At 40.2% G+C, this 57671-nt stretch carries 58 protein-coding genes, 2 pseudogenes, 2 CRISPR repeat arrays and 1 riboswitch (1 of these 63 only partly in view); of the genes and pseudogenes, 15 read left to right on the forward strand and 45 right to left on the reverse strand.

The genetic code is table 11. The annotated features are described in order from the left end of the window. The first annotated feature begins 286 nt into the window (after positions 1–286). Together cysK and O2S85_RS13440 are read left to right on the forward strand one after the other, a co-directional pair. Positions 287–1201, forward strand: a complete 915-nt coding sequence (cysK, locus tag O2S85_RS13435; protein WP_269409818.1) for a cysteine synthase A — start codon at positions 287–289, stop codon at positions 1199–1201. A gap of 242 nt (positions 1202–1443) precedes the next feature. Further along, positions 1444–1541, forward strand: a riboswitch (SAM riboswitch). 101 nt (positions 1542–1642) lie between these two features. Beyond that, positions 1643–2695, forward strand: coding sequence for a homocysteine S-methyltransferase family protein (locus tag O2S85_RS13440; protein ID WP_269409819.1), 1053 nt, complete (start codon positions 1643–1645; stop codon positions 2693–2695). Between the two features lie 97 nt (positions 2696–2792). On the opposite strand, the gene O2S85_RS13445 is transcribed toward O2S85_RS13440, so the two are convergent. The 3 genes from O2S85_RS13445 to O2S85_RS13455 all read right to left on the reverse strand — a co-directional run bounded on the left by O2S85_RS13445 (position 2793) and on the right by O2S85_RS13455 (position 6429). Next, complete coding sequence (locus O2S85_RS13445) at positions 2793–4040, reverse strand: glutamate-5-semialdehyde dehydrogenase (RefSeq protein ID WP_269409820.1); 1248 nt, start codon at positions 4038–4040, stop codon at positions 2793–2795. Next, the gene (proB, locus tag O2S85_RS13450; protein WP_269409821.1) at positions 4037–5143 is read right to left on the reverse strand and encodes a glutamate 5-kinase; all 1107 of its coding nucleotides are present in this window, start codon (positions 5141–5143) and stop codon (positions 4037–4039) included. Before proB ends, O2S85_RS13445 begins: the two co-directional genes overlap by 4 nt. A 350-nt stretch (positions 5144–5493) precedes the next feature. Further along, on the reverse strand, positions 5494–6429 hold the full coding sequence (locus tag O2S85_RS13455; protein ID WP_269409822.1) for a fumarylacetoacetate hydrolase family protein: 936 nt from the start codon (positions 6427–6429) through the stop codon (positions 5494–5496). 118 nt (positions 6430–6547) lie between these two features. On the opposite strand from O2S85_RS13455, the gene O2S85_RS13460 reads away from it, so the two are divergent. Continuing rightward, positions 6548–6934 carry a calcium-binding protein gene (locus O2S85_RS13460; protein WP_269409823.1) on the forward strand — a complete coding sequence of 129 codons (387 nt, stop codon included), beginning with the start codon at positions 6548–6550 and terminating at the stop codon, positions 6932–6934. A gap of 4 nt (positions 6935–6938) precedes the next feature. On the opposite strand, the gene O2S85_RS13465 is transcribed toward O2S85_RS13460, so the two are convergent. The 3 genes from O2S85_RS13465 to O2S85_RS13475 form a co-directional block, all read right to left on the reverse strand. After that, positions 6939–7898, reverse strand: coding sequence for an MBL fold metallo-hydrolase (locus O2S85_RS13465; protein WP_269409824.1), 960 nt, complete (start codon positions 7896–7898; stop codon positions 6939–6941). Between the two features lie 268 nt (positions 7899–8166). Beyond that, positions 8167–8712 (reverse strand): hypothetical protein, encoded by a 546-nt coding sequence (locus tag O2S85_RS13470; protein WP_269409825.1) that lies wholly within the window; start codon positions 8710–8712, stop codon positions 8167–8169. Between the two features lie 20 nt (positions 8713–8732). Further along, the gene (locus O2S85_RS13475; RefSeq protein ID WP_269409826.1) at positions 8733–8957 is read right to left on the reverse strand and encodes a YdbC family protein; all 225 of its coding nucleotides are present in this window, start codon (positions 8955–8957) and stop codon (positions 8733–8735) included. Positions 8958–9288: 331 nt separating this feature from the next. On the opposite strand from O2S85_RS13475, the gene O2S85_RS13480 reads away from it, so the two are divergent. Beyond that, positions 9289–9465, forward strand: a complete 177-nt coding sequence (locus O2S85_RS13480; RefSeq protein WP_269409827.1) for a YjzC family protein — start codon at positions 9289–9291, stop codon at positions 9463–9465. A gap of 204 nt (positions 9466–9669) precedes the next feature. Here O2S85_RS13480 and O2S85_RS13485 read toward each other — a convergent pair whose 3' ends face one another. After that, positions 9670–10836, reverse strand: coding sequence for a TraB/GumN family protein (locus tag O2S85_RS13485; RefSeq protein ID WP_269412587.1), 1167 nt, complete (start codon positions 10834–10836; stop codon positions 9670–9672). A gap of 287 nt (positions 10837–11123) precedes the next feature. On the opposite strand from O2S85_RS13485, the gene O2S85_RS13490 reads away from it, so the two are divergent. After that, positions 11124–12842 carry an IS1634 family transposase gene (locus O2S85_RS13490; protein WP_269409828.1) on the forward strand — a complete coding sequence of 573 codons (1719 nt, stop codon included), beginning with the start codon at positions 11124–11126 and terminating at the stop codon, positions 12840–12842. Between the two features lie 292 nt (positions 12843–13134). Here O2S85_RS13490 and O2S85_RS13495 read toward each other — a convergent pair whose 3' ends face one another. Next, positions 13135–13287: a hypothetical protein gene (locus O2S85_RS13495; RefSeq protein WP_269409829.1), complete on the reverse strand. Its 153-nt coding sequence runs from the start codon at positions 13285–13287 to the stop codon at positions 13135–13137. 159 nt (positions 13288–13446) lie between these two features. Beyond that, positions 13447–13557, reverse strand: a complete 111-nt coding sequence (yxzF, locus tag O2S85_RS18975) for a small protein YxzF (protein ID WP_500796416.1) — start codon at positions 13555–13557, stop codon at positions 13447–13449. A 113-nt stretch (positions 13558–13670) separates the two neighbouring features. Between yxzF and O2S85_RS13500 the strand changes: the two genes are divergently transcribed. Further along, a complete protein-coding gene (locus O2S85_RS13500; RefSeq protein WP_269409830.1) occupies positions 13671–13841 on the forward strand; it encodes a hypothetical protein in 171 nt (56 codons plus the stop codon). A gap of 87 nt (positions 13842–13928) precedes the next feature. Here the strand turns inward: O2S85_RS13500 and O2S85_RS13505 are convergent. The 9 genes and pseudogenes from O2S85_RS13505 to cas3 all read right to left on the reverse strand — a co-directional run bounded on the left by O2S85_RS13505 (position 13929) and on the right by cas3 (position 26605). Then, positions 13929–14799 (reverse strand): annotated as a pseudogene (locus O2S85_RS13505) (RNA-guided endonuclease TnpB family protein). A 5-nt stretch (positions 14800–14804) separates the two neighbouring features. Further along, positions 14805–14990, reverse strand: a pseudogene (tnpA, locus tag O2S85_RS13510) (IS200/IS605 family transposase); the annotation flags it as partial. 27 nt (positions 14991–15017) lie between these two features. Further along, a CRISPR array of direct repeats spans positions 15018–18381; the repeat unit is 32 nt; unit sequence ATTTCAATCCACGCACCCATAAAGGATGCGAC. Positions 18382–18538: 157 nt separating this feature from the next. After that, positions 18539–18829 carry a CRISPR-associated endonuclease Cas2 gene (gene cas2 / locus O2S85_RS13515; RefSeq protein WP_269409831.1) on the reverse strand — a complete coding sequence of 97 codons (291 nt, stop codon included), beginning with the start codon at positions 18827–18829 and terminating at the stop codon, positions 18539–18541. A 9-nt stretch (positions 18830–18838) separates the two neighbouring features. Next, positions 18839–19870 (reverse strand): type I-C CRISPR-associated endonuclease Cas1c, encoded by a 1032-nt coding sequence (gene cas1c, locus O2S85_RS13520; RefSeq protein WP_269409832.1) that lies wholly within the window; start codon positions 19868–19870, stop codon positions 18839–18841. Continuing rightward, positions 19867–20523, reverse strand: coding sequence for a CRISPR-associated protein Cas4 (gene cas4 / locus O2S85_RS13525; RefSeq protein ID WP_439649407.1), 657 nt, complete (start codon positions 20521–20523; stop codon positions 19867–19869). Before cas4 ends, cas1c begins: the two co-directional genes overlap by 4 nt. After that, complete coding sequence (gene cas7c / locus O2S85_RS13530; RefSeq protein ID WP_269409834.1) at positions 20513–21358, reverse strand: type I-C CRISPR-associated protein Cas7/Csd2; 846 nt, start codon at positions 21356–21358, stop codon at positions 20513–20515. The genes cas4 and cas7c overlap by 11 nt, the downstream gene beginning before the upstream one ends. After that, entirely contained in the window at positions 21355–23253 is a 1899-nt protein-coding gene (cas8c, locus tag O2S85_RS13535; RefSeq protein WP_269409835.1) for a type I-C CRISPR-associated protein Cas8c/Csd1, read from the reverse strand. The genes cas7c and cas8c overlap by 4 nt, the downstream gene beginning before the upstream one ends. Then, positions 23250–23969, reverse strand: a complete 720-nt coding sequence (gene cas5c, locus O2S85_RS13540; RefSeq protein WP_269409836.1) for a type I-C CRISPR-associated protein Cas5c — start codon at positions 23967–23969, stop codon at positions 23250–23252. The genes cas8c and cas5c overlap by 4 nt, the downstream gene beginning before the upstream one ends. Before the next feature lie 203 nt (positions 23970–24172). Then, positions 24173–26605 carry a CRISPR-associated helicase Cas3' gene (cas3, locus tag O2S85_RS13545; protein ID WP_269409837.1) on the reverse strand — a complete coding sequence of 811 codons (2433 nt, stop codon included), beginning with the start codon at positions 26603–26605 and terminating at the stop codon, positions 24173–24175. Positions 26606–26994: 389 nt separating this feature from the next. After that, a CRISPR array of direct repeats spans positions 26995–28152; the repeat unit is 32 nt; unit sequence GTCGCATCCTTTATGGGTGCGTGGATTGAAAT. A gap of 318 nt (positions 28153–28470) precedes the next feature. Here cas3 and O2S85_RS13550 point away from each other — a divergent pair. Further along, entirely contained in the window at positions 28471–29001 is a 531-nt protein-coding gene (locus O2S85_RS13550; protein WP_269409838.1) for a shikimate kinase, read from the forward strand. A gap of 163 nt (positions 29002–29164) precedes the next feature. Beyond that, positions 29165–30394, forward strand: a complete 1230-nt coding sequence (locus O2S85_RS13555; RefSeq protein WP_269409839.1) for an IS4 family transposase — start codon at positions 29165–29167, stop codon at positions 30392–30394. A gap of 209 nt (positions 30395–30603) precedes the next feature. Here O2S85_RS13555 and aroD read toward each other — a convergent pair whose 3' ends face one another. From aroD to O2S85_RS13605, 10 genes are all read right to left on the reverse strand, one after another. Then, positions 30604–31356: a type I 3-dehydroquinate dehydratase gene (gene aroD / locus O2S85_RS13560; RefSeq protein ID WP_269409840.1), complete on the reverse strand. Its 753-nt coding sequence runs from the start codon at positions 31354–31356 to the stop codon at positions 30604–30606. A 160-nt stretch (positions 31357–31516) separates the two neighbouring features. Then, on the reverse strand, positions 31517–31714 hold the full coding sequence (locus O2S85_RS13565) for a hypothetical protein (protein WP_269409841.1): 198 nt from the start codon (positions 31712–31714) through the stop codon (positions 31517–31519). Between the two features lie 35 nt (positions 31715–31749). Beyond that, positions 31750–32460 (reverse strand): ABC-2 transporter permease, encoded by a 711-nt coding sequence (locus O2S85_RS13570; protein WP_269409842.1) that lies wholly within the window; start codon positions 32458–32460, stop codon positions 31750–31752. Continuing rightward, positions 32457–33221, reverse strand: coding sequence for an ABC-2 transporter permease (locus O2S85_RS13575; protein WP_269409843.1), 765 nt, complete (start codon positions 33219–33221; stop codon positions 32457–32459). Before O2S85_RS13575 ends, O2S85_RS13570 begins: the two co-directional genes overlap by 4 nt. Before the next feature lie 71 nt (positions 33222–33292). Then, positions 33293–34030 (reverse strand): ABC-2 transporter permease, encoded by a 738-nt coding sequence (locus O2S85_RS13580; RefSeq protein WP_269409844.1) that lies wholly within the window; start codon positions 34028–34030, stop codon positions 33293–33295. Between the two features lie 3 nt (positions 34031–34033). Continuing rightward, positions 34034–34162, reverse strand: coding sequence for a hypothetical protein (locus O2S85_RS13585; protein WP_269409845.1), 129 nt, complete (start codon positions 34160–34162; stop codon positions 34034–34036). Between the two features lie 424 nt (positions 34163–34586). Next, a complete protein-coding gene (locus O2S85_RS13590) occupies positions 34587–35552 on the reverse strand; it encodes a nuclease-related domain-containing protein (protein WP_269409846.1) in 966 nt (321 codons plus the stop codon). Between the two features lie 256 nt (positions 35553–35808). Continuing rightward, entirely contained in the window at positions 35809–35961 is a 153-nt protein-coding gene (locus O2S85_RS13595) for a small acid-soluble spore protein P (protein ID WP_269409847.1), read from the reverse strand. A 327-nt stretch (positions 35962–36288) separates the two neighbouring features. Then, positions 36289–37287 (reverse strand): inorganic phosphate transporter, encoded by a 999-nt coding sequence (locus O2S85_RS13600; protein WP_269409848.1) that lies wholly within the window; start codon positions 37285–37287, stop codon positions 36289–36291. A gap of 13 nt (positions 37288–37300) precedes the next feature. Then, the gene (locus O2S85_RS13605) at positions 37301–37918 is read right to left on the reverse strand and encodes a DUF47 domain-containing protein (protein WP_269409849.1); all 618 of its coding nucleotides are present in this window, start codon (positions 37916–37918) and stop codon (positions 37301–37303) included. 837 nt (positions 37919–38755) lie between these two features. Here O2S85_RS13605 and O2S85_RS13610 point away from each other — a divergent pair. Continuing rightward, complete coding sequence (locus O2S85_RS13610) at positions 38756–38911, forward strand: hypothetical protein (protein WP_269409850.1); 156 nt, start codon at positions 38756–38758, stop codon at positions 38909–38911. Between the two features lie 127 nt (positions 38912–39038). On the opposite strand, the gene O2S85_RS13615 is transcribed toward O2S85_RS13610, so the two are convergent. Both O2S85_RS13615 and O2S85_RS13620 read right to left on the reverse strand, forming a co-directional pair. Beyond that, the gene (locus tag O2S85_RS13615) at positions 39039–39590 is read right to left on the reverse strand and encodes an SLOG family protein (protein ID WP_269412588.1); all 552 of its coding nucleotides are present in this window, start codon (positions 39588–39590) and stop codon (positions 39039–39041) included. A 224-nt stretch (positions 39591–39814) separates the two neighbouring features. Further along, positions 39815–40174 (reverse strand): CotD family spore coat protein, encoded by a 360-nt coding sequence (locus O2S85_RS13620; protein WP_269409851.1) that lies wholly within the window; start codon positions 40172–40174, stop codon positions 39815–39817. Between the two features lie 128 nt (positions 40175–40302). On the opposite strand from O2S85_RS13620, the gene O2S85_RS13625 reads away from it, so the two are divergent. Beyond that, positions 40303–40782: a PaaI family thioesterase gene (locus tag O2S85_RS13625; RefSeq protein ID WP_269409852.1), complete on the forward strand. Its 480-nt coding sequence runs from the start codon at positions 40303–40305 to the stop codon at positions 40780–40782. Positions 40783–40984: 202 nt separating this feature from the next. Here the strand turns inward: O2S85_RS13625 and O2S85_RS13630 are convergent, their stop codons facing one another. The 3 genes from O2S85_RS13630 to O2S85_RS13640 form a co-directional block, all read right to left on the reverse strand. After that, on the reverse strand, positions 40985–41581 hold the full coding sequence (locus O2S85_RS13630) for a Dph6-related ATP pyrophosphatase (protein WP_269409853.1): 597 nt from the start codon (positions 41579–41581) through the stop codon (positions 40985–40987). A gap of 134 nt (positions 41582–41715) precedes the next feature. Further along, on the reverse strand, positions 41716–43149 hold the full coding sequence (locus tag O2S85_RS13635; protein ID WP_269409854.1) for a sodium/proline symporter: 1434 nt from the start codon (positions 43147–43149) through the stop codon (positions 41716–41718). A 185-nt stretch (positions 43150–43334) separates the two neighbouring features. After that, complete coding sequence (locus O2S85_RS13640) at positions 43335–43517, reverse strand: hypothetical protein (protein ID WP_269409855.1); 183 nt, start codon at positions 43515–43517, stop codon at positions 43335–43337. Between the two features lie 209 nt (positions 43518–43726). Here O2S85_RS13640 and O2S85_RS13645 point away from each other — a divergent pair, with 209 nt between their 5' ends. Both O2S85_RS13645 and yidC read left to right on the forward strand, forming a co-directional pair. Beyond that, complete coding sequence (locus tag O2S85_RS13645; protein ID WP_269409856.1) at positions 43727–44092, forward strand: hypothetical protein; 366 nt, start codon at positions 43727–43729, stop codon at positions 44090–44092. Next, entirely contained in the window at positions 44047–44838 is a 792-nt protein-coding gene (gene yidC, locus O2S85_RS13650) for a membrane protein insertase YidC (RefSeq protein ID WP_269409857.1), read from the forward strand. Before O2S85_RS13645 ends, yidC begins: the two co-directional genes overlap by 46 nt. Positions 44839–45155: 317 nt before the next feature. On the opposite strand, the gene O2S85_RS13655 is transcribed toward yidC, so the two are convergent. From O2S85_RS13655 to mscL (O2S85_RS13670), 4 genes are all read right to left on the reverse strand, one after another. After that, positions 45156–45815: a YczE/YyaS/YitT family protein gene (locus O2S85_RS13655; protein WP_269409858.1), complete on the reverse strand. Its 660-nt coding sequence runs from the start codon at positions 45813–45815 to the stop codon at positions 45156–45158. 115 nt (positions 45816–45930) lie between these two features. Further along, positions 45931–46587, reverse strand: coding sequence for an SIMPL domain-containing protein (locus O2S85_RS13660; RefSeq protein ID WP_269409859.1), 657 nt, complete (start codon positions 46585–46587; stop codon positions 45931–45933). Positions 46588–46667: 80 nt separating this feature from the next. Then, positions 46668–47123 carry a large conductance mechanosensitive channel protein MscL gene (mscL, locus tag O2S85_RS13665; protein ID WP_269409860.1) on the reverse strand — a complete coding sequence of 152 codons (456 nt, stop codon included), beginning with the start codon at positions 47121–47123 and terminating at the stop codon, positions 46668–46670. Between the two features lie 160 nt (positions 47124–47283). Continuing rightward, entirely contained in the window at positions 47284–47658 is a 375-nt protein-coding gene (gene mscL / locus O2S85_RS13670) for a large conductance mechanosensitive channel protein MscL (RefSeq protein ID WP_269409861.1), read from the reverse strand. A 263-nt stretch (positions 47659–47921) separates the two neighbouring features. On the opposite strand from mscL (O2S85_RS13670), the gene O2S85_RS13675 reads away from it, so the two are divergent. After that, positions 47922–48122 carry a cold-shock protein gene (locus O2S85_RS13675; RefSeq protein WP_269409862.1) on the forward strand — a complete coding sequence of 67 codons (201 nt, stop codon included), beginning with the start codon at positions 47922–47924 and terminating at the stop codon, positions 48120–48122. A gap of 252 nt (positions 48123–48374) precedes the next feature. After that, on the forward strand, positions 48375–48827 hold the full coding sequence (locus O2S85_RS13680) for a DinB family protein (RefSeq protein WP_269409863.1): 453 nt from the start codon (positions 48375–48377) through the stop codon (positions 48825–48827). Positions 48828–48876: 49 nt separating this feature from the next. Here O2S85_RS13680 and O2S85_RS13685 read toward each other — a convergent pair whose 3' ends face one another. After that, a complete protein-coding gene (locus tag O2S85_RS13685; RefSeq protein WP_269409864.1) occupies positions 48877–49800 on the reverse strand; it encodes a manganese-dependent inorganic pyrophosphatase in 924 nt (307 codons plus the stop codon). 310 nt (positions 49801–50110) lie between these two features. Continuing rightward, a complete protein-coding gene (locus tag O2S85_RS13690; protein ID WP_269409865.1) occupies positions 50111–50743 on the reverse strand; it encodes an MATE family efflux transporter in 633 nt (210 codons plus the stop codon). 370 nt (positions 50744–51113) lie between these two features. Here O2S85_RS13690 and O2S85_RS13695 point away from each other — a divergent pair, with 370 nt between their 5' ends. Next, entirely contained in the window at positions 51114–51983 is an 870-nt protein-coding gene (locus tag O2S85_RS13695; protein ID WP_269409866.1) for an SDR family oxidoreductase, read from the forward strand. A 179-nt stretch (positions 51984–52162) separates the two neighbouring features. On the opposite strand, the gene O2S85_RS13700 is transcribed toward O2S85_RS13695, so the two are convergent. From O2S85_RS13700 to O2S85_RS13725, 6 genes are all read right to left on the reverse strand, one after another. Further along, positions 52163–52537, reverse strand: coding sequence for a hypothetical protein (locus O2S85_RS13700; RefSeq protein WP_269409867.1), 375 nt, complete (start codon positions 52535–52537; stop codon positions 52163–52165). 12 nt (positions 52538–52549) lie between these two features. Beyond that, positions 52550–53080: an EndoU domain-containing protein gene (locus O2S85_RS13705; protein WP_269409868.1), complete on the reverse strand. Its 531-nt coding sequence runs from the start codon at positions 53078–53080 to the stop codon at positions 52550–52552. A 122-nt stretch (positions 53081–53202) separates the two neighbouring features. After that, entirely contained in the window at positions 53203–53715 is a 513-nt protein-coding gene (locus tag O2S85_RS13710; protein ID WP_269409869.1) for a hypothetical protein, read from the reverse strand. 688 nt (positions 53716–54403) lie between these two features. Continuing rightward, entirely contained in the window at positions 54404–54643 is a 240-nt protein-coding gene (locus O2S85_RS13715) for a hypothetical protein (RefSeq protein ID WP_269409870.1), read from the reverse strand. 19 nt (positions 54644–54662) lie between these two features. Then, complete coding sequence (locus tag O2S85_RS13720; RefSeq protein WP_269409871.1) at positions 54663–55883, reverse strand: MFS transporter; 1221 nt, start codon at positions 55881–55883, stop codon at positions 54663–54665. A 364-nt stretch (positions 55884–56247) separates the two neighbouring features. Then, a protein-coding gene (locus tag O2S85_RS13725; RefSeq protein ID WP_269409872.1) for an efflux RND transporter permease subunit crosses the window boundary here: on the reverse strand, positions 56248–57671 show its end. It continues 1831 nt past the right edge of the window; only the last 1424 of its 3255 coding nucleotides appear in the window; the start codon falls outside the window, past its right edge; it ends in the stop codon at positions 56248–56250.

Below are 57671 nucleotides of genomic sequence, written 5' to 3' on the forward strand. Positions count from 1 at the left end.
CGATCAACTTCACACCCAGGTCGATCAACTTTCATGCGCTATCGATCAACTTCGCACCCAGGTCGATCAACTTTCATGTGTTCTCGATCAACTTTGCATTTGGTTCGATCAATGTAAAGCGTATTTTTTCAGTGATCCCGAAAAGTTCTTCTTCTTAGCACATTGTGTAACTAGCTTGAATTTCAACCATACTAATTCTAGCTTTGATGACTCGGTACTACTGGTGGATGAACCACTCAGCAGTTACATGCCAACAAAAATTTATGGATAAGGGAGTGACTTATGAATGAAAATCGCACAGGATATGACACAATTAATTGGGGATACACCCGTTGTGAAATTAAATAAAATTGTTCCTGAGGATGCAGCAGATGTCTACGTGAAATTGGAACAGTTTAACCCAAGTAAAAGCGTTAAGGACCGGGCAGCGTATAATATGATTAAAGTTGCGGAGGATAAAGGTACCCTGAAGCCTGGAGCAACCATTATTGAACCAACCAGTGGCAACACGGGAATCGGCCTGGCCATGAATGCCGCGGCAAAAGGATATAAGGCCATTATGGTTATGCCGGATAACAGTACCGCAGAGCGAAAAAATATCTTGAAAGCGTACGGAGCCGAGGTAGTCCTCACCCCTAGCGAAGAAAAGATGCCCGGTTGCATTAAAAAGGCTCTGGAACTACAAAAGGAAATTCCGGGAAGCTTTATTCCACAGCAATTTGAAAATGAAGCAAACGCCGATATTCACCGGACAACTACAGCGCTGGAAATTTACGAACAAATGAATGGCAAACTCGATGCATTTGTTTGTACAGCAGGAACCGGTGGAACAATTACCGGTACCGGGGAAGTTTTGAAAGAAAAAATTCCCGGGCTGACAATCACTGTTGCAGAACCTAAGGGATCCCCTGTCCTGTCGGGTGGCAAACCAGGCAAACATAAACTGGTTGGCACAAGCCCCGGATTTGTGCCGAATATCTTAAACACCGACATCTATGACGAAATTATGCAAATCGAGGACGAAGATGCCGTTAACATGTACCGTCAATTACCGCAACAGGAAGGGATTTTTATCGGTCTGTCCGGATCTGCTGCGGTGTATGCAGCCATTGAAGTTGCCAAACGATTAGGCAATGGAAAAAAAGTACTATCCATGGCGCCTGACAGCGGTGAACGTTACCTGAGCATGGACTTGATTTAATTAGGAATAGGGGCGTTCTTCTGTCCAAGCCAAAGGGAGAGCAAATGTTTATCGGCGATTTTTTTATCGTTTATCAACAATTCAACTACATTTATCAGCGGTTTTTGCGATTTTATCGACGAATAGGCGGTTTTCCAATTTATGGTGGGCGTCGAACCTGTCCTCGTGTCCCATTTTCGCTTGACATTTGATTAAGTTGCCCGTATAGTATGTATTAATAATTGAATAAATATTTGAATTTATTCTTATCCAGAGAGGTGGAGGGACTGGCCCTGGGAAACCTCAGCAACAGGCGTATGTACTGTGCTAATTCCAGAAGCGTAATGCTTGAAGATAAGAAATGCTTAAACACACGGTGCCAAGCCTCTTCTTATCGACAGTAAGAAGAGGCTTTTTGCTACCATATAATTTAAAATCCAAGTATACAGGGAGGAAAACAAAATGACGAAGCGTAGTTTGGAACAACGGTTAAAAGAAGGTACGGTTATTGCCGGGGAAGGATATTTATTTGAACTGGAGCGCAGGGGATATCTGCAGGCGGGCTCGTTCGTTCCAGAAGTCGCACTGGATAATCCAGAGGCATTAAAACAAGCTTACCGCGATTTTATGAATGCGGGATCAGATGTGGTACTGGCTTTTACATATAATGCCCACCGTGAGAAAATGCGCATTATAGGTAAAGAAGATTTGTTGGAGCCATTAAACCGGAGTGCTATCCGTCTGGCAAAAGAGGTCGCCAAGGAACATCCGGTTGAAGAGGCGCTTGTCGCCGGAAATATTTCCAACACGAATATCTTTGACCCGAAAAATCCCGAGTCAAAGGAACTAGTCCGCAGCATGTTTGCGGAAATGGTAACTTGGTGCAAACAAGAAGGAGTTGACTTCATTAATGGTGAAACATTTTATTATTACGAGGAAGCACTGATTGCATTGGAAGAAATCACTAAACAGGGCTTACCGGCTGTTATCACCTTTGGATTAATGGGCGAAAATATCTTGCGGGATGGCTACACGGTGGAAGAGGCCTGCAAACTTCTTTCCGAAAAAGGTGCACTCGTCGTTGGGATGAATTGTTTCCGTGGACCAAATACGATGCAGCCATACCTTGCCAACATCCGTCATAACGTTGATGGATATGTTGGAGGACTACCAATCCCATACCGGACGACTGATGAACATCCGACCTTCTTTAACTTGCCAGATGGTGGGTGCAGTTGCCACTTACCATTAGAAACAACTTTCCCAACAGCACTTGACCCGCTCTATCATAATCGATATGAACTGGCGGAATGGGCCAAAGAGGCAAAAAGCATCGGCATCAATTATATTGGTTTATGCTGTGGAGCTTCTCCTGCCATGTTGCGGGCAGTAGCGGAGGCAGCTGGCGTGGAAACCGTTAATTCCAAGTACTCCCCTAATATGGAAAAACACTTTTTATTTGGGAATGATGAGACATTGAAGAAGCATAATTTGGATTATCGGTTAAAAGCTTAACGAAAACTGAAAAATGTGAAAGGTCAGCCCCTCCCCGATTGGTGAGGACGGGCTGACCCTATTTCATCATTTAATATGCGTGGTAATGGTAGTTATTTTATTTTCGCACCTGTCCATTCCCATAAATATAAAATTTACTTGATGTCAATGCACGCAATCCCATTGGTCCACGCGCATGCAGCTTTTGTGTGCTAATACCGATCTCCGCTCCATAGCCAAATTCAGCACCATCGGTAAATCTGGTCGAGGCATTATGATAAACAGCAGCTGCATCAACCAGCTGTAAAAATTGCTTGGCATGCTCGTTATCTTCCGTAATGATCGCCTCCGAATGTTTCGTGCCATAATGATTAATATGCTCAATCGCTGCTGTACATGAGTCAACCTGGTTCACACTGATACAAAGGCCAAGATATTCCGTATACCAGTCTTCTTCAGTTGCCGGTTTTGCTTGGGAAAAGGCTGCACATACCGCTTCATCCCCATGGATCTCCACACCATTTTCAGCCAGCTTTTCTAACAGGCTTACACCGTTTTGCTTCAGCCACTTTTCATGAATGATTAGTGATTCAATCGCGTTACAAACGGATGGGCGTTGTAGCTTGGCATTTAAGACAATCGCTTCAGCCATCTTAGGGTCAGCTGCTTCGTCAATATAAATATGACAGTTACCAGCACCAGTTTCGATGACTGGTACAGTGGATTCACGTACAACGGTATCAATTAAATTCTTACCGCCGCGAGGGATTAGCACATCCAGGTAATCATTTAAATGGAACAATTCTTTGGCTGTTTCCCTGCTTGTGTCCTCAATTAACTGTACCGCATCAACGGGCAAAGCACTGTTGGCAAGCGCATGGCGAATGACTGCAACAAGTGCCTGATTGGAAAATTTAGCGGAAGAACTTCCTCTTAGAATGACAGCATTTCCGGTTTTTAACGCCAGGGTTGCGGCATCGACCGTTACATTTGGTCTTGCTTCATAAATCATCCCGACGACACCGATCGGAACGGATTTCTTTTGCAGTTGCAGACCGTTTTCTTTTTCAATGATCTCCAGCGTTTCTCCAAGCGGATCTTTTTGTAACACTAATTGCCGGATGGCCTGTGCCATATCGTTTACTCTGGCTTCATTTAGCATGATTCGATCAAGAATGGCATCAGACAACCCTTTTTCTTTCCCTTGTTCAATATCTCGTTCATTTTCCACCAGGATGACCGACTTTTCACCCAAAAGCTGATCGGCAATTAATTCCAACGCTTGATTCCGTTCTTCAGTCGTTGTACCTGTCAATGCAAAACTTGCTTTTTTGGCAGATTGCCCTTTTTGCCTAACCTCATTCACAAAATCCCCTCCCCTATTTTTGGTGTCTTGACCCAGCCATCACGATGAATCACCTCGACAAATGGCACAATGGATGTCTTTCCTTCAATGACTTGTTGCAGTTCTTCGGATGAACAGTTTACCTCGCCTTTTCCGAGCAAACCTCTGGAACCATAGACCTCTACCACATTTCCTTTTTGAAACGATCCGCTCAACTTGAAGACTCCAGCAGGCAATAAACTTTTTCCGTGAAAGAGAATCGCTTCTTCGGCTCCCTGGTCAACGTAAATGTTTCCCACTGCTTCCGAGTGCAAGGCAATCCATTGTTTTCTTGTGTTGATCGATCTTACGGAATGACTGGTAACATAGGTGCCATCCCCATTTCCATCTAACACTTCCAGCAGTTTGTTTTTGCCTGCTCCCCGGCCAATAAACACGGGGACACCGAGTGAAGTTGCTGTTTTCGCTGCTAGCAGTTTGGATCTCATTCCACCCGTCCCCACGTTGGATCCTGCTTCACCGGCATTGGCTAACATACCCTCAGTAATCGTATCCAGCATATCAACGCGTTTCGCTTGGAAATTGGTGTTTGGATTGGCATCATAAAGCCCGTTAATATCGGTCAAAATCATTAACTGATCAGCATGTACAAAGCCACTGACAAGTGCGGATAACATATCATTATCACCAAAGGTCAATTCTTCTGCCGATACCGAGTCATTCTCATTAATAATTGGTACCATCCCTCGCTCCAACAGTTCTTCCATCGTTGCGAAGGCATTCCTGTAACGCTCCCGGCTGGAGAAATCACTGCGGGTTAGTAAAATTTGTGCCGGTGTCAGGTGATAGTGAGCAAATCTTTCCATATAGGATTGGATTAACAGACTTTGCCCAACTGCTGCTGCCGCTTGTTTCCCTTTGATCGTCACTGGTCTTGTGAGATAACCCAATCCGGAAAAACCTGCCGCGATTGCTCCGGATGAGACAAGTATTACCTCGTGACCAGCTTTTCTAAGTGCAGCAATGGCGGCCACATGATCAGCCAATTTTTCATGATCAATTTGCCCTTTATTATTGGTTAACGAACTACTGCCAATTTTTACGACAATACGTTTTTTGCTCATTCTATTACACCTACCCTTGAACATCCTTTTTTGGAATACAAAAAACCCTCCCATCCTTAAAAAATAAAAGGACGAAAGAGTTTATACTTCCGCGGTACCACCCATTTTGAATGTTTGCACATCCCGCTTTTCTTCAATAACGCTGAAGGGGGCGCCCATGGATTAGATGGGACTCGGAAGGCAGGTTCTATGACTTGACGGTGACGAAATCTCCCAGCTTATCAATCTCGCTCTCTAACACCCCAGAGGTCATATACTAATCCTTCGTTGACGTTCTTTATTATTGTTTCTATTATGAACAGGAACCTTCTCCATGTCAAGAGTAGGACGCAATGTTCTTCATATTCCCACTAATCCTGATCAACGACCTCATTTTCCATCTTCCCGATCTGATCAATTTCCAAGGTTACCACGTCCCCTGCTTTAAGAAATTGTGGCGGATCCATCGCAACCCCGACGCCATTCGGTGTACCCGTCATAATGATATCCCCCGGTTCCAATGTAATAAAATCGCTGATAAACTCAAGCAAAAACGGAATATCAAAAATTAGTTTGTTTGTATTAGAATCTTGACGTTTTTCGCCATTCACAAACGAGCGAATAGACAGGTTATGCGGATCACGAATGTCGTCCGCAGTTACCACCCATGGTCCGATTGGTGTGCTTCGATCATGTGTCTTACCCTGCAGCCATTGTGGGGTTCGTTTTTGCAGATCCCGTGCTGACGTATCATTGCCAATTGTGTACCCCGCCACATAATCCAGGGCTTCTGCTTTCGTAATCTGTGATGCTTCCTTTCCAATCACAACCGCTAATTCCACCTCATAATCCAGTTTATTGGTAACCTTGGCCTTTTCAATTGCGTCTTCAGGGCCAATTAATGCATTTGGAAATTTCGCAAACAAGACCGGAATCTCCGGGATATCACTTTTCATTTCCGCTGCATGATCCGCATAATTTTTGCCAACGCAAATAATTTTGGACGGTTGGGAAATCGGTGTACCTAAGTTCACTTCTTGTCGATCATATAACTTCATCTCATCTGTATGTACGGATATATACTCATAGGCCTTTCGCGCTTGATTCAATGTAAATTCACCCATGGAAAAAAAGTCATTCGGATCGGCGGGAAGCAGGTTTTCCAATACCCTCAGTCTGCCATAATCATGATTGGATTGTAATAACGCCCGCAATCCTTCCTGTAAGTCTGCTACTCTGCCATCAATCATACAACCGATTCGATACGCACCTGGTTTGTTGTTAAACTTATAGCTTACTAATTTCATTTCAACCACCTCGTTAATTATTTACGATATTCAGTTTGGCACGCGTCACCCGCATCAAAATGGACATGGTTAAGGATCAGCCTTTATACTAGTATTAAAAATAATGGAGGTAAAAATAATGGAAAACTGGGAACGGCAAGTGGCCCGGATTTTAGGAGTGCCAACTACCGATATCATGGAAAATTATTATGGAAAAAACCAAGCCAATGCATTACAGGTCAACGAAGAACAGCTTCTTACATTCTATGATTATTTACGTGACGAACTGGCCTTTCCTTTTGCGGCAACTTATCAAACAAACGGCGTGTCAACTCAAACTTCTGCAATTACCTGTATCAAGCTGGAACCGGAAATACAGGTAGATGTTTCGTACGGGATCAGGATAGAATGTGAAAAAGAAGGAGAAAAACTGATCCTGCCATTGACTGCGATCATCGCGGATAAGAAAGATACGAATTATTCTCCAATTCAGCTTTATCAAACATGGGTGCAGAAATACAAGTAAAAGGTTAGCCTGCTTGCCAAGTATCCTCTTTACTAGCCCCAATGTGAAAAACCATTTCTTCACCCTGTTGTACCTGTTCTACTTTGCCAATTGATTCCAAATAGATTAGCCGGGTTAGAATCGCCATAAAGGAACTCATTTCGAGACCCGGGGCAATCGTTCCATATACTTCATCACATACTTGCTGTGCCGTTCGATACTGTTTGGTTTCCATAATTTTCAATACTTGTTCCAGTCGATGATCATGCCGATCCCTAATCTCATTTACCCGGCCCTGGAACCGGTCAATGGTTTCACCATGTCCGGGCAGCGCAATATTAGTTGGGTAGCCGGCCATCAGCTTTAATGATTGGTAGTAGTCATGAAGCGGATTTTCTTCCCTGCCTGCCCACAAACCAATAACCGGGGAAACATGTTGTAGGACATGATCACCAACAAACATGATTTGACTGTCCGGCTGATAAAAACAGAAATGATCTGGTGCGTGCCCTGGCGTCCAAATCGCTTCATATTTTTTATTACCTAATTGAAGGTGCTGACGGTTTCTATAGATCCCATCCGGTTCAAAATCGTAAATAAATGAATGATCTGCTTGTCTGGCAGGCTTGGGTCCTCCATGTTTTTGGACTAAATGAATCAACCGTTCGTTTGCATCAATTGTACAAAAATACTGCATTTCCTGATACCCAAGATCAGATACAAATACAGGCACACCAACCTGTTGTTGAAACCACTTCGCCAGACCGATATGATCCTGGTGGGTATGCGTTAATACGACTTTGTTGATCTTGATCCCTGTTGCCAACACCTGATTCCAAATATTTAACGCTTCCTGTGCATATACGCCTGTATCAATTACCGTATAGCCATTATCCCCCTCCAGCAAATAACAGTTGACTTCCCCCATACCTCCCGGGAAACGAACGACTAATTTTTTTATCCCTTCCGCAACTTGCTCCAACATGTCACTTTCCCCTTCTATTTACTCAAAATTTCTAAATTATAATAAGTTTACCCGTTAATGAAACGGAATGCAAAGACAATGCTCCCTTCGTATTTTTTAAAAAGGCGGCCACCAACATGTTTGGTAACCGCCTTCTGTTTATATTTTTCCTACATAAATTGTTTAAAAGTTGTCCACTCTCTTCAAGCGGTTTCCATCGTTTGTCGAGCAGATTTGACCTTTGTTTAGCGGTCCCCGCAACTTTTAAATCTCCTTCCCTTACACCATTCTACTTCCAAATAGATTGATATTTTTTCCGATACTTGTCCGATTCTTCAGTTTCAATTAAATCCAAAGCGATATGTTTAATGAACGGATCCTGTACTTGATCATACAAATTTTTCAGAGACTGGATGATATCATAGCGAATCAAAGTATAGTTTTTTTCTTGTGTACAATTTTCAAATCTTGTCGTAAGGTGATGCACAACCATTTCCTTTTGTGTTTTGCCCGCAAGACCGACTTTCCAAATGGATTGAAGACTATGTCGGGCAGTAACAATTTTTTTATCCTTCGTCACTTCCCACAATGTCGGAAAGTCTGTTAACATTCGCTTGTCGGGATCACTTATCGCCAAATGAGCTAAGAACTGTGCTGATCTTGACCTTTTATACGGATCTGGGTCGGTTAAATCGTCTTTTAACTGATCCCATACTTCATAGGACCAGCCCACTTTCGCGTTCGTTGCCACCAATATATGGAGATACGCCTCGTACTGGACATTTTTATCCTGCGACTGCAACGCATCAAAATGGGATTGTATATGAGGATCCATACGCAACATTCCTTTTTCAGTTACTTTTCATTCTTATCCGCCAAAGCTTCCTTTAAATTTTCCAACTCTTCTTTGGTTAGCGTCACACCTTTTCCCATTTTTTCCTTATCAGGCGCCCAATCCCGGATATCATATTTCGGATCACGACCATTCCAGCTAATGAAGTTCAATTCCTTCGTCCAACCTTTTGGGGATTCGGAAAGTACTGCAATCGTTTCAATGATTTCGTATTTAATATCTGCCATCTTAAAACCTCCATCATGTTTGGATATTTTCATTATAAAGGATCACACATATAACACAAATCAGCAAAATTTATTTTTGATGGTTAAAATAAATCCAAAATTCGACACGCATATCATATTTTGATCAAATCTTTTAGCGGATCCCTCCTATTTTTCAATTTTAAAGTCAAAAATAAAAAAATAGACTTTTTTGATATTGTCCCTGAATCATATCTTCTGCTCCGAAAAAACTTTTTTATCCCAAACGACTACTAACATTTATCCTTTTTTTCGAATGGCTGGCTACCTAAACAGCCATACTAAGAAAAACGTTGGATAAGGAGTGGTCAATATGGGTGAATACAGTCATTTTCGCTTTGGACAAAAGGCACCAAATAACGGTATCTATCGGGAAATTGGTGAAACAGGCAACAATGTCAATGATCCAAAAGTTGTCAAATTAAAGGCAGGCGAGAAATTTCCACAGAACTCAAATCACGACCGAGTTTGGACATATGAGAAAGGATAAATGGGATTTCAACCATATGAATGGCGGTGAGGCACTGTTCATATGGTTGCCCGTTCTACAAACATCGAGCCTAAGAATTCAGTGCTCCTCGGAAATAATAGGTTACGTATGCTAACAAAAAACAGGAACCTCAATGAGATTCCTGTTTTTTCAAGTTGGCTGTTTAATTCTTTACCGAAAGTAACAGGCTTCAATACTTTATGCCTACAAGTTCTTAAAAAACAACCTTATCACATCCGCACCACCAATAAACGTTCCTAGCGAGCTTCCCAGATTTGCCAGGACGACAATTAACAGAATACGCGTAACTTTGTTATGCCAAAAACCTTTAAAGCTGAACACATCTTCAGACAGATTTTCGAAATCACTAACGTGCGGCCGGCGGAAATAGGCCTGAACAATGCCAGCAAACCACCCCGCGGCGATAAAAGGATTCAGCGAGGTAATGGGCGCTGCAATAAACGCGGTAATAATGGCGAGCGGATGTCCCAGGGCAATGATCGCCCCGAGTGCCGAGAATGAACCATTCCACAGGATCCAGCTAATGGTTTGTTGCCACCCGGCAGCCGGATTCGCCAAAAAAGTATAAACAATTAATGCAATAATCAGTATTGGTATCGACCAGCCAATAATTTTAGGCGCTTTTGATTTGGGTGGACGTTCCGATAATTTTTTGAGATCATGTTCTTTATATATTTCCTTTGTAATTCCAGGAACATGAGCTGCACCAAGGACGGCAACGATTTTTTTGCCCGGTGCGTTTTTTATTTTCTGGGCCAAATACTGGTCACGCTCGTCAATTAATGGTGTTTTTAACCTGGGAAAACCCTCGGTAAAGTCGTTTAGAATCGTATCGATGGTATCCCGGTTCTTCATCTTTTCCAATTCTTCTTCACTAATACTTTCTTTGCTAAAAATACTGCCGATAATTTGTGTCAGTAGGGTCGCTTTCCCTTTAAAACCAATGCTTCCCCAGATCCGGGAAAAGGTAATTTGAATATTCCGATCCGCTAGTACAAGCTCTGCATCAGTCTCTTCAGCTGAACGGATGCCTTGAATCATTTCTTGCCCTGGATTGATACCGAATTGTTTGGCCATCCGCCGCTGAAATGAGGAGATAGCTAGATTCATTAAGAGCAATGTTGCTTTTTTGTCCTTAATCACTTGAAAAATATCGGTATCCTTCCACTTATTTCCTTCCATAATGGATTGGTAGCGTTGCTCATCCAATTCGATGCAAACGGAATCGGGCGCCTCTGCCTCAATCACATCTTTAACCTGTTCCGCACTGTGTTTGGAAACATGGGCTGTACCGATCAATATGAATTCCTTATCGTCTATAGTAAGTCTTGTTATATTTTCCTCCGACATGGTTACCTTCCTTCTACGTTCAGCATGAAACATAATTGTAATTACTATTATAATCATAAACCAGATGGAAGGAAATTAGAATGAATAATTTTGGTTTAACAATGGAACTAACTAATTGGCAATTCGACAATGAAGACAATTCCGGGAGTTTGACAGTTTCACTTCCAAAAAAACGCCGTAAGCCTTGTGAGGGGCTTATTTTTTTTGTCAAATTTCCAATTTTATTATTGAGTACTATTTAGTACTATGTTATGCTAGACGTATTTAAAGGAAATCGAGGGATAGCGATGCGCATTAAAAAGAGTGTGTCTAAGAATTCCGTTTCCTATTCCGTCATCGAAAATGTCCGTGATATCAACGGAAAATCAACGACAAAAGTTGTGGAAGCGCTCGGAAATGAAAAGGAGATCCGTGAAAAACATCCGGGTGTGGATCCTGAGGAATGGGCGCGGGCCTACGCAAAAAAATTAACTGAACAAAAGAAACAAAAAAGTGCGGTCATTATCGCGAAATATAATCCGCGAAAAATGGTTGAGCGCAATCAACGACGCTCATTCAATGTTGGTTATTTGTTTTTACAATCCGTTTACTACCAACTAGGTTTACAACACACGACAAAGACCATTCAGGAAAAATATCAGTTTCATTATGACCTAAATGAAATCCTGTCCAAATTAATTTATATGCGCGTGCTGCATCCTACGTCCAAAAAGAACTCGTTTGAACAGGCACAATCCTTGTTAGAAGGCATTCAATGCGAGCCCCACCAACTGTATCGCGCGTTGGATGTACTGAAAAAGGAAACAGATTTCATTCAACAAACGGTTTATAAAAACAGCCTGAAATTAGTCAAGCGTAACAAAAAAATTTTGTATTACGACTGCACCAATTTTTATTTCGAAATCGAACAAGAGGATGGGGACAAACAATACGGTGTATCCAAAGAAAATCGGCCGAATCCAATTGTTCAAATGGGGTTGTTTATGGATGCCTCCGGTCTTCCCCTTGCTTTTTCTATTTTCAGAGGGAATGAGAATGAACAAGGATCTCTTAAGCCTTTGGAAAAAAGGATTTTAAAAGATTTTGAGTTATCCCGGTTCGTCGTCTGTACGGATGCAGGCCTATCTTCTAAGAAAAATCGCATATACAATACGCTGGGCGGGCGCGGGTACATAACCACACAATCCATCAAAAAGTTAAAAAAACATTTGAAAGAATGGGCGCTTGATCCTGCAGGGTGGCATGTAAAACCAGGTGATAAAGCCGTTCATCTTTCTAACATTGACGATAGTTCCGGGAATCAAACAACTTATTTCAAGGAGCGTTGGATAAAAGAAGGAAATTTAGAACAGCGGCTTCTCGTCACGTTTTCGCCCAAATATAAACATTATCAACAAACCATTCGGGAGAGACAGGTCGAACGAGCATTGAAAAAGGTAAAAAAACCGTCTTCCCTCAAAAAGAAAAGAGCCAATGATCCTGCCCGTTTTATACAGGCACAATACGCAACAAAAGACGGAGAAGTTGCTGAGAAGGCAAATTTCACAATAGATGAGGAGGAAATTCAAAAAGAAGCACAATATGACGGGTTTTATGGTGTATGTACCAATTTGGAGTCCGATCCACTGGAATTGATTCGCATCAATCATCAACGCTGGGAAATTGAAGAAAGTTTCCGCATCATGAAAAGTGAGCTGAAATCAAGACCTGTGTATGTACGAAATGACGATCGGGTCGAAGCCCACTTTCTGACTTGTTTTCTCGCCTTACTAACCTATCGTATCGTAGAGCAAAAATTAGGAGAGGCATTCACTTGTCCCACAATCATTCAAAAATTACGTGATATGGAGGTGATGGAAGTATCTGGTGAAGGCTATGTTCCCCTTTACGAGCGGGATGAATTAACGGATAAATTGCATGAGGTGTTCGGGTTTCGAACAGACTATGAAATTATTCCGTTGAAGGACATGAAAAAAATTTTAAAACAATTGAAGAAAGCAAAATAGTACTCAATTTTTGATCATGAAAAAAACCTTCCAAAACCTTTCAAAACAAGGCTTTGGAAGGTTTTACTCTTTAAAAACTGTCAAAGACGAGATTATAATCATAAACCAGATGGAAGGAAATTAGAATGAATAATTTTGGTTTAACAATGGAACTAACTAATTGGCAATTCGACAATGAAGACAATTCCTTCTTTTTTGTGCTGCTTACATGAATCTGTCCATCATGCAAGTGAACAATCCAGATGATAAGGACTGTAAATCATGAAAATGTTGCTTTTTTGACCTTATGTTTTTAACCCTGTTTCCTTCTCATCAACGCCATTGCCAAAAAGCCTGCTCCAACACCAATCGTTCCGCCAGCACCCGGGTTACCGGCAAGCATACCGATCCCCGATCCAAGGACAACGCATCCCACGAAGGCTAATCCATCACTTCCATTTTTCATGTTTTCCCCACCTTTGCTTATTCAATTTTTTTCAGTTAATTCAACTTGTTATATATATATATATATATATACGAACAAACAACGAATTAGTTTCGTGTAACAATGGACGAGCTGTTCAAAACAGTAAAATAAAAGCTAAACCGATTTGAAATAACCAGTTTAGCTTTCATACTCCTTTTCCCGCCTTCGCTTTTCCATGACTTTGCGAATCACCGGATAAATAACCGGGCCATATTTGATTAACATCCTGATAATACGTTTGATTGCCATCTCCTCCAATATCGTGCAGTTATTTATATACTTCCGCTAATTGGAGGATTTATGAATCGGTTAAAGGGTCCTTATCGATAACTTTTTTCTTTTAAATCAAATCTAAAGAAGGCATGAATAGAAATATATTAGGAACCTTTCAAAAAAATCCAGTTAAAATGTTTGATAAACCTCATTACATTCCTCTCCTGTTGGCTCATAATAACAGTGCAGTTTTTGAGACTCCCACGGCTAAAGGTGCAAGCCCTATACCTTACAGTATTACGGGTGGGATTCTTGAATGACTATGCGTTCGCAGTCCATTTCTGTTTTGAACAGCCTTCAAGATGAGGGCATCTCATTGCCCCTCCTAAGACAGTGCATATAGCATCTTAGGCTGATTGACTACCACCATCAATCACAGGTGCATAACGAATATTCATTGCACCAACTAAATCACGATGTTTTTCAAATCCACATGTACACTTGTATTTTCTGTCTTGTGCCTTATTCTTTGTAGCACACTTTGGGCATGTTTGACTGGTGTAGGCAGGATTTACATATTCAACTTTGATGCCTTCTAACTTTGCTTTGTATTCAATGAATTGTGATAGACGATAAAATGACCATGTGTGCAAGTTTTTTTCGTTTTTACGACTGTTTCTTGTCGTTTCCCTAATATTCGCCAACTGTTCTAAGCGAATGACGGAAATGTTATTTTCTTTTGCAAAATTTATAATTGCTCGACTAACCTTATGGTCTTGGTCTTTCATCCAATGTAGGGAGCGTGATGGAAATTTGGGCAATCCATTTACCTGACTTTTTCGTTATGCGTAGGGTACCTAACTTGTGTTTAAGCAACTCTAAATTACGGTTATCTTTATTAATCAATAAAGCACGAATTGATGTTTTCTTTACTTTTCCACCGACCATAATGGACACTGAAATATGGGGGGAGTCAAAGAAATAGTTTTGATTGTTCCAAATACAGACAGGCTTCTTTAAATTGGGAACAACTTCATATTTATTCTTCTATGCTTTTTTGAAAACACTTTTAGCTTCTTTAATTGCTTGGTTTTTCACTGCACTTGGTAGAGGAATATGAATATCCTTGCTTGATTTCTTAGTGCTTTTCTTTTCCTTGACCATTTCAGATACAAGCGTATTGATGGTAGAGATATACGTTTGGCTCATCTCATACAAAATAGAAGACTGTTCTTTCGTTGCAAGTAGTTTAATTTTAATTGTTATCGTTTGCGATATGCTATTCACCCCCTTGTTTTTTGTTGTTCAACATAGCGTTTAATGGTTTCACTCGATACATTTTTCGCGGTTTATACAAAATAAGAACGTGTCCAAAGACTTGACAAGTGCTGAAGATGAGGAAACTCCTCTCTCAATTTTTTAGAAGTCACTCCTTTGATTTTCGCCATGATATTAGCTGGACTATGTGATTGTGGGAATGATGTTACTGTTTACATATTTCAATCCACGCATCCATAAAGGATGCGACACAAGAACTTTGATATTAAAGTTGTTCCTAATCTATTTCAATCCACGCACCCATAAAAGATGCGACATAGCGAATATCTATCAATCTATGATCCATATTGGATTTCAATCCACGCACCCATAAAGGATGCGACACGCTAGAAAGATAAAGCAAGTAAACAGACAGTTAGATTTCAATCCACGCACCCATAAAGGATGCGACAAGTAACTGGTCTTAAAGCAAATGGAATAGTTGAATTTCAATCCACGCACCCATAAAGGATGCGACTAAAATCCGCAATGCTATCCACAGCGCTGTTATATTTCAATCCACGCACCCATAAAGGATGCGACGCTAAGTACTCTTATAGGCGGAGATCCCGACATTAATTTCAATCCACGCACCCATAAAGGATGCGACGCAAGCAATTTCTTATATTCTTCCCAAGTCGGGTAATTTCAATCCACGCACCCATAAAGGATGCGACTTGCCGGATAACTTTTTGATAAGATTGGTCACGCATTTCAATCCACGCACCCATAAAGGATGCGACCCACTTTTCAAAATGCCGTAACCTGCGATATCCTGATTTCAATCCACGCACCCATAAAGGATGCGACATCCAAAAGCTAAAAAGGATTATGAAAAATTAGAATTTCAATCCACGCACCCATAAAGGATGCGACGCCGTAGCTGGTGGCCCCGTTTTAAGTGTGACCGATTTCAATCCACGCACCCATAAAGGATGCGACATGAAAACAGCAATTTATATACGGGTATCCACAATTTCAATCCACGCACCCATAAAGGATGCGACGTCTAAGGGCAATAATCAGATTGTCAGTTGACTTATTTCAATCCACGCACCCATAAAGGATGCGACAGGATTACACTTGTTCAGGATATACGACAAGCAAATATTTCAATCCACGCACCCATAAAGGATGCGACATACTTCCCAAGTTGATAAAACGATCGAAAAAGTCATTTCAATCCACGCACCCATAAAGGATGCGACCACTTGCTGTACCGTGGGTATTAACCGCACGCACCCATTTCAATCCACGCACCCATAAAGGATGCGACTTTTACCATCTGATAGAGGTTTACCCATGACAAAATTTCAATCCACGCACCCATAAAGGATGCGACTAAGACCAGGAATGATGCTATGATCGCCCTGGCTATTTCAATCCACGCACCCATAAAGGATGCGACATAAATAATCGTCTTGACATCGCTGGACTTAACCGATTTCAATCCACGCACCCATAAAGGATGCGACGCCTGGCTGAAAGTCGTTCTCAGCGGTTGGTCCATTTCAATCCACGCACCCATAAAGGATGCGACTTGCCCTTTTCCTCCTAAATTGCGAACTCCTAAGTATTTCAATCCACGCACCCATAAAGGATGCGACGACTGACAGGATTAGATTCAGCGCAAGCTCAGTTATTTCAATCCACGCACCCATAAAGGATGCGACCTCCCCGCATTAAAAGCAATTCCACGAGTGGATTCATATTTCAATCCACGCACCCATAAAGGATGCGACTACAGATGATAAGCCAAAACAGGAGGTGATATTGATTTCAATCCACGCACCCATAAAGGATGCGACTTTCAACCGTCGATTTTCGTCCGATTCGGCGGTTATTTCAATCCACGCACCCATAAAGGATGCGACGACAGCCAGTCCGTAGGCTCTTCCGGTTCAATGTCATTTCAATCCACGCACCCATAAAGGATGCGACTGAGTACAAGCGTCGGGTATATAAGGAGCGCAAGATTTCAATCCACGCACCCATAAAGGATGCGACAGTCTTTCTTTTCGTCAAGTGAAGATTCATTGATATTTCAATCCACGCACCCATAAAGGATGCGACAACCAAGGGCACGGATCAACTCCGCCACCCGTTTTATTTCAATCCACGCACCCATAAAGGATGCGACGCTTGAATTCGTTCTCTACGGTTGGACCGTAAACATTTCAATCCACGCACCCATAAAGGATGCGACTTACGGTCAACTGACTGCATAAATCGCTTAATAATTTCAATCCACGCACCCATAAAGGATGCGACTTGCCCTCTTTACCGGACTTGCTACCGCTAGAGATTTCAATCCACGCACCCATAAAGGATGCGACTGCAATGAGATTGAAAAGGAGTTAGGTCTGGATGGAAACATTTCAATCCACGCACCCATAAAGGATGCGACTTGGATTGTCTGCATTGGCTTGTCATAAATCTCATTTCAATCCACGCACCCATAAAGGATGCGACTATGAGGAAATTGACATTCACAAACTCAAAAGATATTTCAATCCACGCACCCATAAAGGATGCGACCTTCAACGTCCTGTGCCGTCACTCCTTCGCCTAATATTTCAATCCACGCACCCATAAAGGATGCGACTAAGGTTGACGCGAAGTATGTTGACGGTGAGATCGGATTTCAATCCACGCACCCATAAAGGATGCGACGCTGTTTGACGAGTTGAAGAGACAACACGGTGAAATTTCAATCCACGCACCCATAAAGGATGCGACGTACGCCTTGGTGTTGGCAACCATGCCTTGCCACATTTCAATCCACGCACCCATAAAGGATGCGACGTGTTTTCTTTGTTGTAATAGCTATCCCTGTAAAGATTTCAATCCACGCACCCATAAAGGATGCGACTTGCTCTTATTTCCAAAGCCACATTATTGCTGTTTATTTCAATCCACGCACCCATAAAGGATGCGACTTATGGTCGCCTTACTGTAATTAAAGAGGTAGAGGATTTCAATCCACGCACCCATAAAGGATGCGACTTTCACCGTAAGCCCATACCGCAAATGCGGTGTAATTTCAATCCACGCACCCATAAAGGATGCGACTCGGAAACATTTGTTCTTATTGTATCACAAAATACATTTCAATCCACGCACCCATAAAGGATGCGACACTCTAAGTGCAATTTGTTTTGCTTGTTCATTTATAATTTCAATCCACGCACCCATAAAGGATGCGACACCTGCGATCATTTCGTTCGTTATGACGCTATTCTATTTCAATCCACGCACCCATAAAGGATGCGACTTATTGTTTTCCTGGTTTGTTCTTCTGTTATATCTATTTCAATCCACGCACCCATAAAGGATGCGACCTCCGTATTGGTTACGGTATAGGTCTCTCCGTTTTTATTTCAATCCACGCACCCATAAAGGATGCGACCCTTCAACTCCCGCCAATCTTCCGATGTAGGAATATTTCAATCCACGCACCCATAAAGGATGCGACTCTTTGCGCTCGATTTATCCGTCAAGTCCTCCCGGAATTTCAATCCACGCACCCATAAAGGATGCGACAGCGATTTTTCGCTAAAATAAGGTAATTTCAGTTAAAAACACGCTAACTTTCACGAAAGTCAAAAGAAATTACATTAATCACCACATTTCAAGCCCTATTATGCTTAAAAAATCAGTGCGAATCGCCCGGGGGTTTTATGTGCACTTATGGTTCGCACTAAAATATCAACGGATCTTCTAAATCAATAGATTCCTTTACCCCTATATGTTCCACCTTTGTTTTATAGTTATCCCCAAGCCGGTAAAACCGTAAACTATCTTTTTCCTCATCAATCAACCCCACAAGTTCAATCTTCAAGGCTGCTAACTGCGTTGAGTCAACAATACATTCAAATACTGAGTTCTGCACCCGTTGTCCGTAATTTTGGCATGCTTTTGCAACCTTTCGTAATCGTTTTGTTCCTCCACTACTTGAAGTACTTACATCGTACGTAATTAAAATTAACAATAAGTACACCTACTTCCATAGAAATGGTGGATACTCATCTAAGTCATTTCTTAAAAATCGAGCCAACAATAAAGCCTGCGCATATGGAACTAATCCCCATGTAATTTTTTCACTAAGATATGGATGGGTAATTTTTTCTTGCTTTTTATTTTGCCAAGCCGATAAGAACTTCCTTCGCGCTTCATTGGCCATAATAATAGCCCCGTTTTCTTTTTTTACAAAATCAGCTTTGTTCATTACCTTTTTATTGATCAAGGAGATCACAAACTTATCAGCATAAATCCCTCTTAATTCCTCCATAACATCCAGTGCCAAAGACGCTCTACCAGGACGGTCCCGATGCATGAAACCCACATATGCATCAAGACCTACTGTTTCCAGAGCCGCAGCTGTATCATTTGCCAATAAAGTATAAGCAAACGACAACATTGCATTCACGTTATCCAAAGGAGGTCTTCTGGTTCGTAAGGTAAAAGAAAAATCCTCTTTTTGTTGCAAAATCATTTGATTAAACAGTTTGTTATAAATTAAGGCGGCCTGTCCTTCCCATCCCCTTAAACTATCTAAATCCTCACAATTTCTTACCTCACGAATAACAGAGGATAATTGACTGGATGCTTCTTTAAATTTTTCCACATCAATGCGTAATGGGTAATCTCTTGTCATTCTTTCAAGTATCCACTTGTTGTTGTATATTTTACCGATAATAAAATTACGAGCTATTAACGCAGACTTACCCTCATCATCAGATATTCGGTATTGTTGTTTCCTTAAAACAACATTTCCCCTGCTTTCTCCAATGAATCTACCAAGGAAGTTTCCATTTATTGTTAAAAACATCAATGAAATGTTCTTTCTTGCACAATACCCCATTAATGCAGGGCTTGCACCAGTGTACCCAAACGTTACAACTGATTCCAAATTATGAAGTGGTAACCTGCCAAGCTTTTCTTGTTCCTTCAACAAAACAATGTTGTCACCATCTAATGATAAATAAACGTCTGGTTGTGTGATGAACAATGTATTTAGAAGCTTTTTCATTCGGTAATCTTCCCTTCAATATAACTTTTTACCGACCGTTTATTCATTAGTTTTGGCAAACAAATATGCTGTAGTGAACAGTTTTTGCAAAATGCACCCGTCTTCACCTTGGGCGTATGCCTTCGTTGATAATACTCATGCATTTCCTTGACAACATTTCTTACTTTACCTTTACTTTCCTGTGTTAACGGAACTTCAACCCTATGTTTTATTTCATTGTAGTACATATATCCTTTATTAATTTCACAAAGCAACATTTCTTCTAAACACATTGCTTGGGCTGTTAATTGTAAAATATCTGCATCATTCTTTTTCGGTTTACCACGTTTATATTCAACAGGGTGAGCAATATAATTCCCTTTTTCACCACTAATTTCAACGCCATTTGAATCCTTTATGAATTCCACTACATCGCAAATTCCGCTTATTTTTAGTTCATGAGATAAAATAGGCATTGCCCGTACAATCAGTTTATTTCCACGCTTTTCCCGTATCAAGGGTTGATCCGCTTTTTGATGTAAGTCTTGACCCTGAACAGTCTTTATATTTTCTTCCCATTGCTGTTCAATATGAATAAGCGCCCACTGCCGGCGACAAAATTGAAAATGCTGGATCCCTGACAACATCAGATAATCTTCATCTTTATTGCCCATCAATAACCTCAACCGCCAAATCATCTAGTTCGTTTAACGTAATCTCGTAATCATCAAAGCTTTTTGGATCATTTTGTTTAGGTTCAATGTTTATCAGGCGATGTACCTTAGCAGATGAATATTGTCCAAGTTTTGATTTATGTTCCCACCAGTAAACCTTGTGGACCTCCATGCTTCCATCGGGACGTGCTGAAGATGCATCATTTTCAAACAATGTAATGAGTGCTTGTTTAATTTTATCAGCATCATTGTTGGTAAACCCGGTTTTCTCAGCCAATTGCGTATTGATGCTACCCTTAAATAAATACAGACCAAAATCAACACGGTGCTTCATCCCCATGGTATCAGAACCTTTTTTATCTCCTGTAACGGAATTCACACTTTTAGTGATTTGCATACTTGTGATATCTATTGGGTCAATACTGGTGGCGGTGTGAATCGTTACCGGACCACGTACACCCACAGAAACATCTGACCCTTTAAAAGCGAAAACTTGTCCAAAGCTGCGTACATCGATCCATTCTTTACATGCAGCCTGAGCGAATGCTTCATTATCCTTTGCCTTCACCGCCTTACTTAATTCGGAATTAGCATCCGCACGTTCTTTTAAACTCTTATATGAATCTACCTTTCTGTCATTAGATTGAACAAATACGGATTCGCCAGCGTCCAGTAAACGATTTCTGATTTTCCGTTTAATTGCAACATCGGAAATTTCTCCATGGCCATCATAATTTTGTCGGGGGCGATTCCCGTTTAAAGGGTCCCCATTTGGGTTTGAATTGGTAACAGATAGAATTACAGCAAAATCAATTTTGTGATCTAAAGTGGTCATTGTGATTGCTCCTCGCTATTTGTTTTTTCATCTTTATTCTTTTTTTGGTATAATTCTCTACGTTGACTATAGAAGCCTAATAAGTATTTTCCAGATAACGGTTTATCATTAAAATCATTAATATCCATTCTTGAAGCAACTTCATCAATCATTCCTGATAAGTAACCAGCTCTTTTACCCATACGAGCTTGGTAAGGCTGCAGACTTTCTTGTAAAGTCTTCCAGGTTCTTACCGGATGTTTAGAAAATGAATTCATATACCGAATCGCATTGGTTGCTCGTGTTTCGTCCTGATCAAGGGCACGTCTTTCTAAAACGTCAGCAATTGCTAACAAGCGACCAAACAGATAATCACGATCGTTAATCTCATGATCTAAAGCCACGCTGAATCCCTCCTGTTCTTCCTGCTTATTTATTAGTGCACATGCAATACTGAGCGTCTTTTCCCATTCCCACTTTTCCATGGCGACTGGGTTGGAAGCTCGATAGAAAGCACTTTTTACAATATCTTGTGGTATTTTACGTTCGTCAATAATGCACGGTAACATCCGAACCATTAATTCTTTTACAATTTTTTCATTTACTCTTGGTCCATAGGCAGCAAAGGCGATGTCCCGCGTTGCAGGTGCCCCCCAAAATTGAACAAACTTATTTTGATCGTTTTTACGATACCGATGTAGCCAAACACAACTTGAATGCCATTTTTTCAATCGGTTTAAATAAATTTCTTTGTTGAAATTACGATAATAGAGTACAGCCATTCGACCGGTAGTCGCCGAATCAAGCACCAATATGTTGACATCAGAATTTAAGGCTAAATCATTTTTATAACCATCCAAAGCTTTGGCAATCTCATTAGCAAAATGATCCAGCGTATTGGTTTTTATTTCTTGTTTCACCACTATTTCTGGGTGAATAGCAAACGTGTCTTCTTCCGGGGTTACGATATCTAAATCGTCATTTCCCCACACAAGAAAGACGCGTTGATCGATCATCTTCCCTTGACGATTAACCAGCCATTTTAACGCATTATGAGCTTTTTGGGAGACTTCATAACTGATACTTGCAGCTTCATGACTTTTATTGAAACGACCTCTAAACGTAAATCCACTCGTATCGTTCGCTGAAATTAACTTTGCTTTATCAGCGGCATGCCTTATTTTGTTAGCATGCCGTTCCGTGCTTGGTTGCGTTTTCCCAGTTACAAAGCAAAGATCGTCATCTTGTAATAGCCCATTATAATAACGAATAAATGAATCATATACTTCTTTATCGTCCCACACTTTGGTTAATACTTTATCAGGCGAATAAACATTAAAACGCACAAAAGCGCTTTCCTGCCCACCACTAACCACTGAAAAAATAGATGGCTTTTCTCCATGAATTGCCTCATATTTTTTATTCCATTTCCCAATTAAGTTGCCCTCTTCATCAAGGTAAAGCACTTTTTTTGCAACCAGGTCTTGAATTAAGCGCTTTTTTCGCAGATAAGAATAAATAATTTTAATCTTGTCATGGCCATATGGTGAATTTGCCCAGTTCCCTAGTTGGTCTATATAACACGCAAAAGGCTCTTCTTTTTTTATTTTCCCGCCATAGGCCACAAAATCCCCTGCAACATAACTTAATTTGTCATGCAGCGGATACGGTGCAATTTTGGATCCTGCTCGACTGGCTGAATCCTCCGTACACGGTATCAACGTACTTTCTTTATCAATGACTCTTGCATTTTGAAATTCACCGTCTTCTGTTATATCCACTTCAATATGGGCATTTTGGGTCGTATGCGAGATGGGCAGTAACGTGTACTCTCTCCCGTTACTTGTTTTTTCCACAACGCCCACCCTATCTTGATTCATTTCGTAAGTTTTATATAGGTTGTGTAGCCAACTCATCTATCCACCTCCTCTCCTAAAATTGTTGTTAGTTCATCAACAGATTGCACGTTTTCCTGATCGAAATGTTTTGATTTCATCTTCTTTACCGATCTAACATTTGTGCATGTTTCCGGTCTTGGAAACTGAATTACACCATTTTTCATTACCGGATTCCAAAGACGGACCTCCATCTGATTTTCCCCTGTCTCATCTGGATAATTAATTCCGTGTACCATAGTGCCTAAATAGATCTCATCATTGTCATCATAAAAGCCTTCTCCTTCACCAAAGGTACAGGGCTCTACATAACCTTGACATTCTCTTGTACCAAGAAAGATATCCCTTCTCCCTCCGGCTTTTAGTGAGCGCCTTAGAATGCTATGGTGCTTTTCCTCGTTTCGATCAAACTCCATATCCGGTCGATTCATGTTAAATTCAAAATGCGCTTTCACCTGGTATCTTGGTTTTTTTAAATATGTGTAGTTTGCAAGTGTATTCCCACCACCATATTCAATCGGACGAATACCCTTAGACTCCATTTGAATAGAATTCATGATACGGACTTCGTCTACAATCATTAATAAAGTTGGTTTCCAGTAAATACTTTCAACAATCCCCTTAAGTGCCTGATAGGTTGGGACTTGATAGGAAAGCTTTTCCCCTCCAATTTTCGTTAACGGGTCGGTAAATAAGGCATAGTCTCCATAAAGCTCAAATTCAATACCATTCCGCAATGGATCATCACCTCCATTTTCTAAAATTTTATAACATATTTATATTTTAATTGATTTAATGGATTCAGTCAATCATAATTAAACATTATATGAATTTTAAATTCTATTTTATTATGTGTTATAATTAAATTCGCTTGCTAAAAGCGTGGATTGAAAAATATAGTGTTTTATTTGGGAACCTATCTTGAGCTAAGATAGGTTTTTCAATACATAACAAGGTCTAAATTAGAATCATTCTTTAAATCTAGTCCAAATTCCCGGCTATAAAATCCCTCTTTTAATGCAAAAATTTGTCCATCAAAAAATGATATTAGTCCATCATTAAGGCTTAACTCGTCCAATTCATATTTGTAAAGATTAACCGAATAATGTTGTGCGGTCTTCAGAAGCCTCGTAAGATCCTCAATTCTATCACTTCCAGTTAATTCAGTGATAATGGATTTACCCTTTCCAAATGGCACCAATACAGAGGTAGTAACATTATCAATTACATGAAAATGTTCAGCCGCGGTTCTATAGCTTCCAGTTATAAACAACGGTAGTCCCTTTCCGGTTTTACTTTGATATGCTTGAACATATTTGTTGTTGGCACGAGTTGACATTAACAGTTCAGTCATATTTTGCCGTACTTGCTTTACTTGATAATTTAATTCATCCTTGAATCCGGAATAAAAGTTTTTAAAATAGAACTGCATCGCTTGTCGGGATAACAAGTTGCCACCGTGTTTATTTGCATCTTTTTTCATATCGATAAGAATATTAGCAGCAATCTCTTTACCCTTTTTTATTTCTTTTAGCCTGGAAAGGTTTTCTTCTGCATGATCAACCACATAAACTTGTTGCAGTTCTTTTTCCCCATGACGATTACAACGTCCAGCCGCCTGCGCAATGGAATCAAGACCTGCCAGAGAACGAATCACACAATCAAAACTAATATCTACACCAGCTTCTATCAGTTGGGTACTAATACAAATTACCTTATTTCCTTCACTCAGTTCGCTTCTTACCTCATTTAAAATTTCATTTCGATGGGACGCACACATGGACGTACTCAAATGATAAATGTGGACTAGCCCTATTTTTTCTTTTAACTCTTGGTACAGGTTCCTGGCTACTGTTTTTGTATTAAGAACAACCAATACACTCTGTACATCATTTAACTTCTGATCTACAAACTCCGCCAATTCCTCGTTATTCATTGCTCTATCAGTGGCTTCATCAATAATTTCCACCCGTTTAAATGCATCGACTACATCATCTAGATTCTCTATCATTTCAGCATCGGTATCAATCTCTAATTTATGTTCCACAAAGTCCAATGCAGGCTGAGTCGCTGTGCAAAGGAGCATGCTGGACTGACAGTAAGACTTTAGGAAATTCAAAGCTTGATTAAATAAGGATACACATTTTACCGGGACCTTCTGCACTTCATCAAACACAATGATTGATTCGCTTAGATTGTGCAACCGTCTGATATTTCTGCTTCCCTTAGCATAAAACACATTTAAAAACTGAACCATTGTGGTAAAAATGATAGGTGATTCCCAATTATCCTTTGCCAGCTTTAATTTTTGCTGCCTCGTCATGATGCCATCTTGAAGTTCATCGTTATCATCCATGTCCTCAACAATATTAGAGTGATGTTCGAGTATATTTTGACTATCTTGTAAAATGTTTCTAACTTCTTCTGCATTTTGCTCAATGATTGTAGTATAAGGTACAACATAGATAATTCTTTTTTTGTTATAAAGAAGTGCATGCTTTAAGGCATAGCGCAAACTTGCTAATGTTTTTCCTCCCCCAGTTGGAATGGACAATGTAAATATACCTGATGGCCTAGAGGCAAATTTTTCACATTGCTTGGACATTTCACTCCTCAACTGATTAATAGGTGTATTCGCTGATGGTTGATTCTGCAAAGATTGTAATTTATTTTGTAGTCGATCATAATACTGACGAAACAAAGATTGATAGTCGGTTTGCTCGTTTTCTTTATTCTCTTCAAAAAGCCTCGTATTTGTTCGATCTGCATCAATCAAGGCACTATATACAAATTTGGTTAAAAACATTAATTGCTTTTCACTATCTTCATAAGGCTCATTGGCAATAAAACTGTTTAATTCCCAACATGCTTTTTCAACATAATCATCAAAGTCTGTTTCATTTATTATTGAATGAAAAAAACACTGAACTGAATGTTTGAATTCGGGAAGATCCCTTTCATCCTTGTCACGCACTCTTTTTAAGTACTTCGATTCCAAATCTGGCGTGATAAAATCATGTAGAAATGAGTGATGGGAAATAATGGCATTTCCAACCACTTCTGCTACCATTCCCTTTAAACGAGCAATTTTTTCTGTGTGAAACCGTTCATATAATAACTTTCCACCTGCAGTTGAATGATCCACACTTCCTCTCTTCGGCGGATCATCAGGATTATTCACTGCCTCTAGTATGTATTCCCTAAATTTATTTGTATATTTTCCGAGGTCATGTAGCATTCCAGCAAGTCCAGCCAAATGTTTTATTCCGATCGGTTCCCCATATTGTTCAGCCAACGCTTTCACTTCTATTAAATGTTCTTTTACCGTTTGCATCTTTGCATCGCTTTGTCTAATATGTGCGATATAATCCATTCTAGCACCCCTTGTTAATCTACATTTTTATTTTACTGTAAATTATGGATACGAGACTATTTTACCACACCTTTTGAATCTAATCTATTGCAAATGATAGAATTTATTTATTTATGGTAATAAATTAAAATAATGTTGAAAATGAGTGAAGAGGTAACGTACAATGGTATTAATAGAATGTAAACTAAAAATGGTCATACACAGTGAAATGGATAGCCAGTAGTGCGAATGGCATGTTCACATAATTTTCCGGGTGATTTCGCACCTATATTCTGCTATAGCCCATCCAGTTATTTACATTTTTATTGTCAATAAGATTATTTTGTTAAAGAAAATATGGCTTTTATTAAGAATAGATTGATTCCAACCAGTTTTTGGGGAAAATCGGAGTCACATCCTTTATGGGTGCGTGGATTGAAATATAACATCATCTCCTATATAAATCGCCCAGACCGGTCACATCCTTTATGGGTGCGTGGATTGAAATTCTAGTAGCCTGGCTGGGTTTGTACTTGTTACCGCGTCACATCCTTTATGGGTGCGTGGATTGAAATGTGGAGAAGTATTGCAAGCATTCAAAAGGTAAACGTCACATCCTTTATGGGTGCGTGGATTGAAATCCTTTAACTTTACGAAACTTAATATTCGCTAGTGGTCACATCCTTTATGGGTGCGTGGATTGAAATACTCGCCAAATGACGTAGTAGCCACACGTATGCGTCACATCCTTTATGGGTGCGTGGATTGAAATGTTAACACCGAAGGATGAACCAAAATCATATACGGTCACATCCTTTATGGGTGCGTGGATTGAAATAGAATCAAGGATACAAAGCGTGGGAAAGCATTGCAGTCACATCCTTTATGGGTGCGTGGATTGAAATCTGTTCGCCCTGCGCGTTTTTAAATGGGCGATTAGTCACATCCTTTATGGGTGCGTGGATTGAAATATAGAGGCGTTACACTACGGATATGGAGTCGAAGTCACATCCTTTATGGGTGCGTGGATTGAAATCTTGATCTTTTCTATCGCATTGGCTTGCTTTCGTGTCACATCCTTTATGGGTGCGTGGATTGAAATCGTATTTAAAGTCAGTGACATACATGGTGTCACCACGTCACATCCTTTATGGGTGCGTGGATTGAAATTTGCCTTATGAGATAACCATTTTGGCGCAACCATGTCACATCCTTTATGGGTGCGTGGATTGAAATACGCCCTTTTGAACATATATTTCTTGCACAGGGTGTCACATCCTTTATGGGTGCGTGGATTGAAATAATATACTTATAGATGGATATATTTTCATATAAAGTCACATCCTTTATGGGTGCGTGGATTGAAATCTGGATGAACTGGTTTTCTAAGGGGGTGATGACAGTCGCATCCTTTATGGGTGCGTGGATTGAAATATCTGAAAGTGAAAGTACAAACGATGAACAATCCGTCGCATCCTTTATGGGTGCGTGGATTGAAATCAAATTGGAATTTTAATAGAGAGTTGGATGTTGTATGTCGCAACCTTTATGGGTGCGTGGATTAGAATTTTAATCTTATAACCAAATGGAGTAGGAATAGTTTTACGTGTTTACATCGAAATTATTCGACTCTTTTTCTATTTCATCATCTATTTTATCTAGTTCTTCTTTAAGACGATATTGGTGTATTGTTCCATTATTAATATCCTTTATTTGTTTGGCTGCTAGTTTCATTAGTATATGCCTATTATTATTACTCAGTATCGCAAATATATCGAGTAATGTTGCTGTATATATTTTTAACGCTCCTTAAAATCATACTTGATCATATTTATACGGTTGCATTATAATCAACTATACTACCAAAATTACAAAGGATGCCAATTATGACCAACGATAACATACCAAGAAATGAAAAGAGCATTGTACTAACTGGTTTCATGGGCGTGGGGAAAACTACTGTTGGCCAACTTCTTGCTAACAAACTTAAACGTCCTTTCGTTGATATCGATGATGAAATAGAAAAGGAGTACCAAATGGCTGCTACGGAAATTTTTAAAACGATTGGTGAAAAAGCATTTCGGCAGAAGGAAATAGAAACTGTCATTCGTCACGCAAAACAAAGATGTAAAATTATCTCATTAGGTGGCGGAGCATTTATGCAGGAAAAAATAAGAGGTGCCTGTCTGGAGAACTGCATCGTTGTCCACCTTGACATTTCCTGGGAGCTATGGAAAAAACGGATGGAGATGTTAGTAGATACCCGTCCTATTTTACAAAACAAAAAAATTGAAGAAATTGAAGCTTTGTTTTACAAACGTAGGAATGTGTATTCAAAAAGTCATTCAACATTATTGACGGATAGCAACAATGAAGAGGAAGTAGCAGAACATATTATAAACATGTTAAGGCTTTAATATTCTGTCACTAGCGTTGCATAAAGTTTTTCTACAAATGTCAAGAAAAATATTTAGTTGGAACATTAGGAATAACGGGAGTTTTCACTACAAAAGTCTATAAAAAAACCTTATAATAAGGGAATGGTAGTCCTGTCCAAATCCCAAATTATAAGGAGAACTCATGGACAATCATACCATAAAAACTGTATTCAAGGAATACATTCATCCATTAGATTCAAAAGTAATCCAAAAAATGGTCGATCACACAGAACTTGATAAGTATGTTAAAAAGCTTGATCTACTAACGTTTACCAATGCTTTTATCTATGCACAACTGAAAAACTTAGATAGTTTAAAACGAATAAGCAATACGATTAAACGCAAGAAAACAGTTCAAAGGCTAGTAGGTATTGAAAATATTAGTAAGTCACAGCTTTCTCGAAAAAACAGAAGTATCCCACATGAAATTTTTGAAGTGATTCTACATCATTTAATTCAGAAGTTGCACCATATACTTGGACCAAGAATGGTAAGTAAAGAACTTGATAAGCTTCATTTGATTGATTCATCAACCATATCCATGTGCCTCAGTCAATATGAATGGGCAGATTTTCGAGAAACAAAATCTGGAGTGAAGATGCATACTTCCATTTCCTTTTGCGATGGCATTTCTTACCCAAATAAAGTAAATCTTACTCCGGCAAGACCTGCGGATGAAACACAGCTGGACGCATTGATTGTAGCGGATAAAAATGTGCTGCATGTGTTCGACCGTGGCTATTTCAACTTTGAAAAGTTTGAAGCCTACTCGAAAGCTGGTATTCGTTTTGTGACACGAATTAAATCAAATACTGTTGTGCATGTCATCGAGGAAATGCCGGTTGACGATACTTCTCCAATCACTCGACATGCGATTATAAAGATTGGAAACATGAAGCATGAACTGCAATTAGTAGAGACCCGAGATAGTGAAGGGAATCAAATTAGAATCGTGTGTAATGATGCAAAGGTGAGTGCACAGGAAATAAGCGACCTTTACCGAAATCGTTGGCAAATTGAATTATTTTTCAAATGGGTAAAGCAACACCTTGTAATCAAAAAGTTGTATGGAAAAAGTGAAAATGCCGTATACAATCAGCTCTATCTAGCGATGATCACGTACTGTTTAACACTGCTTATGAAGAACAGAATAAGCTATAAAGGCACACTACTAGAGATGCTTCACTGGATTCGTGATTGCTGGGATAAATCAATGACGAATTTTATTTCCGAAGTGTTTAAACCACCTGAAGGCACATCTAGAGGACGACGGCGGCAAGAACACGAACGAATCTTTGAAGAAACCCTAGCACAATATGAATTAGGAGAGATTTTTCATTTAGATAACTTGGTTTATGATCCACTCATTTAAATAGTATATAAAATTCAAAAAATGGATGAAGGGCTACCTTTAAACCCTCGTTGTTCTTTTTTAATTTTATAGAAGGAATATATGACAGAATATTCACCCGATTAAGTCGGGTAGCTAATCAAGATGATTGACTTTCAGAAATGGTTTTAATGCAACGCTAGTGATATTCTGTAGAATACATTGGGAGCGACAATTCATGAATACAATCATCACTCCCAATCTCCTACAACTTCCTGCATTGAATTAATCAGTTCTCTTAATTTATTGACCGGCACCTGTCCGGGCGCCGAGCTCCGCTTCCCTACACCAAAAGTAATGATTGATCCATAAGCCCAGCCCATGATTCGACTTAAACTTCCGATCTTTCCCATCGACATACTAACTACCGGTATATTTAATGATTCATCCGCTTGTTTTGTCCAATCTAATAGCCGTAATACATCATTTTTAGTTTTTGGCATAACCGCTAGTTTGGCAACATCCGCTCCAAAGGACTCTTCAAGACGCACATGCTTCATCATTTCCTCATTTGTGGGGGTATTTTTAAAGTTATGATAGGATAGAATCAACTGTTTATTGTTATCTCTTGATAATTTTCTTAATTGTTTAATATGTAAAGGGTCATTAGATACCTCAAAATCTATCACATCAACCGGTGTACTTTCACAAACTTTACCTAATAACGCAACCTTTTCTTCCTCTGATAAAGATATTTTTTCTCCTCCTTCCTTTTCCGATCTAATCGTAAAAAGAACCGGAATATTGCTAGCAGTAGAAATCATGTCAACAATCATCAAAACCTTGTCCGTATCATAGATTCCTTCAAAAAAGTCTGCCCGCCACTCGATAAGATCAGGACTTTGAGGGATAATCGCTTTCAGTTCATCATTGATTTCATTCTTATTCCGTCCAATTAATGGTGTGCATATGTAGGGTATCTTTTTATCCCCGAATAAATTCATTTTCTTCTCTCTCCCCATATATAATAGATAAACGTATCATACCATATTTCTTAAAAGGTGGAACAGTTTATGCTGACGAAATTTGTTGAAAAACGGCTGTGGGAGTATGAAAAAATGCATTTGAAAACAAAAATTCACCTTATTCCCGCCCCCTGTTCCACTATTCCTTTCCCTTATCCGTATTGCGATTACTAACAAGACGTAACACATACCAAAAGACCGCTGCTATGATAAGCGTTATGAGGACCCTTGGGAAGTAACCAATTTGATAATCCTTGAGAATTTGACCGCTCAATAAAGCGGCAATAACACCGATGAGCACCGGAATTCCTTGTGTTGATTTACCTTGATCTGCCATTTGACCACCTCCAAATGTGTTATTTATCATTATTATCATTTATTTGCAACAAACTCAGCCAGATCCTCTGCTTGTGTATCCTCTCTTGGGATGCCTTTCCTATACACTCGCCGCACTACCACCCGCCAGCAAATTAAATAAATTAGCACTGATACCCCAAGTGCTAAACCCATCACTTGTATAAACGAAACTCCTGCAAATAATCTTAATATAAATCCTACAAAGACAAAAATGGCCCCCCATAGTCCAACTAACACATAAAATACCGTGTTAAGTCGGTGATTCCCCCAAAAGTAATACCACAATAAACTCATTGCCGTTACAAAAATAAACATCGAAACAAAAAGGACATCTGTCATCCAGTATTCTACCTTTCCACCATTTACAAACATATTGAGAGAAAATAAAATAGCAATCCAAACAATCGTGAGAGCACTCAATAACAGGAGACTCATGAATTTTGCATGTATGATATTCGTTTTTGGAACGGGCAATGTTTGCAAGAAGGTCAGCTGCCTGTTTGCTTCATCACGTTCCAACCCTACTATCAAGCGACCAAATGCCAACACAAGTCCCATTACGGCTATTAATACATACGACGACTCTGTACTAACCACTCCCAATACGCGCGGCCCCAGAACCCACATGACAAGGACACCACCGATTCCAATCAGACTATAAAACCGTGATGCTTCCCGCCATGAAAAGCCCATATTTTCTATTTCTCTGCCAATCAATGCCTTCATTCGGTCGCCCTCCTTGTTCGCCGCTTTTTGGCTGATCTTAACGTTCCCTCCAAATACTTCCGGTAAGCCGTCATCGCCCAACACCAGCATAACAACCAAATGACGATAAGTATTACCGCTCCGATTCCTACTGTGATCATAGGATAATCATGCAACATAGAGTCAAAAGTTTGTACCCCTCGTTTGGCTAAGCCTCCCCGTCTTCCCCACATAATCAACAAGAAAAACAAGAAAACCACACTTCCTGTTGTCCCCTTTGTCCCGGAACGAAAAAACAGACCGTGATAGACGGCAAGAGAAACCGGAAAAAAGAAGGCATTTAAATAGAGAACCGTCCATAGTCCAGGCTCAATTGGTTGGCCTAATCCCGGCGTGAATACTCCCAACAACAAAGCAAACCATAACAAACCGCCAACACTTAAAACAAAACTGGAAATAACTCTGGCGGTAACCACTTCTTCTGCTTTAACGGGCAGCATTCGGGCAAATCTGTAAAATCCTGCATCTGCTTCACTGGATAACCGGCTAACGGCGTAAATCCACAGTAAAGTATAAGGAATAAATACACATAACAAACCAAATACAACGGTTACTGTCATTTTATCAACATCCAAAATATCCTGAAACCAGCCATAGATGAATGCACCTTGCCACATCATCAACATTTCCAACAGCAACGGAATGAACAAACAGCTAAGAATCATCCACCTATGCCCATACCAATCATCTTTGATTAAGTCCCAAATTGTTCCCGCCCGCATACCTGTTCCTCCTCTCGAAAATAAAGTCTTTGTACATTTATCCTTTCATAGACATAGCTTGCAATAGCCATTTACATCTGTCTGTTTTTCAATTCCTCAGCCTTCTGTTCTAGTTTAACTAAACCAGGCTGCTCCACTTCATGCGGAAACCCCCGCTTTTGGATGCGCTGTATCGATATCCGCCAGCAGAAGCCATACACAACCAATGAAAAAATGAACAAGACAAGAATCCATAGCGGTTGTTCCTTTAATTCCAGTAAAAAGTGAAATCCATAGAGAAAAAGAACAGCCCAAACTACAACCGACACCACATATATCCCATTACTCCATTTACGATATCCCAAAATATAATATCGAAGCAGATTTTCTGCCAACAGCAACAACATAATCGAAACGGCGAATAAAACGGACACGGATGCTATTAACGTCCAATTACTGTTCACAATTAAATTTAAGGAAACAAGCACCGCCATCCACAGAAAAGCTTTTCCACAGGCGATCAGAATACTGAGGAATTTAGCATGAACAATCCTGCTTTTCGTAATTGGAAGTGTTTGTAAAAAAGCCATTTGCCGTTTGTGACTGTCTTCCTGCAGCGAAGCATTCATCCCCATACCAACAAAACCGATACCTCCAAACAGGATGATGGAAGTAATCGCATTAGGGGCAAGAATATCGAAGAAGGTTGGACCTAACAGCCAGAGAAATAAAACAGCCATAAGCATTGCAAAACCAATCGTGACCAGGTGTTCTTTACGATCTGGTGAAATCCTCATCGCTTCCAGTTCACGTTGAACCAGCATCCGCATTGGTCATTCCTCCTTATGCCCCGTTAACAATACAAATAATTCCTCCAGTTTCAACCGTTCCGCATCCCATTTACCGGAATTGCGTTTTTGAAATTCAGCAAAATTATCGGTATACCCAACGTAACTACCCATTGCGGGTTGAACTTGAAACAGATAGGGATGTTTCGCCAGCTTATCCGCATGGTCGTCATAGATTACAATCCGCCGATAACGGATAATGGCGGTTAATCCTTATTCTGGCCAGCTCTTGTCCCATTCTTTCCGCTCCCCAAAAAACAGCTTCACCCTGCTCGATCAATATATATTCTTCCTATTTTCCATGGGCTAATGCCTTCCAACTAAGTACCACAACCGACTAGGGAATAAGATACAACGAAATTAATCCAACCGGGATAGAGAACCAACCTCGATTGTAAACTTCGATAGAATTGTCGGCTAGTTCGGCTTTTTTATGTCGAACTCCGGCGATTTTTTGTCGAAGTTCAGCGAAATCTTGTCGAACTTCGATAAAAACCGAATAACCGCCCAACTTGATAGCAAATATGACCTACAAACACTATGAAAAAAAACCCAGTTCATATCTACGCCCACTCGTCGATCCAATTTGTTTAACACATGTTTGGTTCAACAATCTTTTCGTTACGTATGCTGAATCCAACTGTAAAAACTCTCTTGCCTGTTTGTTGGTTATCCTATCGCCAATCAACAACTGATATTCTTTTAATGCTTGAATATGGGTATCTTTTTTAACGCAATTGCACTTGAGGCATTGCCATTTTCCATGGATCCGATGCATTGGAATAGCCGCACATGCCGGACATATTACGCCGGTTAACAAAACATCCTTGGTTATGTCATATTTGTTTAAAATATCAACCTTATATGGGTGGTGGGAAGAACTAAGCAAAGTCGATAGTTCATGCATTTGGATATCGGTCAAGCATAGTATCTTATATACATTTGAAACCTCTTCTACCTTGGATAAAAGATTTTCCTTATGAACAACTTTTTTTGTTATGATATCCTGATTATGAACATTTTTTATAATTGATCTGGGATCCGTGTGCACAACAAGTGTATCAATGGGAATCGGTGGGAAATGAAATTGTTTCAGCCAACGACGCAACCGAATCGATTGCAATTGAACCTGTGCCACGGGGTTGGAGAAGCCCTCCTCTTTTTCTTCAACGATTCTAATGAATTGCCCCATATTGTCATATGCCAATGTACCGTATATATTCTTTACTTCTAAGATAAGCATAAATTTTTTTGTCAGGAGGAGCTTGTCTATTTGAAAATAACCCAATCCATCATAGATTCGCAGGTTGTGGAAAATATGGTATTGATTATCAGGGAGAAAGGAAAGTGGGAATTCAAGTGCTTCTTCACCTTTATGACCCGTTCTTAACATTTTGGCTTGTTGCTGGACAATACTGTGCAGGCGATGTTGTGGTGGCAGCCGTTTTGATAATGCTTCTGTTTGTAGAAGTAAAATGGGGACTTTTAGCGGATTAACATTCAAAAGAGGACATCCTTTCTATTTTGTTATCTTTAATATTCTCTTTTTAATGAGCAAATTCCTGCTTAAACTTGGAAGGTCGCACTAAAATTGTGTCCAAATTGTGAATTTCAGCGGAATTGTTAGCTAGTTCGGCCTTTCTATGTCGAACTCCGGCGATTTTTTGTCGAAGTTCAGCGAAATCTTGTCGAACTCCAGCAAAAATAAATCGCGATAAAAAAAGCCATCCCACCGGAGCGGAATAGCTTCATCGTCCACTTTACATATCATGACTGGCATCGTTCTTTTGCCGCGAATGATTGCGGTTTTTCACCTTATGGGATCCATCCAGTGGTTCACCATATGGCTGTTTTGGACTTTTTGGCAAGTTTGGGGCTTCCTGTTGTTTCGGTCCCATTCGTTTTCCGCCCATCCCAATCTCCTCCTTTTCATCCTTAAGCATAGCTTTTGGAAAAACGCACGATTCTATTCAAATCAGTTTTCGCTGTAGTTAGGCAAAAATCCGCTGGAGATCGATGTGAAATCGCTGCAGTTTGTACTCAATTCGCTGTAGTTTACAGCCAATACGCTACAGTTCATCATGGAGTCACTAAAATTTACGATCAATTTGCTGGCGTTCACCAACAGACAAAAATTGGAAAGTGATCAAGCCATTCCAAGCCGGGTATTATACTGTCCGCAGAAATTGTCCGGAAATAAAATCGCCCAGCAGCCTATCGTCAGGCTTTTGGGCGATTTTTCACATAAACATCTCCAAAATATAAAAGATAATGCCACCAAGTGCCGCTGTAATTGGTAAGGTAATGACCCATGTAACAACCATCCGTTTGGCAACTCCCCAGTTTACTCCCTTTACCCGGTGGGAGGCACCTACACCGAGGATACCAGATGAAATAACGTGTGTTGTACTAACGGGTAGATGGATCAATGTAGCGCCAAAAATAACAGCTGCACCGGTCAAGTCAGCAGCAACGCCATTCACTGGACGGATTTTCATAATTTTACCGCCGACCGTTTTAATAATCCGCCAACCGCCTATGGAAGTACCTAAAGCCATCGCGGTCGCGCAGGAAGCCTGTACCCAAAACGGAATGTCCATTGTTTTGTGCATCCCGCCAACAATCAGAGCCATTGTAATAATCCCCATCGATTTTTGTGCATCATTCGTTCCATGCGCAAACGACTGCACCGCGGCGGTTAAGACTTGAACCAGACGAAATCGTTTATTCGTTTTCGCAAGGTTACTATTTTTAAAGATAACTTTTATAATTCCATAAAATATAAACCCTACTACAAACGCGATTACCGGTGAAAAAAACAACCCTTCCAGAATTGAAATAAATCCGTGATAATGAATCGCTCTAAACCCGGCAGATACAATAACCGCCCCCGTAATAGAGCCGATAATTGCGTGTGAGGAACTACTGGGGATACCGGCATACCAAGTTACCAAATTCCAAATGATCGCAGCAATTAATGCAGCTAATATAACGGTCATGCCATTGTGCAATTGAAATGGATCGGTAATTCCACTTGTGATGGTCTGCGCTACACCAGTAAACGTCAAAGCCCCCGCAAAGTTCATGATGGCTGCGAGTATAATGGCCCGTCTGGGTGTTAATGCTTTCGTGGATACGGATGTAGCAATGGCATTGGCTGTATCATGAAACCCATTGATAAAATCAAACAAAAGAGCAAAGATGACAATTAATACGATTGTTATGGCAAGTAAATTCATATTCAATCCCTCATTACGCGTTTTTCATGATGATACTTTGCAGAGTGCTTGCGACATTTTGACAATAATCGGCAATTTCTTCCAGTATCTCATATAATTCTTTGTATTGGATAACCTTAATCGGGTCTTTTTCCTTTTGAAACAGGTTTCTGAGGGATTCACGATAGATATCGTCGCATTTACTTTCAATGTCTTTAATGATGATGGCGTGCTCTTCAACATTTTTTAACTGATAATTTGCAATCAATTCCATCGATGTTAATATTTCCTTGGAACACTCCAATATGTAATTCGTAAATTGATCCATATACTGATCAGCTGAAAGAATTTGATAAATATCCATCGTCGCAGAGAAATCTTCCATTCCGTCCATGATATCATCCAAATTCATCGACAATTGCAGAATATCCTCCCGCTCAATTGGTGTAATAAATGCCTGGTTTAACTCCTTGATAATGGAGTGCACTTTATCATCCAACACGGATTCCCGCTGCTTGATCGTGTTGGCAAACTCCTTCAATGTCTTGGTATCTGTTACCTTAAAATGAACAAAATAGTCGGCTGCCTCGTGTAGCTGTTTGGCAAAATCAACGAGATAAAGCGAAAATTTATCTGGCTTTTTCTTGAACATGTTTGTATAACCTCCATTAAACGAAAGGACTGGGCAATCATTGCTTCGTATATAATTTTTTCAACCGCAGACGCACGAAAAGGGAAACGAATTGTCCGATTTTGTCGATTTCCGCTCCCGTATACCATTATACACATTAGTGTTCTTCAACTAAAGAAGTTCCTACAATCTTTTTGGTAATTTTTATACCCCTTCCCCCATATTTCATCGTCCATCCTATAATATTAACCGATAACCGCGATTTCTTTCTAAAATAGACTGAAAAGAGTGTATTCCCTAACGAGAAAGGTGGTTTATACAATTTGCTAAATAAACCTTTTTTATACATGCTGCTTGGAATGGCGAACCCGACAAACAGAGATGCATGACCCTCCAGAAAATGAGTGTCGCTGATATAATGCCTTAAATCGCTGATAAAGTGCTCAAAACCGCTGATATAATCCTCAAAACCACTGATATATTATAGATCGGCACAACACACCACATTTCTTACAAAAAGGCTGCATCAATCAGACAAATGATGATGCAGCCGCTCGATTGCTTATTCATACAAGCCTCTTCCAGTATTTTTCCTGAGTAATCCTCCTGCCTGTTTACCATAAGCCTTGGTCAAATCCGTTAATTTAATCGTAATCAATGAATCCCCCACGTTTCTCCCCTTTGATCTAACTTTTTGATTTCAATTGTAATCGCATCATAGAAACCAGTCAAAAGTGGGAAGAAAAAATTGTGTAACATGAAGGCTGAGGCGCGGAGGCAAGCACAGACAGTAAAAAATGAGCAGCCCGATTACTTTTTACGGATAACTTTTTCAGGTTGATATTTATTTTAAGGTTAATGTTTTACCAGCTTGAGCGATACGTTCGCTTTAAAGTTGATACTAGGCTAATGGTGGTTGATATTTTGTTAATCAGTACCGATATTCCAGATCTAGTGGCCGATATCCAGTTAATTCGGTTGATATCGGCAAGAAGCCGGTCGATACCTGGTTAATGGTGGTTGATATTCCCAGCCTATTGGTTGATACTGGCTAGTCACAGTCGATATTCCTGTCTCCAGGTTAATATCCGGTGTTTCGCATAACTAATGCCCCGCCCCTCTGCATATCTCTTTATCCCAACTATAGCCAGTAATCAGGATCAGCCATGCGGATTTCTTCAACAACATCATCTAAATCGGCCGGAGTAATCAGATAAACGGGGTAATGATCCACTTCCTTCGCCTCCCGATAAAAGTAATGGACAGAGCCCGGATATTCTACATCCATCAACACGAGACATCCGTCGCTTTTGGAAATCAACCATTTGTTTTTTGCTGTGAACTGATACGATCCTTTGTAATTGCCAACATAAAGTGGTTTATGAAAATCAGCCTGCAACGTGATTTCCTGATAAGCTTGTTGAATGGATTCCGGCCAGCGTTGTTCCTGATTTTCAAATGGCGGGATAACCGCGAGTTTGATCGCATATTCTGCTTGTAACTCCTGCACAACTTCTGCCGCCCATAATTCAACGCCCATCTGTCCGGAAACAATTACCCACTCCAAGCCTTCTTCAATGAACACAATCAACCGTTTACGAATGGCTGCTTTTATGTATGTAATCCGATGATCATCGACCTTAAAAATATTCAATTCCATTGGTTTATATCCAGTAACTGTCAAAACTTTCACCATGCTAATTCCTTTCCGGGTATTGCTGTATCCATTTTTTCAGCGATTATGTGCAAATTATCGGCGACTTTCGGCCATTATACGGCGGTTTGTGTACATTATACGGCGATTTCGTCCCATTTTACGGCGATTCCACGATTTTTATCAGCGATTCCCACTTTTTAAAGGGACAGAGGGAAGAACTTCTCCCCCGTCCCATTAGATTAACACCAATGATGCGGTTCTTACCAGTGATGCATCCCTTTATGATGATGGTGATGGTGGTGATGTGGATGGTGGTTACCGCCGTAGCCATTATTACCTTTACCCATACCTGGCCCCATGCCACCCGGGCCACAACATTGTCCCTGTGGAGGCGTTTGAAATGCTCCGCCAAATTCATCTACGCAATTCATCGTGTTCTCATGTGAAGTCGAATGTGGAAATACATGTCTGTGCCTTTCCAGATGATGATTCACTACCGTTGTATGAGAAGGATGAATATGCTCAATAACGTTTTCTGTACAGCAGTCAATTCGGTTACATTTTGTTGGATGAACCACCCGTCTCGGCGGGCACCCACAATTGTTTCCAAAATGTCTCATATAAAAGCCCCTTTCCTGTGATAGGTTCACTAATAAACTATGAAAAGGATCGGCGGATTGTATAAGGCAACAACCTATTTCTTTGTTTATATTTGTGCTATACTTTTCTAAAAAGGGGGAAAACACTTATGGAAACGGTAACAAAAGCAGTACAAGATGATTATCCAGAAGACTTTGCATGGTGTTATGGTTGTGGACGAATGAATGAGGCCGGGCACCACTTTCGTACGGGCTGGGACGGGGAAAAAACAATAACCGTATACACCCCGGAACCAGAGCATACGGCATTACCAGGTTTTGTTTATGGGGGACTACTCGCTTCCTTAATCGACTGTCATAGCACAGGATCAGCTGCCCTGGCATTACATCGCAAAAATGGTCATGAACCCGGTGATGGCGCGGAACCACCACGATTTGTGACAGGATCATTACATGTTGATTTCTTGCAGCCTACTCCACATGGGGTTCCATTAAAAGCAGTAGGGACGGTCGAGGAAGTTCATCCTAAAAAATGGAAGGTACATACCGACGTATTTGCCAATGGTGAGGTTGTTGTTAAAGGGGAAGTTACAGCAGTTGTTATGCCGAGCACATTCACTAAAAAGTAATTGCTAAAAAGCGCATGTTCATTACGTAGTGAGGGGGGTATGCATTTATCCCCCCTCGCCAATTTTCATCTCACGTATAGCCCAATCTTATAAACAGTCATTTGTAGAGAATGCTCAAAAAGTCGTAAAAATGACACTTCATACAGTGGTTCGTAGCTGAACTCAACCCTATTTATCTTCTGTCACAGACTTGTATATTCCTTTATAACTGTCCCTTGAAAATCGGACCATCGAACACAGCTGTATGGTATTCACCGGATTCGCCCATGGGACAAACATTTTTCATACGGATGTCATTAATAAATGATTCATCCACAAGCCGCCCCACCCAGCTTTCTGGCAGCTTGTCCGGATCTACTTTAATCACCCTTGCCTGAAAACCTAACGCAACAAATTGTTTTAATAAATCCTGTACATGTTGTTGATCCGTCCACAGTGGATAGATTGCTTCCAGTCCGGCTTGCTTTGCCACTTGTTCTCCCCATTCGCGATGTCCTTCCAAATAAATATCGCCAAACGCTATGCCTTTCATCTGATCCTGCGCTTTTAAAGTTTTTAAAGTTTCAGTGAAATTAGCCGTATACGTTTTAAAATCTGTTTCAATAAAATGAACTGGTATACCAATACTTGCCGCTTGTTTTTCGATATGTTCCAGCTTTTCACCATGGGCTACAGTTTCGTTCGATTCTCGCCAAACTGTTGTAATCAAACAAGAAACCTCATAGCCCTGTTGTTGCAGACGATATACTGCAAGGCAACTATCTTTCCCACCACTAAAAGATAATGCTATTTTCATCATATTCTCCTTTCAATCTAGTTACTATGTTCATTATAGCATCCATTTCAGTTCAATAGTCGATTGCAAACAAAAAGAAGGAAACCAGTGATCGGTTGGTTTCCTCCAGGTTTCGTAGGTTGATATTTCTTATCCACTCACACTTTTTTTCGATCCGGAAACAATAGGCTGAACACAATCCCAAAAATGGCTGCGATAAAAAAGGTGGAAAATCTAGATGTGATTATTTCATCCAATGGTGTACTAATCCACAGAACAGTGAATACAAATCCAGAAATAATTGTTGCAACCACGCCAACACCTGAATATCGCTTCCAGAAAAAGGTCATCAATATTGCTGGTGATAGAGTACAACCAATGCCTGCCCAGGCCCAACTGACGACCAGATAGAGTAGTGAATCAGATGTCAGGGCAATGATCATGCCAATCACACCGGAAACGATAACTATTACTCTTGATAGGGTTACAAGCTGTTTATCAGTCAAATTCAACCCAAGCGTCCGGTGGATAATATCCTCACTAACGGAACTGGTAACAACCATTAACTGGGAATTAGCTGTCGTAATAATTGCGGCCAGAATCCCGGCCAGTAATAACCCGGCGATCCAAGGTGGTAATAAATCCAGGATCATAAATGGCAAAATGGTTTCTACATCGGCAAATGACCCTTGTTGATACAATGCAATCGCTGCTAACCCAATTAGAAAGGCCCCCGTATAAGCCATCACGGTCCAAATAATGGCAACGGAAATCCCTTGTTTTGCTTCTTTATCATTTTTTAATGCCATGAATCGTGTACTTAACTGGGGCTGCCCACCCAAATAACCAAAAAACCAGGAAAAGTTGTTGAAGAATAATACCCCAAGCGCAAATCCTGTCGCACCACCAAACCAGGAATCAAATGAATCACCTGCTTCCACCAATGATTGGCTAATCGACAGGTCATGTGTACCAATATAGATCAGTGCAATAACGGGTAACACACAAAGTGTAGCCAGCATCATGATACTTTGAACCATATCTGTCCAGACAACAGACAAAAAACCACCAAAAAACGCCGTTGCCAATACAACAACTGTGGCCAGAATGATACCAACCGTCTCGTTTATGTCGAATGTCGTTAAAAATAATTTTCCTGCCCCTGCTAGTTGTGCTCCCAAATAAAACATGAAAAAGCAAGCAATTAAAATACTGGCAATCCAGCGGATCAAATTGGCTTTTTCCCGAAAACGGACAGCTAAATAATCTGGCAGGGTTAACACCTGATAATTATCCGCCTCTTTACGAAATTTTTGCGCCAAGACAAGCCAGGAGAAAATTATCCCCAAAGCAATCCCAACTGCTACCCATATTCCTGCAAGTCCGGTGGTAAAAACAAATCCGGTAAACCCGAGTAACAACCATGCTGATTCCCCGGTAGCCCGTTCCGAAAATGCCAAAGCCCAGCCAGGCAGTTTTTTTCCGCCTAAAAGAAACACAGCATGACTCATTTTTGTTCGGCTCGTAGCGTAACCAATCGCTATAATCACAATAAAATACAGGATAAATTCAGCGATAATGATGGTATTCATTGCACGTTCACCCTCCTGTTAATCATGATGTCCCTGAAACAGACGAACAAGAAAGATTACATGTTCCCTCCCTTGTGCCAAAGAAAATATAGTTCTTTTCTAAAAATCTATGTGTCGGAGCAAAAAATCAGAACAAACGATATAAAAACTTTCCCCGCATACTAAACGTAAAAAAGAAGCAGGGGTTATCCTGCTCCTTTAACACTATGTACCTTGTTAATAGTATCGGGTTTCGGTGTATGTTGCACATTTGCAGGATGTGAAGGTGTATATTCATGAACCGATTGGGTTGCGGAAAAATACGTCCATCCGGAATACACGATACATATAACACCAATACCCATTAATAGGAATGCTGTTTTTTTCATCGGCATCACCTAAAAAAATTATTACTCATATTCCATTCATACTATCGTCAAAACCTGTAGACAACAATTTTTCCGCGAAGTTCACATATTCTATAACGAATAATGAAAAATGCGTCTAAGTGGTTTCATTTATATACGTTTTGCCTTATAGTTATAGAGGACAACCGAAAATGAGTTGTTATGAAATTATAGATAGGAGGTGAATACAGATGCTAGAATTGCTCAATCAACTAACAAGTGATGTATCACCATTTTATGTATATCTGAGTATCATTTTAACCATCATCTGCGCATATCGCGGGATGTCATTTACAATGGGGAACACCATTCAGCAAAATCAAATTTTCACCAGACAATGGCATGCCACCCGATTTCGTTTGCTCCCTGCACAGGAAGAACTTGGGGCCAATACGGAAATTCATCACTGGATTGCCGCCAAAATGAAACGTATCGAAGCACCCGATGATGATTCAGATAGCCATTCCTGCTCATTGAAAGTTCTAAACGACTATCATCGAGGAGGACAAAAATGGAACGCAAATCTGTATTCACAACTCTTGGAAAATATAGCCTGATCGGTATTCTGTTATTGATCGTCTTAACCGGGTGCCAACTAAATGAGCCAATTAGTGCTGATTCTACTGGTTTTTTTAATCATTATTTTATTTATCCGTTTTCCGTACTGCTGAAAGGACTGGCTTCTGTCTTGGGCGGCAGTTATGGGTTATCGATCATTATTTTAACCATCGTTATCCGCCTTTGCCTCATGCCGTTCATGTTGAGGCAAATGAAAAACAGTACGAAAATGCAGGCCAAAATGAAAGTCATGAAGCCGGAAATGGATGAGATTCAGAAGAAATATAAAGATAAAAAAGATCGGGATTCCCAGATGCAAATGCAACAGGAAATGATGCAACTATATCAAAAGCATCAAATGAATCCGTTGTCGTCTCTCGGATGCTTGCCCATGATTATTCAATTTCCGATTCTGATTGCATTCTATTATGCGATTCGCCGGACACCAGAAATTGCTACCCACACATTTCTCTGGTTCAACCTGGGGCAAACCGATTTCGTTCTGCCCTTTATCGCTGCAGCTGTCTATCTGATTCAGGCACGTGTGTCACAAATCGGCATGGATGAAAAACAGCGGAAACAAATGGCATTATTCAGCTTTATCTCACCGGTTATGATATTTATCGTCTCGTTTAATTTTCCGTCTGCATTACCATTATATTGGACCATATCCGGTTCATTTTTGGTGATTCAAACATGGATTTCCAAAAAGCTCTATACGGAAAAAGCCGAAGCAGAGGTATAATGAAAAAGCACTTCCGATTGTGGGAGTGCTTTTTCTTGAATATTCAAAAATAAATATGAGTCTTAATCCAGTAGCCCATCACTGTAATCTCATAAAATAATATGGTTATGGTTTATATCATAGTCAGTTTACCAGTGTAATGGCCTGATCAAGCACCTTGTCGCCTTGTATCATACCATATGCCATCGAATCAATCACTTCTACTTTGATATCTTTTGGTTCCGCCTACATGAGGCAAGCCGCTTTCTGACAATGTAAAATAAGCTGAAATCCGCAGTTCACGTATTTACATTCATATAATATTACATGAAATGATTTCAGGATTTACTATTTTGCAGCAGTTGATATCCAGCCTGTTTCTTCAGTTTTCGCCGTTCCAGCCGATCAACCAATGCCTTGTGGCGCAAATAGGAAAATTGAAAGATGGGGCTTTGGACAAAGGTAAAAATAAACGTGACAATAAATACCGGACCACCTAAAATCAAACCAAGTACAAGTACGCCGGTTTCTGTAATCATACGAACCCGACGAATTGGTGCTCCCAGCTTATCGGCAATCGACAACATAAATCCATCTCGCGGACCGGCCCCAACGCAAGCCGCATTATAGATACCACCACCAACTCCCATGATCACAATCCCCGCGACAATAATCAGTACATCTACCCATGTATGGCGGGCCTGTGGCAGGATATCCAGCCACAGCCAGAAATCCACACAGGATCCAACTAAAAAGGCGTTAAGAAATGTGCCGATCCTAATATAGCTTTTATCCAATATCCACGACACGCCTACCAGCGCCATACCACAAATAATGTTCCAAGTACCAATCGTAAAGCCCAGTTTTTCATACATGGCGACATTCAACACGTCCCAAGGATGAATACCTAAATGCTGTACATGGATGGTGATGTAGATTCCTAAACTGAACACGATCACTCCGATGACAAAACAGGACCAGCGAATACCCCGGATCATGATTTCCCTTCTTTCACTAACCAAAACAATTAGGGATAATCATAAGTCATATTCCCGTGTATTTCAACACCACTGTTTCCATTGTGATTACGAACTAAGATTGCGGAAAAAACAGTTATCCAAAATATTGAAATTTCGTTCTTAATGTTGCGGAAAATATGAGCTGGCTCGGTTCCAATGATGTAGAGACATTCATTTTCGTAGCGGCAAATGTCTGTTGGACAATCGCATCCCTTGATCCTTCCTCAACTATTTTGATCGGGCGAGGGTCTAAATTCACGTCAATTGTCTTGGCGATTGTTTCAGCCTTAGCGGTGGCATTCCTCAGAGCATCGCTTAATGCACGCTGATAATATGCGTTTGGATCATCAACGGAAAATTCAATATCAGAAACTCGATTAACTCCATTTTGGACCGATGTATCAATGACTGTGCCTGCTTGATCGACAGCATTCAATCTCACGGTAAGTGCATGTATAACCTCATATCCCCGAAAAATCTGTTTCCCATCCACATAATCATATTGTGGCTGAATTGTATATGCAGCCGTTTGTATAGCTTCTCTTGAAATTCCCAATTGAACCAGCGCTTGTATAACCTGATCCATCTTTTGCGCATTTTCCTGTTGGGCTTGTGTTAGTTCACGATTTTGCGTCGTCACCTCTAACCGAATCGTAACAACATCAGGTTTTGCTGAAATACTTGCGCTGCCAATTACCGTCATCCGCCGCGACCGCTCCTGTCGATAGGAAGATACATTGGCATAATACATTGCTATTCCCCTTTCTCCGTTATAGTAAAATATATGCCTTTATTCTGCGGATATATCACCAGATGATGGCAGCGAACCTTCTATTTCCCATTCCTGAGTTTTTGCTTCTCATCTTTCCGGGCTCCAATATGTATCACCATTTTTTCCTTTTTTCCCTTATCTTTTAGCAGATCACGAATTTCTGTCAAAAGTACTTCTTTTTGATCCGGGTTGGGTGCAGCCTTCTCTTTTCCCTTTTCCTCCTCTTTCTCATACTTCAATTTTGCAATGATCTGGACAACGATAAAAATGGACCAGGAAATAACGGCAAAATCAAACACCGACTGCATAAACTGTCCGTACAATATTTCTGAATCACCTACTGTATATTTTAAATGGGTAAAATCAACGCCATTGTATAATATCCCGACAAGCGGCATGATGATATTTTCCACCAAAGATGTAACAATCTTGCCGAAAGCCCCGCCAATAACAACGGCAATCGCCAAGTCCAGTACATTTCCTTTCAGTGCAAACGCTTTGAAATCCGACCACAAAATGTGTTACCTCCTTGTTATGCCTGTACTATTTATATGTGGGGTAAGAAGGTTTTAACACTTTTCCTTCGTCGATGAGATCATTCACAACCAAGATTTTGTAAAAAGATCCTCCCATTTGTTGATTGGAATACAAATAGGAGGTCTCTTGCTGTCATAATTATTTCTCATCTTTCAAAAGATCACGTATTTCTTTCAGTAATTCAGCTTTTTCATCAATTTCCGGCTCTTCCTCATCCTCCTCTTTTTTGCGTTTGAGTTTATTTAACATGCGGATAAACAAAAAGATCGAAACAGCAATAATGAGAAAGTCAATAATCGATTGAATGAACTCGCCATACATAACCTCCGCATTTCCTACTTTATACGATAGGTTTGAAAAATTAATTCCGGTTAATAAAATGCCTACCAATGGCATGATAATTTGATCGACCAATGATGAAACAATTTTGCCAAATGCTCCCCCTATCACTACAGCTACTGCCAGTTCCATGACATTTCCTTGTGCGATAAAGGCTTTAAAATCCTTCCACATCCTTTATTCCTCCATTCCTTCCATGAATATAGCCCGTGTTCAAAAGGGCAAAGGTCAACTAAGTTCCTCTATCCCGGATTTTTTGAACATCCTCTATTATACACAGTTAAAATAAATTTTTAAAAATATCCTTGTATCTTTTCAAACTTTTGTGGTATACTAAGAATAACTATTGATGTTCGGAATATGTAAGGCGTTATCACCTTGAATATGAAAGAGCAAGAATAGTAATAAACGTGCAAGATGCACATGGAGGAAAAAGAATGAATAACGGTACAGTAAAATGGTTTAATGCGGACAAAGGCTTCGGTTTCATCGAGGTTGAAGGTGGAGACGACGTATTTGTACACTTCTCTGCAATTCAAGGTGAAGGATTCAAAACGTTGGAAGAAGGTCAATCTGTTACATTCGATGTCGAAGAAGGTAACCGCGGACCACAAGCAGCTAACGTTGTAAAACACTAATAACAACATTGATAAGAAAAGCTCTTCCTGATGGGAGAGCTTTTTTCATTTACTACCGGGTAATAAGAGGATATAAAGTTGATTTTTTAGATGGACGCTCCTGCCTACGTGATGATTTTTCATACCTCATAGTCATACTTCTGTAATCCCCCTTAAACTAACTTGATGAAAGAAACACAACATTTTACATTCTCTCTATCCCATCCTATAGTAGATAATAGAAACAAAACTTCAAAAGAGGAGGAACCGTCCATGTCACGCTATGACTTCACTAGAAATTCGTTTTTGCAATTTGTAAAAGACTGTGATGAAAAAGTACTCGATGTACAGCCTACAGGATCTCGAAACACGCTGCATTGGCACATTGGGCATGTGCTTGTGGTAACGGAAATGTTCTTGTTTAACTACCCGAAAGGATCAAGTAATATTCCGGAATCCTATCACGCGTTGTTCAAACCTGGTTCAAAGCCTGCTGACTGGCCTGAAGAAGTACCGAGTGTTTCCGAAATTGTTGATCATCTGGAAAAACAGTTGACCCGAATCAATGAGCTGTCTGATGACTATTTAGCCCAAGAACTTCCTTTCACGTTGCCATTTGGTAATTTTAAAACATATGGTGAATTGTATGATTTATCGATACATCATGAAGCAGAGCATCTTGGTCAAATAAAGGCAATGAAACGTATTGTCGAAGCAGAAAATTAAGCTGTCCGACAAGAAACCCCTCACTGCATGAAGCATGAGGGGTTTGTTCTTAATTAAATGTCTCTGTTAAGTTGGTAACGATTTGTTTCTTCCGTGATACGATGCCTTTTAATAAGGCTCGATTATTTTCCAATGTTACATCAAATGCTTTTTCCACATTGGCTTTTGCCTTTCCAAGCGCTAGTGCATCGGAATCATTGTTGATAATATCCGTAGCCACGAACAGGAACAAATCTAAATTTTTGTTTTCGATGGTCTTGTTGATTTCTGCTTCCAGTTCCGCTTGATGTTCAAGAATGGCTTTCGTATCAACCGCATTCACTTGAGCGATTTCTACTTTTGCGCCATGCATGTCAAACTCCTTGGCATCCATAGAAATCAGCTCAGCCATTGATTTGTCACGTAAATCCGCACCGGCCTGCAGCATATCAAATCCATATTGCTCCAGATTAACACCAGCGATTTCCGCTAACTCTTTGGCGGCATCAATATCTTGCTGGGTACAAGTTGGTGATTTTAATAACAATGAATCGGAAATAATTGCGGAAACAAGTAACCCGGCAATTTCCTTTGTAATCGTTACATTATTTTCCTGATACATTTTCTTTAAAATCGTTGCCGTACAACCAACCGGTTCCAAGCGAATAAACAACGGCTCATTCGTTTGAAAATTGGCCACCCGGTGATGATCAATGACCTCAACAATGCGTGCGTCATCGATATTATCTACACTTTGTTGAAATTCGTTATGATCGACTAAAATCACGTCACTATTTTCTGGAACTGATTCAATGAGACGTGGTGCCGATACACCAAAATGGTCCAGTGCATATTGGGTTTCCTTGTTTACCTCACCTAAACGTACAGGTTCCACATCATGGCCAAGTTCCTTCTTCAAATGTGCATATGCAAGTGCTGCTGTAATCGTATCTGTGTCTGGATTTTTGTGTCCAAAGATTAATGTTTTTCCCATGATAACTCCCCTTACTACAATGTCAATAACCATATTTATATTAATTATAGAGCAACAAGGCAAATTAGAAAAGTAGTTCGCCTTGTTTATACATTACCTGTTACTGTAAACTATCCAACCGGCTTACTCAGGTACGATCAACTTTTGCGTGTACTCGATCGACTTCCTGGCTCTCTCGATCAACTTTTGCGCGTGCTCGATCAACTTTCTGACTCTCTCGATCGACTTTTGCGCGTACTCGATCGACTTCTCGGCATTCTCGATCAACTTTTCAACTCGTTCGATCGACAATCAAACAATATCATTCAAACTAATATGCCCGCTTGTTATACCAAGTGATAATTTGCTGTTTCAAGTCAGGGTCATTTATTTCCTCCGCACCAAAGCCACACACATCAACAATCCGTACAAACTGACGGTCATCACTTCCCATCATTTTTACTACACAATACCCTTCTATATTCGATGGGATCATGTCTAAAATCTGTTCATTGCAATACAAATCCGTTATTTTCTCTCGATCCGTTTCACTTAATGCCCACTGTTTAGGGGTTGCTCCCGATGGCTGGGATGGATCTGATTGCACAGGTTCCACTGATTCTGATAACGCCGGTTGAATGGCATTTGACTCAGATGGCACCTCGGGCTGATTGTCAGCCATTGTCGTGTTTCGATCAGGTTCTGCTGTTTGATGCTTGGTAAAATGCATCCTTTCATTTATGCTATGTAACAATTTGATGATTTCGGAAAGGCCAATAAATAACATTCCTATCATAAATCCAGCAAAAAGGTAAGAAAAGAAAATAGACCAGACAATGCCGCTCTCAAAGCCGAAATAAGAATGATAATGCCCATACCCCATTCCAATCCCTGTAATTAGACCAATGACCATAATTGCCACCCCGATAATCAGTAAAATCTTGGCAACGATATTTTCCCGCATCTTTACTTCCTCCTTATGACAATCATTCAACAACGAATAAGTACGCTATTCTTCATTCTATCCTGCAGTTTTATCCAATGTACACAGGCTTTTTTCCCTAAAAGAAAACCAATCCATATGTAGTATTTACCAATACATACATTTTACATGAAATTTACACTTAAAAATACGAAAGAGCTTAGAAAAACTAAGCCCTTTCGTATACAAAGGTTTAGTTTGACCATACAAACCAAAAGTACAAAAAACTTTGGCTGAATAGCGTCCTATCATGAATGTTGCTTGATTCTTATACTAATCAACTGTATGTTTTTTCATGCTTTAAAAAGGTAATGGTTATACTACATGTAAAAAAGCAAGGAGGTAATCATCAATGAACGATCCAAAAAATATGCAAAAGGGCAGTACCCCTCGGCAAACACAGCAAAAACAACCTGGTATCGAAGCGATAATGAACCCACTGCCTGCGCAACCGACAGAATATAAAGGTACGGGAAAATTACAGGGGAAGAGTGCATTAATAACGGGTGGTGATAGCGGAATCGGACGCGCCGTTTCCATCATGTACGCTAAAGAAGGCGCGAATGTGGCTATTGCTTATTTGGATGAACATGAGGATGCAGAGGAAACAAAGAAAATGGTCGAAGCGGAGGGGGTACGATGCATTTTACTCCCAGGAGATATTAAAAATGAATCTCATTGCGAAGACCTCGTTAAAAAAACGGTACAAGCCTTTGGCAAGATAAATATTTTAGTAAATAATGCTGCCATACAATATGTACAGAACGACTTGCTTGATATCACGTCAGAGCAATTGGAGGAAGTATTTCGTGTCAACTTCTTTTCACAATTCTATACAACAAAGGCCGCAATTCGCTATATGCAAGCTGGCGATGCGATTATTAGCACATCGTCGATCAATGCCTACCGGGGAAATCCAACTTTAATCGATTATTCCGCGACTAAAGGAGCCATCACCGCGTTCATCCGCAGCATTGCACAAAGTCTGGCCAAAAAGGGAATTCGCGCCAATGCGGTAGCCCCTGGACCAGTATGGACGCCACTTATTCCATCGTCCTTTGATGAAAACCAAGTGGAGAAATTTGGTCAGGACAGCTTAATGGGGCGGCCAGGTCAGCCCTCGGAGCATGCCTGGCCCTATGTCATGCTGGCAGCGGATGAATCATCGTACATGACGGGACAAGCAATCCATATTAATGGCGGAACATGGACATCATCTTAACATGAAAAGAGGCTGGGACAAAACTCCATAAAAATGAAAAAACCACAAGAAATCAAATTTATAAGCTTTGATTTCTTGCGGTTTTATTTTGACGATTTGTACTAAAATGAATTAGGTTTTCAGCTTATGTCCCAGCCTCTTGTTTAAGCATATGCTGAAATAAATTTTGACTTATTATTTTAATCACGCCATCTGTTTCCACTTTTAAATTCTTGCAATTTATTTAACCACATAACAATCAACTCTCTCAATTTCCTCGTATCAATGGCATACGATGGCAGTGTATCGACACCATCAAAGTCTCCAAACAAATCCTCGATCAATGTTTTGTCGGCTTTGATAACCAGGCTGCAGCGATTGCCACTTGACTTAATAACTTTAGTTTCACCTGACAATACCTGGTCAATTTCATCCAAAACAGCGGCATCCAACAGGCTCGCATCCGCCATTAAAAATTCGCCAACAATTTGCATGTTCGGATCATCAAAACGTATTACCAGATCTTTTCTTTCTTTCGGCCCATTTTTTAAAGTGATTTCTTCTATGTGATACATCAACAAAACTCCTTAATATACCGGAAACGCGGAGATAATTTTTTCATTTTGATCCAGATACATGCGAATCACCATGCCATCTGCTGTTAATCCTTCATATGTATTTCCGGATATAAACGTTTTCGCATCGTACGCTTCATTAATTGCATCCACTACCTGTTGGGAATTCCAATCTTTAGGAAATAAAGTAGACTTCCCGCCATTGGATTTTTTGGTGGTTCCGTTCACCTTAATCTTTGCTTCATAGACGCCATCTTCATTTGGTTTCGTTTCCGTACCTGGAATGACTTCACCCTTTTTCGTTGGTAAGCCATCATAATGAAATCCAACCGCATTGCCTCTACTATTAAGCTCACCTTCAAATATATGTTCCAATGCGCCATTTCGGAAATTATCGGTATCCTGTAAATCAGAAATAGATGTGATGGTAACATTCGTATGATCTGCAGAACTATTGTCACCCCATATCTCCTGTATTCCACAAGCAGTCAAAAAGCAAAGGCTTATAACAAGAATGACGATGGTTTTTAAGCGGTTAAGCATTTTCTCACGTCCTACTTATATATAGTCATTTTCAAGACCATATCGTACCATGCTGGCCGCCGTTCGTCTATTGGGAGTATCTACTTTTTCCTGTTTAAGTTGTCTTCATGGTCAACTTAACGTTACTTGGTAGTACTTTGTAAACGATAAAAACGTTTAATCGGACGGTAAAAAATCAAAATAAACGTTGATTGCACCATTAAATAAACAGTGAACGAATAGGTCAATTCCCATCCGTGGTAGTTAAAAACATCAAACAACACCGTTAATCCTTCAAACATCGTTCCAAAAAGTGAAAATGTGACAATATAAACCAATATCCAAAAACCTTGTATATTTAACCTTTCATAAAGATAGATATAAATATAGGAAAACGGTCCATATAATAGGTAGGCAATCACGTCAAACAGTTCATAATGTGATGTATCCATGATGTGGTATAAATGCAAATCAGGTGATGATAATAAATGGTCATAAATTCTGGCAACTGTGGAGCCAAAAAGTAAAAGAAGAATGGTTAGGCTTAAAGGAAACCTTTTGGGAAGCCAAAATATAACAGAATAAGCAATGATTATGGCAATGATAACAAACCACTCATTCTCGTCAAATGCTTGGGGTAGTTGTAAGGGCTTCATTTCCCCATCCCCTCCTTACGTAAAACATGGTTAAAACTTAAGTACGATAGATACGAAATGAACAGGACAAGGGAAATTGAAAGAAGTGATTGCCAAAAATGCCACTCATTATAGCGTATCACCTTCCCTTCAACCAGCAGGATTTCAACGCCATATAAAACGGCTATATAAATGATTGTGAACATACCCTTATTCAAATGCAACTTGATGGCGGCCAATAAATTGAAATATGTAACATATAACAATGGAATGAAAATCATTTCATAGAGGCGGAAAATTATAAACAGTTTCAAGTCGTTGGTTATTTCCCATACTTCCAAATTTATATGCAAAACGGCGAAATAACTTGTGATCAAAAGTTCCATTATCATAAAAATAAATAAGTTGCTCGGCAGGTTTAGCCTCTTCTTTGCAATGGAAAAAGCGATTAAAAAAATGATCATCAAATTAAGGAGGAAAAGAAACACTTCGCATCAACTCTTTGCTTGTTGTATTTACATATAACCAGCGTTATTCTTAATATGCCTCATTATGTCTTTTCATATAAAGGTTTTGGTCAAGTTTGAAACATTAAAAATAACCTTGCAATGAAATAAAGTGAACTTCCTTTAGTAGGGGTTTTTTCATCCAGCAATAGATAAACAGCCGTCTTTCCACTGGATGGATTAATCAGCATTCGCCTTTGCAATCAAATAATCGATTTTCCGGTAATCTTCAACGAATTTGTTTCAACTCTTTCGTCAGCTGATCGAATGACACGCTGCATTTTTATCTGTTCTTCATGAAGGCGTTCCACAGCGATCTGTACCGTTTTTTCTCTTAGTGGTGCATTATTTAATGTACATAAAAACACTTCAAACATTACACCTTTGCTCAGCGCATTCTGTTTGAAGTATTTTTCTAATTCATATTCAATTTTCTTATTCAAAAGTTTAGGCCTGATGTAACTAGGAAGCCAGTCGTTTTTGCTGTATACCTGATGCTTCTTTCTTCTTGATGCCACCAAGGCTTAACATGACAAGGAACGATATTCCATACAAACCTGCCAAATAGCTCATGGCCACCATCATATTGGCATGCTGGAGTATAAAACCGACAAGTATCGGTGACAAGCCTCCTGCAGCTCTGCCGAAGTTGAAAATAGTGTTTGTGGCAGTACTGCGAATTTCAACAGGATAGTAACGGCTGATTAAAGCGCCGTATCCAGCAAACATACCGTTGGAAAAAAAGCCGACAATTGCCCCTCCGATGAGCACTGCCGTACTGCCTGTTGCATAAGCATACAAGAATACTGCAGCCGCCGAAGCGATCAAAAAGATTCCATAGGATACCTTTAGCCCAAACTTATCAATAAATTTACCGAAAGTCAGCATTCCGGCAATCATCCCCACGGCTGTACTTATCGTCCAAAGTGCGGAACTGGACACAGACAACCCCTGTGACTGTTGCAGCATCGATGGCAGCCAAATCATCAAACCATTGTAACCGGCAATTTGCACGGTTGCCATAATGACCAAGCCAATCGTTGTAAAAGCAGTTCGGGGTCTATTCACTAACTGCAACAATTTCCCCCGGTTTTGAATAGAAGGCTTTTGCTTACGTGCCGCCAACCACTCTGGTGATTCTTTTAAATTTCTTCTAACAAAAAAGGCAAATATAACTGGGATTACACCAACAAAGAATAACCCTCTCCATCCAAACAGCGGTAAAAGGACAGCACTCAATACTGCAGCAATAATCACGCCAAACTGGGCTCCGACACTGACATAAGAAGATGCGCGCCCTTGCTTATTTTTCGGCCATGCTTCCGCCACGAGCGCCATCCCGATGCCATACTCTCCTCCTGCACCTACACCTGCGATAAAGCGAAATAGATAAACTTGCTCTATATTTGTGGCCAGACCTGTTAATGCGGTGCCAATGGCGAACAGGAAAATCGTATACGTAAAAACCTTCACCCTGCCAAATCGATCCGCTAAAACTCCAAAAATCATTCCACCAGCAAGCATCCCAATATTGGTAATGGATGAAATAAATCCTCCTGTCGCCAAATCAATATGAAAATCTGCGACAATCAAGGACATGGCAAATGAAATAAACATGATGTCCATACCCTCAAGTGTCAATCCAGTTACAGAAGCTACTACTGTTTTATTACGATATTTCATGAATTTATTGCTCCTTTCAAGTCTCTCAGGACTATGTTTAAAAGAGATTTAAAGTATTCCATTTTAATATCGGGCCAAAATAAATGCCCTTTTGTCCAATTAAGGACAAAAGGGCATGAAGTGTTAATCCACAACACAATACGTACGCACTACCCTTTTTGACCTCTCTGGATCATATTAAAAGGAATAAACTTTTTATTATAATAGCATTTTAAATGGAAAATTACAAGATCCCACGATCATTTCAAAACACTTCGGCACTAGTTCGCAAATTGCATATCACGCACTATATTCGGTAACAACAGTTGCAAACTCGGCCACCATTGCAAAAGGCAGCCGGTCACATAACCAGCCGCCTCCCTCTTTACCTTTCCTTTTTCATAAACTTGGCAAGTATTTCATATACAATTGGTACAATGACAAGTGTTAGTAGCGTTGAACTTATTAAACCGCCAATAACGGTGATGCCCAGCCCTTTGGAAATCAGACCGCCACCTTCTACACCAATCGCCAACGGAATCAATGCACCGATCGTTGCCAGTGCTGTCATCAAGATTGGACGCAGCCTTGTGGAGCCCGCTTCCAGCAATGCTTCCCGTGTAGTGAGTCCTTCTTTTTCTTGATGGATGACACGGTCAACCAACACAATTGCATTCGTTACGACAATACCGATCAACATCAGTGCACCAATCATCGCTGATACGCTCAATGGCTCATCCGCGACCCACAAGGCGACCAGACTACCGATAACCGTAAATGGCAGTGAGAACAGAATAGCAAATGGTGCCAGTGCGCCATGGAAAGTTACCACAAGCACAAAGTATACAATCGCAATTGCCGCAAGCATCGCTAACCCCAGTTGCGAGAAGGATTCATTGATTTGTTCTGTTACGCCGCCGAAATCTACGGTAACACCGCTTGGCAGGTCAAGTTTGTCAATTTTCTCCTGTACTTGATTGGATACTGTTCCTGCATCATCGGTTGTAATGTCCGCCGAAACGGAGGCAACCATTTTGTTATCCCGACGCTGGATGGTGTCCGGAGATTTTCCTTCCTTGACATCCATTACATCACCAACTTTTATGGTGGTTCCCAGTGGTGTCTGGATATCAACGTCGGTTAAATCCTTGATATTCTTGTAATCTTTTTTCTCCACTTCAACATAGACATCTACATCTTCCCCATCATGTTTCACGGTGGTAATCGGTGAATTTTCGCTTGTATCGCTTAGACTCATACCGATTTGCGCTGCAGTCAACCCATATTTGCTCAATTTATCCTGATTGGCGACAAGCGTATATTGATCATAAGCCTCGGAAATACTGGAATCCACTTTTTCTAAATCCTTGTTATCTTTCATGATGGACTCCACCTCATCGGCACCTGTTTGAATGTCCTCAAGGTTGTCACCGTAGACATACAGTTCCATTCCACTGCCCATGTCGGAAAAGTCCATACTCTTCCATTCACCGACATCCGTTTGTTTGTTCAAATCCTTGATGATCTTGCTGCTTTCCTCACCAAAATTTTCATAATCCTTGTCATACTCGATGAAAAATAGTGCGGCATTATCTCCACCACCCATACCCATCATCGACAACGGACTATCCCCGCCCAGTGAATATTGATACTTGGTAATACCATCGCGTTTGCTAATTAAATCTTCTGCATCAGCGGCAATATCTTTAGCCTCTTCATGCGTTTCACCGGGTTCTGGTGTATAGGTTGCCATAACCATTTTTTCTTCTTCATCAGCCAAAAAATTGACGCCAATAAGAGGCAGCAAGA

Origin of the sequence: Lentibacillus daqui (assembly GCF_027186265.1) — a bacterium.
GTDB lineage: Bacteria > Bacillota > Bacilli > Bacillales > Amphibacillaceae > Lentibacillus_C > Lentibacillus_C daqui.

Coding starts and splice junctions, on each gene's coding strand:
- cysK (WP_269409818.1), top strand. CDS start 287: ATGAAAATCGCACAGGATATGACACAATTAATTGGGGATACACCCGTT.
- O2S85_RS13440 (WP_269409819.1), top strand. CDS start 1,643: ATGACGAAGCGTAGTTTGGAACAACGGTTAAAAGAAGGTACGGTTATT.
- proB (WP_269409821.1), bottom strand. CDS start 5,143: ATGAGCAAAAAACGTATTGTCGTAAAAATTGGCAGTAGTTCGTTAACC.
- O2S85_RS13455 (WP_269409822.1), bottom strand. CDS start 6,429: ATGAAATTAGTAAGCTATAAGTTTAACAACAAACCAGGTGCGTATCGA.
- O2S85_RS13460 (WP_269409823.1), top strand. CDS start 6,548: ATGGAAAACTGGGAACGGCAAGTGGCCCGGATTTTAGGAGTGCCAACT.
- O2S85_RS13465 (WP_269409824.1), bottom strand. CDS start 7,898: ATGTTGGAGCAAGTTGCGGAAGGGATAAAAAAATTAGTCGTTCGTTTC.
- O2S85_RS13470 (WP_269409825.1), bottom strand. CDS start 8,712: ATGGATCCTCATATACAATCCCATTTTGATGCGTTGCAGTCGCAGGAT.
- O2S85_RS13475 (WP_269409826.1), bottom strand. CDS start 8,957: ATGGCAGATATTAAATACGAAATCATTGAAACGATTGCAGTACTTTCC.
- O2S85_RS13480 (WP_269409827.1), top strand. CDS start 9,289: ATGGGTGAATACAGTCATTTTCGCTTTGGACAAAAGGCACCAAATAAC.
- O2S85_RS13485 (WP_269412587.1), bottom strand. CDS start 10,836: ATGTCGGAGGAAAATATAACAAGACTTACTATAGACGATAAGGAATTC.
- O2S85_RS13490 (WP_269409828.1), top strand. CDS start 11,124: ATGCGCATTAAAAAGAGTGTGTCTAAGAATTCCGTTTCCTATTCCGTC.
- O2S85_RS13495 (WP_269409829.1), bottom strand. CDS start 13,287: ATGAAAAATGGAAGTGATGGATTAGCCTTCGTGGGATGCGTTGTCCTT.
- yxzF (WP_500796416.1), bottom strand. CDS start 13,557: ATGGCAATCAAACGTATTATCAGGATGTTAATCAAATATGGCCCGGTT.
- O2S85_RS13500 (WP_269409830.1), top strand. CDS start 13,671: ATGAATAGAAATATATTAGGAACCTTTCAAAAAAATCCAGTTAAAATG.
- cas1c (WP_269409832.1), bottom strand. CDS start 19,870: ATGAAAAAGCTTCTAAATACATTGTTCATCACACAACCAGACGTTTAT.
- cas4 (WP_439649407.1), bottom strand. CDS start 20,523: ATGGGCAATAAAGATGAAGATTATCTGATGTTGTCAGGGATCCAGCAT.
- cas7c (WP_269409834.1), bottom strand. CDS start 21,358: ATGACCACTTTAGATCACAAAATTGATTTTGCTGTAATTCTATCTGTT.
- cas8c (WP_269409835.1), bottom strand. CDS start 23,253: ATGAGTTGGCTACACAACCTATATAAAACTTACGAAATGAATCAAGAT.
- cas3 (WP_269409837.1), bottom strand. CDS start 26,605: ATGGATTATATCGCACATATTAGACAAAGCGATGCAAAGATGCAAACG.
- O2S85_RS13550 (WP_269409838.1), top strand. CDS start 28,471: ATGACCAACGATAACATACCAAGAAATGAAAAGAGCATTGTACTAACT.
- O2S85_RS13555 (WP_269409839.1), top strand. CDS start 29,165: ATGGACAATCATACCATAAAAACTGTATTCAAGGAATACATTCATCCA.
- aroD (WP_269409840.1), bottom strand. CDS start 31,356: ATGAATTTATTCGGGGATAAAAAGATACCCTACATATGCACACCATTA.
- O2S85_RS13565 (WP_269409841.1), bottom strand. CDS start 31,714: ATGGCAGATCAAGGTAAATCAACACAAGGAATTCCGGTGCTCATCGGT.
- O2S85_RS13570 (WP_269409842.1), bottom strand. CDS start 32,460: ATGAAGGCATTGATTGGCAGAGAAATAGAAAATATGGGCTTTTCATGG.
- O2S85_RS13575 (WP_269409843.1), bottom strand. CDS start 33,221: ATGCGGGCGGGAACAATTTGGGACTTAATCAAAGATGATTGGTATGGG.
- O2S85_RS13580 (WP_269409844.1), bottom strand. CDS start 34,030: ATGCGGATGCTGGTTCAACGTGAACTGGAAGCGATGAGGATTTCACCA.
- O2S85_RS13585 (WP_269409845.1), bottom strand. CDS start 34,162: ATGGGTAGTTACGTTGGGTATACCGATAATTTTGCTGAATTTCAAAAA.
- O2S85_RS13595 (WP_269409847.1), bottom strand. CDS start 35,961: ATGGGCGGAAAACGAATGGGACCGAAACAACAGGAAGCCCCAAACTTG.
- O2S85_RS13600 (WP_269409848.1), bottom strand. CDS start 37,287: ATGAATTTACTTGCCATAACAATCGTATTAATTGTCATCTTTGCTCTT.
- O2S85_RS13605 (WP_269409849.1), bottom strand. CDS start 37,918: ATGTTCAAGAAAAAGCCAGATAAATTTTCGCTTTATCTCGTTGATTTT.
- O2S85_RS13610 (WP_269409850.1), top strand. CDS start 38,756: ATGTTTTACCAGCTTGAGCGATACGTTCGCTTTAAAGTTGATACTAGG.
- O2S85_RS13620 (WP_269409851.1), bottom strand. CDS start 40,174: ATGAGACATTTTGGAAACAATTGTGGGTGCCCGCCGAGACGGGTGGTT.
- O2S85_RS13625 (WP_269409852.1), top strand. CDS start 40,303: ATGGAAACGGTAACAAAAGCAGTACAAGATGATTATCCAGAAGACTTT.
- O2S85_RS13630 (WP_269409853.1), bottom strand. CDS start 41,581: ATGATGAAAATAGCATTATCTTTTAGTGGTGGGAAAGATAGTTGCCTT.
- O2S85_RS13635 (WP_269409854.1), bottom strand. CDS start 43,149: ATGAATACCATCATTATCGCTGAATTTATCCTGTATTTTATTGTGATT.
- O2S85_RS13640 (WP_269409855.1), bottom strand. CDS start 43,517: ATGAAAAAAACAGCATTCCTATTAATGGGTATTGGTGTTATATGTATC.
- O2S85_RS13645 (WP_269409856.1), top strand. CDS start 43,727: ATGCTAGAATTGCTCAATCAACTAACAAGTGATGTATCACCATTTTAT.
- yidC (WP_269409857.1), top strand. CDS start 44,047: ATGGAACGCAAATCTGTATTCACAACTCTTGGAAAATATAGCCTGATC.
- O2S85_RS13655 (WP_269409858.1), bottom strand. CDS start 45,815: ATGATCCGGGGTATTCGCTGGTCCTGTTTTGTCATCGGAGTGATCGTG.
- O2S85_RS13660 (WP_269409859.1), bottom strand. CDS start 46,587: ATGTATTATGCCAATGTATCTTCCTATCGACAGGAGCGGTCGCGGCGG.
- mscL (WP_269409861.1), bottom strand. CDS start 47,658: ATGTGGAAGGATTTTAAAGCCTTTATCGCACAAGGAAATGTCATGGAA.
- O2S85_RS13675 (WP_269409862.1), top strand. CDS start 47,922: ATGAATAACGGTACAGTAAAATGGTTTAATGCGGACAAAGGCTTCGGT.
- O2S85_RS13680 (WP_269409863.1), top strand. CDS start 48,375: ATGTCACGCTATGACTTCACTAGAAATTCGTTTTTGCAATTTGTAAAA.
- O2S85_RS13685 (WP_269409864.1), bottom strand. CDS start 49,800: ATGGGAAAAACATTAATCTTTGGACACAAAAATCCAGACACAGATACG.
- O2S85_RS13690 (WP_269409865.1), bottom strand. CDS start 50,743: ATGCGGGAAAATATCGTTGCCAAGATTTTACTGATTATCGGGGTGGCA.
- O2S85_RS13695 (WP_269409866.1), top strand. CDS start 51,114: ATGAACGATCCAAAAAATATGCAAAAGGGCAGTACCCCTCGGCAAACA.
- O2S85_RS13700 (WP_269409867.1), bottom strand. CDS start 52,537: ATGTATCACATAGAAGAAATCACTTTAAAAAATGGGCCGAAAGAAAGA.
- O2S85_RS13705 (WP_269409868.1), bottom strand. CDS start 53,080: ATGCTTAACCGCTTAAAAACCATCGTCATTCTTGTTATAAGCCTTTGC.
- O2S85_RS13710 (WP_269409869.1), bottom strand. CDS start 53,715: ATGAAGCCCTTACAACTACCCCAAGCATTTGACGAGAATGAGTGGTTT.
- O2S85_RS13720 (WP_269409871.1), bottom strand. CDS start 55,883: ATGAAATATCGTAATAAAACAGTAGTAGCTTCTGTAACTGGATTGACA.